Source organism: Aerococcus urinaeequi (assembly GCF_001543205.1).
Taxonomy (GTDB): Bacteria; Bacillota; Bacilli; order Lactobacillales; family Aerococcaceae; genus Aerococcus; species Aerococcus urinaeequi.
Map to the genome: position 1 here is coordinate 1,384,111 of NZ_CP014162.1, position 57,671 is coordinate 1,441,781.

47 protein-coding genes, 14 tRNA genes, 3 rRNA genes and 1 other annotated feature (1 of these 65 running past the window's edge) are annotated in these 57,671 nt (G+C 41.7%); of the genes, 47 read left to right on the forward strand and 17 right to left on the reverse strand.

The features are described from left to right. Positions 1-493 precede the first annotated feature (493 nt). Entirely contained in the window at positions 494-958 is a 465-nt protein-coding gene (locus AWM74_RS06305) for a glutathione peroxidase (protein ID WP_026465723.1), read from the forward strand. Positions 959-1,239: 281 nt separating this feature from the next. On the opposite strand, the gene AWM74_RS06310 is transcribed toward AWM74_RS06305, so the two are convergent. Further along, positions 1,240-2,775 carry a metal ABC transporter solute-binding protein, Zn/Mn family gene (locus AWM74_RS06310; protein WP_051218196.1) on the reverse strand — a complete coding sequence of 512 codons (1,536 nt, stop codon included), beginning with the start codon at positions 2,773-2,775 and terminating at the stop codon, positions 1,240-1,242. Positions 2,776-3,048: 273 nt separating this feature from the next. Between AWM74_RS06310 and AWM74_RS06315 the strand changes: the two genes are divergently transcribed. The 7 genes from AWM74_RS06315 (at position 3,049) to AWM74_RS06345 (ending at position 8,296) form a co-directional block, all read left to right on the forward strand. After that, positions 3,049-3,843: a carbon-nitrogen family hydrolase gene (locus AWM74_RS06315; protein WP_236702825.1), complete on the forward strand. Its 795-nt coding sequence runs from the start codon at positions 3,049-3,051 to the stop codon at positions 3,841-3,843. 107 nt (positions 3,844-3,950) lie between these two features. Beyond that, positions 3,951-4,433, forward strand: coding sequence for a PepSY domain-containing protein (locus tag AWM74_RS06320; protein ID WP_026465720.1), 483 nt, complete (start codon positions 3,951-3,953; stop codon positions 4,431-4,433). Positions 4,434-4,652: 219 nt separating this feature from the next. Then, positions 4,653-5,036 (forward strand): OsmC family protein, encoded by a 384-nt coding sequence (locus AWM74_RS06325; RefSeq protein ID WP_051218194.1) that lies wholly within the window; start codon positions 4,653-4,655, stop codon positions 5,034-5,036. A gap of 24 nt (positions 5,037-5,060) precedes the next feature. Continuing rightward, a complete protein-coding gene (locus tag AWM74_RS06330; protein ID WP_016896632.1) occupies positions 5,061-5,870 on the forward strand; it encodes an aldo/keto reductase in 810 nt (269 codons plus the stop codon). Positions 5,871-6,117: 247 nt separating this feature from the next. Continuing rightward, entirely contained in the window at positions 6,118-6,828 is a 711-nt protein-coding gene (locus AWM74_RS06335; protein WP_026465718.1) for an MBL fold metallo-hydrolase, read from the forward strand. A gap of 54 nt (positions 6,829-6,882) precedes the next feature. Next, entirely contained in the window at positions 6,883-7,530 is a 648-nt protein-coding gene (locus AWM74_RS06340) for a YczE/YyaS/YitT family protein (RefSeq protein WP_026465717.1), read from the forward strand. A 58-nt stretch (positions 7,531-7,588) separates the two neighbouring features. Further along, entirely contained in the window at positions 7,589-8,296 is a 708-nt protein-coding gene (locus AWM74_RS06345) for a DNA alkylation repair protein (RefSeq protein WP_026465716.1), read from the forward strand. A gap of 78 nt (positions 8,297-8,374) precedes the next feature. Here the strand turns inward: AWM74_RS06345 and AWM74_RS06350 are convergent, their stop codons facing one another. From AWM74_RS06350 to AWM74_RS06365, 4 genes are all read right to left on the reverse strand, one after another. Continuing rightward, complete coding sequence (locus AWM74_RS06350) at positions 8,375-9,028, reverse strand: SDR family oxidoreductase (protein ID WP_026465715.1); 654 nt, start codon at positions 9,026-9,028, stop codon at positions 8,375-8,377. A gap of 112 nt (positions 9,029-9,140) precedes the next feature. Next, a complete protein-coding gene (locus AWM74_RS06355) occupies positions 9,141-9,689 on the reverse strand; it encodes a QueT transporter family protein (RefSeq protein WP_026465714.1) in 549 nt (182 codons plus the stop codon). A gap of 139 nt (positions 9,690-9,828) precedes the next feature. Then, the gene (locus AWM74_RS06360; RefSeq protein WP_026465713.1) at positions 9,829-10,608 is read right to left on the reverse strand and encodes a 3-oxoacyl-ACP reductase; all 780 of its coding nucleotides are present in this window, start codon (positions 10,606-10,608) and stop codon (positions 9,829-9,831) included. A gap of 13 nt (positions 10,609-10,621) precedes the next feature. Next, positions 10,622-10,861: a DUF2829 domain-containing protein gene (locus tag AWM74_RS06365; protein ID WP_016896625.1), complete on the reverse strand. Its 240-nt coding sequence runs from the start codon at positions 10,859-10,861 to the stop codon at positions 10,622-10,624. A gap of 675 nt (positions 10,862-11,536) precedes the next feature. Between AWM74_RS06365 and AWM74_RS06370 the strand changes: the two genes are divergently transcribed. After that, a complete protein-coding gene (locus tag AWM74_RS06370; RefSeq protein ID WP_034258082.1) occupies positions 11,537-13,561 on the forward strand; it encodes a heavy metal translocating P-type ATPase in 2,025 nt (674 codons plus the stop codon). A 139-nt stretch (positions 13,562-13,700) separates the two neighbouring features. On the opposite strand, the gene AWM74_RS06375 is transcribed toward AWM74_RS06370, so the two are convergent. After that, positions 13,701-14,744 carry an ornithine cyclodeaminase family protein gene (locus tag AWM74_RS06375; protein ID WP_026465712.1) on the reverse strand — a complete coding sequence of 348 codons (1,044 nt, stop codon included), beginning with the start codon at positions 14,742-14,744 and terminating at the stop codon, positions 13,701-13,703. A 107-nt stretch (positions 14,745-14,851) separates the two neighbouring features. Here AWM74_RS06375 and AWM74_RS06380 point away from each other — a divergent pair, with 107 nt between their 5' ends. Beyond that, a complete protein-coding gene (locus tag AWM74_RS06380; protein ID WP_051218192.1) occupies positions 14,852-15,094 on the forward strand; it encodes a pyridine nucleotide-disulfide oxidoreductase in 243 nt (80 codons plus the stop codon). Positions 15,095-15,206: 112 nt separating this feature from the next. Here the strand turns inward: AWM74_RS06380 and AWM74_RS06385 are convergent, their stop codons facing one another. After that, positions 15,207-16,718 carry an FAD/NAD(P)-binding protein gene (locus tag AWM74_RS06385; protein WP_026465711.1) on the reverse strand — a complete coding sequence of 504 codons (1,512 nt, stop codon included), beginning with the start codon at positions 16,716-16,718 and terminating at the stop codon, positions 15,207-15,209. Positions 16,719-17,303: 585 nt separating this feature from the next. Continuing rightward, positions 17,304-17,536: a binding site (T-box leader), on the forward strand. A gap of 89 nt (positions 17,537-17,625) precedes the next feature. On the opposite strand from AWM74_RS06385, the gene AWM74_RS06390 reads away from it, so the two are divergent. The 7 genes from AWM74_RS06390 (at position 17,626) to AWM74_RS06420 (ending at position 24,596) form a co-directional block, all read left to right on the forward strand. Then, complete coding sequence (locus AWM74_RS06390; protein ID WP_026465710.1) at positions 17,626-18,618, forward strand: MsnO8 family LLM class oxidoreductase; 993 nt, start codon at positions 17,626-17,628, stop codon at positions 18,616-18,618. 2 nt (positions 18,619-18,620) lie between these two features. Beyond that, positions 18,621-18,908 (forward strand): glutaredoxin family protein, encoded by a 288-nt coding sequence (locus tag AWM74_RS06395; RefSeq protein WP_026465709.1) that lies wholly within the window; start codon positions 18,621-18,623, stop codon positions 18,906-18,908. A gap of 1 nt (position 18,909) precedes the next feature. Next, on the forward strand, positions 18,910-20,202 hold the full coding sequence (locus tag AWM74_RS06400) for an LLM class flavin-dependent oxidoreductase (RefSeq protein ID WP_003141837.1): 1,293 nt from the start codon (positions 18,910-18,912) through the stop codon (positions 20,200-20,202). 750 nt (positions 20,203-20,952) lie between these two features. Beyond that, positions 20,953-21,726 (forward strand): amino acid ABC transporter ATP-binding protein, encoded by a 774-nt coding sequence (locus AWM74_RS06405; protein ID WP_106620570.1) that lies wholly within the window; start codon positions 20,953-20,955, stop codon positions 21,724-21,726. Position 21,727: 1 nt separating this feature from the next. Further along, the gene (locus AWM74_RS06410; RefSeq protein WP_026465707.1) at positions 21,728-22,399 is read left to right on the forward strand and encodes an amino acid ABC transporter permease; all 672 of its coding nucleotides are present in this window, start codon (positions 21,728-21,730) and stop codon (positions 22,397-22,399) included. 14 nt (positions 22,400-22,413) lie between these two features. Beyond that, positions 22,414-23,223 carry a transporter substrate-binding domain-containing protein gene (locus tag AWM74_RS06415; protein ID WP_034258079.1) on the forward strand — a complete coding sequence of 270 codons (810 nt, stop codon included), beginning with the start codon at positions 22,414-22,416 and terminating at the stop codon, positions 23,221-23,223. Positions 23,224-23,282: 59 nt separating this feature from the next. After that, positions 23,283-24,596: an LLM class flavin-dependent oxidoreductase gene (locus tag AWM74_RS06420; protein ID WP_026465705.1), complete on the forward strand. Its 1,314-nt coding sequence runs from the start codon at positions 23,283-23,285 to the stop codon at positions 24,594-24,596. A 385-nt stretch (positions 24,597-24,981) separates the two neighbouring features. On the opposite strand, the gene AWM74_RS06425 is transcribed toward AWM74_RS06420, so the two are convergent. Continuing rightward, positions 24,982-25,665, reverse strand: coding sequence for a response regulator (locus tag AWM74_RS06425; RefSeq protein WP_034258077.1), 684 nt, complete (start codon positions 25,663-25,665; stop codon positions 24,982-24,984). Beyond that, positions 25,655-27,163, reverse strand: coding sequence for a Spo0B domain-containing protein (locus AWM74_RS06430; RefSeq protein WP_026465704.1), 1,509 nt, complete (start codon positions 27,161-27,163; stop codon positions 25,655-25,657). The genes AWM74_RS06425 and AWM74_RS06430 overlap by 11 nt, the downstream gene beginning before the upstream one ends. 185 nt (positions 27,164-27,348) lie before the next feature. Between AWM74_RS06430 and AWM74_RS06435 the strand changes: the two genes are divergently transcribed. Together AWM74_RS06435 and AWM74_RS06440 are read left to right on the forward strand one after the other, a co-directional pair. Continuing rightward, on the forward strand, positions 27,349-28,662 hold the full coding sequence (locus AWM74_RS06435; RefSeq protein ID WP_026465703.1) for a 2-hydroxycarboxylate transporter family protein: 1,314 nt from the start codon (positions 27,349-27,351) through the stop codon (positions 28,660-28,662). Between the two features lie 26 nt (positions 28,663-28,688). Next, the gene (locus AWM74_RS06440) at positions 28,689-29,843 is read left to right on the forward strand and encodes an NAD(P)-dependent malic enzyme (protein ID WP_034258075.1); all 1,155 of its coding nucleotides are present in this window, start codon (positions 28,689-28,691) and stop codon (positions 29,841-29,843) included. A gap of 120 nt (positions 29,844-29,963) precedes the next feature. Here AWM74_RS06440 and AWM74_RS06445 read toward each other — a convergent pair whose 3' ends face one another. From AWM74_RS06445 to AWM74_RS06455, 3 genes are all read right to left on the reverse strand, one after another. After that, entirely contained in the window at positions 29,964-31,601 is a 1,638-nt protein-coding gene (locus AWM74_RS06445; RefSeq protein ID WP_034258073.1) for a peptide ABC transporter substrate-binding protein, read from the reverse strand. A 356-nt stretch (positions 31,602-31,957) separates the two neighbouring features. Beyond that, positions 31,958-32,824, reverse strand: coding sequence for a prephenate dehydrogenase (locus AWM74_RS06450; protein ID WP_026465701.1), 867 nt, complete (start codon positions 32,822-32,824; stop codon positions 31,958-31,960). Positions 32,825-33,114: 290 nt separating this feature from the next. After that, on the reverse strand, positions 33,115-34,362 hold the full coding sequence (locus AWM74_RS06455) for an MFS transporter (RefSeq protein ID WP_026465700.1): 1,248 nt from the start codon (positions 34,360-34,362) through the stop codon (positions 33,115-33,117). A gap of 373 nt (positions 34,363-34,735) precedes the next feature. Here AWM74_RS06455 and galE point away from each other — a divergent pair, with 373 nt between their 5' ends. From galE to AWM74_RS06470, 3 genes are all read left to right on the forward strand, one after another. Continuing rightward, a complete protein-coding gene (gene galE / locus AWM74_RS06460; RefSeq protein ID WP_026465699.1) occupies positions 34,736-35,752 on the forward strand; it encodes a UDP-glucose 4-epimerase GalE in 1,017 nt (338 codons plus the stop codon). A gap of 332 nt (positions 35,753-36,084) precedes the next feature. Then, positions 36,085-36,744 carry a LysM peptidoglycan-binding domain-containing protein gene (locus AWM74_RS06465; protein ID WP_026465698.1) on the forward strand — a complete coding sequence of 220 codons (660 nt, stop codon included), beginning with the start codon at positions 36,085-36,087 and terminating at the stop codon, positions 36,742-36,744. Between the two features lie 182 nt (positions 36,745-36,926). Beyond that, the gene (locus AWM74_RS06470; protein WP_003141237.1) at positions 36,927-37,181 is read left to right on the forward strand and encodes a helix-turn-helix domain-containing protein; all 255 of its coding nucleotides are present in this window, start codon (positions 36,927-36,929) and stop codon (positions 37,179-37,181) included. Positions 37,182-37,748: 567 nt separating this feature from the next. On the opposite strand, the gene AWM74_RS06475 is transcribed toward AWM74_RS06470, so the two are convergent. Together AWM74_RS06475 and AWM74_RS06480 are read right to left on the reverse strand one after the other, a co-directional pair. Beyond that, complete coding sequence (locus AWM74_RS06475) at positions 37,749-37,997, reverse strand: DUF2922 domain-containing protein (protein WP_026465697.1); 249 nt, start codon at positions 37,995-37,997, stop codon at positions 37,749-37,751. A gap of 49 nt (positions 37,998-38,046) precedes the next feature. Then, complete coding sequence (locus AWM74_RS06480; RefSeq protein WP_003141241.1) at positions 38,047-38,244, reverse strand: hypothetical protein; 198 nt, start codon at positions 38,242-38,244, stop codon at positions 38,047-38,049. 164 nt (positions 38,245-38,408) lie between these two features. Between AWM74_RS06480 and recX the strand changes: the two genes are divergently transcribed. Next, the gene (recX, locus tag AWM74_RS06485; RefSeq protein WP_026465696.1) at positions 38,409-39,566 is read left to right on the forward strand and encodes a recombination regulator RecX; all 1,158 of its coding nucleotides are present in this window, start codon (positions 38,409-38,411) and stop codon (positions 39,564-39,566) included. A 60-nt stretch (positions 39,567-39,626) separates the two neighbouring features. Further along, positions 39,627-40,865, forward strand: coding sequence for an A/G-specific adenine glycosylase (gene mutY, locus AWM74_RS06490; protein WP_060774348.1), 1,239 nt, complete (start codon positions 39,627-39,629; stop codon positions 40,863-40,865). A 175-nt stretch (positions 40,866-41,040) separates the two neighbouring features. Here the strand turns inward: mutY and ntdP are convergent, their stop codons facing one another. Then, positions 41,041-41,583 (reverse strand): nucleoside tri-diphosphate phosphatase, encoded by a 543-nt coding sequence (ntdP, locus tag AWM74_RS06495; protein WP_003141245.1) that lies wholly within the window; start codon positions 41,581-41,583, stop codon positions 41,041-41,043. Positions 41,584-41,773: 190 nt separating this feature from the next. Between ntdP and AWM74_RS06500 the strand changes: the two genes are divergently transcribed. Both AWM74_RS06500 and pulA read left to right on the forward strand, forming a co-directional pair. Further along, the gene (locus tag AWM74_RS06500) at positions 41,774-43,039 is read left to right on the forward strand and encodes a hypothetical protein (RefSeq protein ID WP_026465694.1); all 1,266 of its coding nucleotides are present in this window, start codon (positions 41,774-41,776) and stop codon (positions 43,037-43,039) included. A gap of 219 nt (positions 43,040-43,258) precedes the next feature. Continuing rightward, a complete protein-coding gene (gene pulA, locus AWM74_RS06505) occupies positions 43,259-45,247 on the forward strand; it encodes a type I pullulanase (protein ID WP_026465693.1) in 1,989 nt (662 codons plus the stop codon). A 417-nt stretch (positions 45,248-45,664) separates the two neighbouring features. Here the strand turns inward: pulA and AWM74_RS06510 are convergent, their stop codons facing one another. Together AWM74_RS06510 and proC are read right to left on the reverse strand one after the other, a co-directional pair. Next, entirely contained in the window at positions 45,665-46,738 is a 1,074-nt protein-coding gene (locus AWM74_RS06510; RefSeq protein ID WP_236702826.1) for an FUSC family protein, read from the reverse strand. A 138-nt stretch (positions 46,739-46,876) separates the two neighbouring features. Then, entirely contained in the window at positions 46,877-47,686 is an 810-nt protein-coding gene (proC, locus tag AWM74_RS06515) for a pyrroline-5-carboxylate reductase (RefSeq protein ID WP_051218190.1), read from the reverse strand. A 156-nt stretch (positions 47,687-47,842) separates the two neighbouring features. Between proC and AWM74_RS06520 the strand changes: the two genes are divergently transcribed. From AWM74_RS06520 to AWM74_RS06620, 21 genes are all read left to right on the forward strand, one after another. Continuing rightward, on the forward strand, positions 47,843-48,655 hold the full coding sequence (locus AWM74_RS06520; RefSeq protein WP_026465690.1) for a DUF1189 family protein: 813 nt from the start codon (positions 47,843-47,845) through the stop codon (positions 48,653-48,655). Positions 48,656-48,772: 117 nt separating this feature from the next. After that, positions 48,773-49,717 (forward strand): aldo/keto reductase, encoded by a 945-nt coding sequence (locus tag AWM74_RS06525; protein ID WP_026465689.1) that lies wholly within the window; start codon positions 48,773-48,775, stop codon positions 49,715-49,717. Between the two features lie 572 nt (positions 49,718-50,289). Further along, a 16S ribosomal RNA gene (locus tag AWM74_RS06530) occupies positions 50,290-51,839 on the forward strand. Positions 51,840-51,933: 94 nt separating this feature from the next. Continuing rightward, positions 51,934-52,007: transfer RNA gene (locus AWM74_RS06535), tRNA-Ile, on the forward strand. Positions 52,008-52,053: 46 nt separating this feature from the next. Next, positions 52,054-52,126 (forward strand) — tRNA-Ala (locus AWM74_RS06540). A 184-nt stretch (positions 52,127-52,310) separates the two neighbouring features. Continuing rightward, positions 52,311-55,214: ribosomal RNA gene (locus AWM74_RS06545) — 23S ribosomal RNA — on the forward strand. Positions 55,215-55,293: 79 nt separating this feature from the next. After that, positions 55,294-55,409: ribosomal RNA gene (gene rrf, locus AWM74_RS06550) — 5S ribosomal RNA — on the forward strand. The 16S, 23S and 5S rRNA genes sit together here with 14 tRNA genes alongside, the layout of an rRNA operon. Before the next feature lie 11 nt (positions 55,410-55,420). Continuing rightward, positions 55,421-55,494: transfer RNA gene (locus AWM74_RS06555), tRNA-Asn, on the forward strand. A gap of 20 nt (positions 55,495-55,514) precedes the next feature. After that, a tRNA-Ser gene (locus AWM74_RS06560) sits at positions 55,515-55,601 on the forward strand. A gap of 16 nt (positions 55,602-55,617) precedes the next feature. Then, positions 55,618-55,689: transfer RNA gene (locus AWM74_RS06565), tRNA-Glu, on the forward strand. A gap of 8 nt (positions 55,690-55,697) precedes the next feature. Then, a tRNA-Val gene (locus AWM74_RS06570) sits at positions 55,698-55,770 on the forward strand. A gap of 25 nt (positions 55,771-55,795) precedes the next feature. Continuing rightward, positions 55,796-55,868, forward strand: a tRNA-Asp gene (locus AWM74_RS06575). A 23-nt stretch (positions 55,869-55,891) separates the two neighbouring features. Beyond that, positions 55,892-55,964, forward strand: a tRNA-Phe gene (locus tag AWM74_RS06580). A 3-nt stretch (positions 55,965-55,967) separates the two neighbouring features. Continuing rightward, positions 55,968-56,048 (forward strand) — tRNA-Tyr (locus AWM74_RS06585). Between the two features lie 34 nt (positions 56,049-56,082). Further along, a tRNA-Trp gene (locus AWM74_RS06590) sits at positions 56,083-56,153 on the forward strand. A gap of 23 nt (positions 56,154-56,176) precedes the next feature. Then, a tRNA-His gene (locus AWM74_RS06595) sits at positions 56,177-56,249 on the forward strand. A 9-nt stretch (positions 56,250-56,258) separates the two neighbouring features. Further along, positions 56,259-56,330, forward strand: a tRNA-Gln gene (locus AWM74_RS06600). A gap of 13 nt (positions 56,331-56,343) precedes the next feature. Continuing rightward, a tRNA-Cys gene (locus AWM74_RS06605) sits at positions 56,344-56,414 on the forward strand. A 40-nt stretch (positions 56,415-56,454) separates the two neighbouring features. Continuing rightward, positions 56,455-56,538: transfer RNA gene (locus AWM74_RS06610), tRNA-Leu, on the forward strand. 124 nt (positions 56,539-56,662) lie between these two features. Further along, complete coding sequence (locus AWM74_RS06615; protein ID WP_026465509.1) at positions 56,663-56,971, forward strand: nucleoside triphosphate pyrophosphohydrolase family protein; 309 nt, start codon at positions 56,663-56,665, stop codon at positions 56,969-56,971. Positions 56,972-57,307: 336 nt separating this feature from the next. After that, positions 57,308-57,671, forward strand: the 5' portion of a protein-coding gene (locus AWM74_RS06620; protein WP_026465508.1) for a LytTR family DNA-binding domain-containing protein. It continues 74 nt past the right edge of the window; 364 of the gene's 438 nt are visible here — the first part of the coding sequence; its start codon is at positions 57,308-57,310; its stop codon lies off the right edge, out of view.

The window sequence follows — 57,671 nt, forward strand, 5'->3', positions numbered from 1 at the left end:
TCTAAGTTTCTCAATTTTACTTTATCATATATGTAAAAAAAGATATCAGTTAGCCATTGACTTAAACTTTGTGTTAGTACTTGTTACTTTGCATATATAAGCCTTCAGCCTACACTTTTCCTATCATTGCCTCAAAAGCAGTGGGAAACTCATCAGCCAAGGTCTAATGGCTTGGCTGACTATTTAATCTGTAAGGGGCGAAGTCCAAAGAATGAATAGTCAGACCATCCTCTTTCACTGCTAAGGTATACTAGGAAAGCTCCAGACTCTGGCTTAATAACGTAAGTTAACGATAGAAGTTAATAAATTTTAGTAACGTGGTTACTAGTACAAGCAAATATTATTGATGTAAGACTCAACAACTAGCGAAAGCACATTGATGATAAATAATCAATATTTAAACGTGATTGTTCGCTTTCACAGGTAAAAAGGCGTATCATTTAACCTAAGATACAGAAGGCTTTGAAGCGTTTCTACTATAAAAAGGAGAAATATGATGACTATCTATGATTACACTGTAAAAGATGCTAATGGGCATGATAAAAACCTAGCGGATTATGAAGGGGACTTGTTGTTGATTGTAAATACAGCAACTAAATGTGGACTAGCGTCTCAATTAGAAGGACTTGAAGACTTACACCAAAAATATCAACGTGAGGGCTTTAAGGTACTTGGATTCCCTTCAAATTCATTCATGCAAGAACCTGAGGATGGTAAAGGGGCTGCAGAAGCATGCGCACTAAACTTTGGCACTTCATTTCCTATGTTCGATAAGGTATCCGTAAACGGACCTAAAACAATACCATTATTTTCGTATCTGAAAAAAGCATCTGGTAATGGTCTAGTAAAATGGAATTACACTAAATTTTTAGTAGACCGGCAAGGCAACTTTATTAAACGGTATGCCCCAACAACAGAACCCGCAGATATTGAAGCAGATATCCAAGATAACTTGTAGAGAATAAGCGTCTACAAATCAAAAAGGAAGACCTGTCAAAAGCAGATCTTCCTTTTTGTGTATGTATGGGTAAAACAAGTCAATATAGTTTAGAAACCACTTCGCAAATAAGTTTCGTGATGTGCCATCACTACAACTATTTACGCCAGTACTGCGAGCTTGAACGATTTTTGTCTCACCTTTTGCGGACTAGCGGCTTTTAATTGGCTAGTACTCCTGGGAGTTTAGAAAAACACCAGGTATTTTGTTTATATGTAAAATATGAATCATTATATTCTAGGTTAGTGAGCCGTCATTTCTTGTGCGATTTCTAAGCCAGACATATCAGTTGGATAGTATGTTGGCCAGTGGTCTACTTCTTCAAGAAGGGCTTCTTGTGATTCGCCACCCCAGTAAATATGGTAGTGTCCTGTTTCAACGGGTGCAATATTATGGTCTGAGAATTGCACGTATTTGTAGTCGCCGGCTTCCGGGTCGTTTGTTTCAAATAAGAAACGAACACCACGATTTCCTTTTTCATAGGTTAAGATTTCATAACCAACATAGTTATACTCGAATGTCTTGCTTTCACCGGCCACAATATATTCAATTGTATTGTCAGTAATGTTGATATTATCGACGTCAGTTTGGTAACCAGTTGTGTAGTATTCTTTGTACTCTTCAGCGGTCATGCCGTCGTTTAATTTAGACTTGTAGTCAAAGACTTGGTCTAAGGTACCGTCTTCAAGGAATGGGTAAACAGATTGCCATTCACCTGCATAGTCAGATAAGGTACGGTCTGCTACATCAGCATCTTCAAAGTAGCCATTGTAGACTGTTTGTTCAGTTTCTTCTTCAGCAGTTTCTGCGTCTGCGGCTGGTAGGTCTGTTGTTTTTTGTAATGAAGTTAGGTTTTCCTTCATAACAGAAATATAGTCAGCACCTTCATCCATAGCTTCTTGAGAAAGGCTTTCTAGCGGATTTAGGACAGCCATTTCAACCCCTGCTTCATCAGCCAGTGTTTTGGCCATGCTGTCTGAGCCTGCTTCTTCGTAGTAGATATATTGAATATCATTTTCTTTTACGTAGTCAGCTAATTCGGCTAGACGGGCTGCTGATGGTTCCTCTTCAGGTGTTAGACCAGCAATCCCGATTTGATTTAAACCGTAATCAACGGCTAGATAGGTGAAGGCAGTATGAGAAGTAACGAAGTCTTGGCGACTAGCATTCTCAAAGGCTTCTGTATATAAGGCGTCTAACTCATTTAATTCTTCAATATAAGCATCCGCATTGCCTTGGAATTCTTCGGCCATATCTGGATATAATTCGCTTAATTGGGCTGTAATAGATGCCACTTCCATGATGGCACGATATGGTGACACCCAAGTGTGTGGGTCGTAGGCGTGTGAGTGACCTTCGTGTCCTTCTTCATCAGAGTGATCGTGGTCATGGTCGTCTTCAGAACCTGGCAGTAGTACCATGTTTTCAGTTCCTTTAATCACATTTACATCTTCGTTGATGCTTGATTCTGCAGAAGGCACCCAAGTTTCCATATTTTCATTGTGGTAAATTAGGGCATCTGATTCGTTTAGGGTCGCAATTTGTTTTGCAGAAGGTTCATAGTCATGAGCTTCTGTGCCCGCTGGTACCATTAAACTCACGTCAGCTTGGTCGCCAACAATTTCTTTTGTGAAGGCATAAACAGGGTATATCGTTGTTGCAATTTCTAATTTGTCCCCGTCATTTCCCGCATCTGCCTCAGTATTTGCTTGTCCACATGCCGCCAAAAGGGCAGCTCCCATTAAGGTCAATAAAGCGAATGTCAAACTCTTATTCATCAATGTATCCTCTCTTCCAAAACAATATTCAATCACATGTATTTGGGTACCCAATACGTTTTTTGCCTTAGCTAGGGGCAAAGTTGATAAATCGTAACCATTACGATTTGATATTGGCTAATTTATCACATGGCGAATCAAGTAGTCAACTAAAACTTAAATGAAATGTCCATCATATAGACCGCGAAGGCTATTTTTCCAAGGAATTAAGCCCTTTAAATTACTTTTGGAAGGGACTCTTATATAATGGAGAAAAGGGTTATTAGGAGGAATATGATGAAAATTGCGATTGTACAAGCAGCCTTACAACAAAGCCAGGTGGCAGAGAATTTTCAAACGATTCAAGCGTTGATGGAAGAAGCGACGACCAATCAACCGGATGTGATTGTGCTGCCAGAATTATGGAATACATCCTTCTTGCCGGAAGATGTGAAAGAGCGAGCGGACGAGGATGGCAAGGTGAGTCGTCAATTTTTAAGCCAGTTCGCTAAAAACTACCAAGTCAATGTGGTTGGGGGTTCGGTGGCCAATAGGCGTGGTGACAAGCTATTTAATACGGCCTATATCTATAACCGAAAAGGGCAAGAGCTTGCAGCTTATGATAAGGCCCATTTATTCTCACCGGCCAAGGAAAATGGTTATTTTGAAGCGGGTGAAGCGAGTGTGACCTTTGAATTGGACGGGGTCAAATGTGGTATTGTCACTTGTTATGACTTGCGTTTCCCTGAGTGGGTGCGGGCTTTAGCCTTGGCGGATGCACAGATTGTATTTGCACCGGCTGCTTGGCCTGAAGTCCGGAATCTACATTGGGATACTTTGGGACGGGCACGGGCAATCGAAAACCAGTTGTTTGTCGTATCGGCTAATTCAAGAGGACCGGTTAATGGAGACGAAGAGGCTTTGTATGGGGGTCATTCAGCCATCATTGATCCTTGGGGTGCGTATGTTGTCACTCCTGATTTACAAGTAGGCGTAAAATACGGAGAGGTAGACCTTTCTGTTATTGAAGGCATTCGTTCATCAATTAACGTCTTTAATGACCGAAGACCAGATATCTATGATGTATAAGTTATAAAAAGGTTTGAAGCTTTTTTTCTATATGTTATAATGTATGAAAGGTTAGCAATCTTGCTAACTATAGTAGTCGACACTATGCTTAACGAAAGGGAGATTCCATGAAATTAAAAACAGGTGCGCTAACATTATTCGCCTCAGTATTCTTACTTGCGGCGTGCGGTAACAGTGGTCAAGAAGATACGACTACAAGCGAAACAGCTGAAACAACCAGCCAAGAAGCTTCTTCAAGTGAAACAAGCTCTGAAACGGTACCTAGTTCTGAAGACACGTCAGGTGATGACGCGGATGACAATGCAGATGATAGCAACGAGAGTGCAAGCTCAAGTGAAGCCGACCAAGCTGCTTCAGGAGAATTTATTTCTGAAGATGAAGCATGGCAAATTGCTTTAGATGACGCTGGCACGACTGAAGATGCCTTAACAGAACGTGAAATTGAATTAGATGATGTGGATGACGACGATGATGATTACGATGACGTTGCCCATTATGAAATTGAATTTACTGTAGATGGCGACCGTGAATTTGAGTATGATATCGACGCAACAACAGGCGATATCTTAAATTCTGAAAAAGACAGATAATTAAAATACGGATTTAGAGAGGGTGGTACGTGAGTGTGCCACCTTTTTAGTTTGGGAAAGTTTATTTTCGCTAAAGATAATAGACGCTTAAATGCTTGATTTCTTTCGGTCAGAGCGAGTCCTGTTTGCTAGTATTTTCCTGATTTCTTTTCTATAATAAAAGTATTAAGAAGTTAGGGGGCTGGTGATCCAGTCCCTAGCTGAGTGAGGAGTGAATAGATGACCTTACACTTAAATATGGCTGATTTGGGTCCTGAGGCGGTCAATGACCACGGGGGCAACTGGCCTTTGAATAAGGAAACTGGTTTTTCGCCTTTGGATACTTTTGTCTTGGCGGTTGCGGGCTGTTCAGCGGGTGTATATCGGAATATTTTGAATAATTCAAAAATCGACCATACTTTCCATGACGTGGCCATTGATTTTGACCGTTCTGAGGAAAGTGCCAAACCAGTTACTGCAATCACGATTACTATGTATGTGAGAGTGGCTGAGGAAAATCAGGGGCGTGCTGAGCGGGCAACCAAGATGATACACAAGTATTGTCCGGTGGTCCAAAGTATTGACCCAAATATTCAAGTCAATGAGATAGTTGTTTTTCAATAGAGAGCATATAAGGAGCGTGTAATGATGGAATTTGTAACGTTAAATAATGGCGTAGAGATGCCAATTTTAGGTACTGGTACCAACACTTTTGGTAAGGTTGACGGGGACTATTTTGGTGAAGTGACTGATGATACGACTGAATTGCAATCAGCAATTGCGGCAGGGTACCGTGCTATTGATACGGCGGTTTCATACCGTAATGAGTCGACTGTTGGTAAAGCGATTAAAGAATCTGGTTTACCACGTGAGGACTTCTTTATCACATCTAAGATCCCTGGTGATTTAGACCACGCGGGTTCAGCTGAAAAAGTTGAAGCGACTTTAAATGCCTCACTGGAAGCATTACAAACGGACTACATTGACTTATACTTGATTCACCACCCTTGGGACAATGAAAATGAAATGCTACAAACTTGGTATGCTTTAGAAAATGCCTATAACGAAGGTAAGATCAAAGCTATTGGTGTATCTAACTTCGACCAAGACCAATTAGATATCATCATCGATAACGCGCGTATTCAACCAATGGTCAACCAAATTAAATCAAATGTTGAAGTTTGGAACGATGACATTATTGAATATTCTGCTGAAAACGATGTGGTTGTCACAGCTTGGGCGCCAATGAAGGGAACTGACGAAGCCTCTCGTGCTATCTTGGATGAGATTGGTGCACAATACGGCAAAACTTGGGGCCAAGTTTTATTACGCTACCAAATTGAACGTGGTGTGGTCGTGATTCCTAAGTCTCATAACGCAGACCACCAAGCAGACAACTTGAATGTATTCGATTTTAACTTGAGCGACGCAGACAAAGAGAAAATCGCTAGCTTATAATAGGTGGTGCGACAAAAGTCATTAAGACTCGACGCCTCTAACGCATTAGGAAGAGTTTGATTTTTGTGGAACAGCCGCCGGAACGCAGTGACATACGGATGTTTATGCGTAAGAAGAGTCCGATATTAGTAAAAAGGGTTATGACGTAAATGTTGTAGCCTTTTTTATATGGGTAAAATTTCTAGGGGTATTGGAAGATTGTAAATTTTGTTATAATGAATTGACTGAAAAGGAGACGAGCTAAAGGATGAGACAATTAAAGCAATTAACAGAACGTGTGTATTATATGCCGGCGGATGGGGATTTGGACCGCCCAGTTCTGGGTTATATCAAAGGAGACAAGTTTTCCTTGCGAATTGATGCTGGAAATTCTGCCAGCCATGTAGCGAATTTTGACCAGGAAGTTGAACGTCTAGGTTTACCTAAAGAAGCAATGACTTTAATTACCCATTGGCATTGGGACCATACTTATGGGATTCATGCGGTGGATACGCCGGTCTTAGCGAATAAAAAAACCAATGCGCAATTAGGGGTGATGGCTGAGTGGAAGTGGACTGAGGAAGCGATGCAAGAACGCCTTGAAACAGGCGAAGAATGTGCTTTTTGTGACCAATATATACGTGTTGAGTATGACAATCCAGTAAGCCAAATTAAAGTAAAACAAGCTGGTTTGGAATTTGAGGGTGAGCTGAATATTGATTTAGGTAACCTTGAAGTGAAAGTTTTCCCAGTGGTGAATCCGCACTCTGAAGATGGGGTGGTTATCTATATTCCGTCTGAAAAAGTGGCCTTCATTGGTGACACCATTACTGAGGACTTCTACAACAATTCTTATTTAGACCCTGAGAAAATGGCTTTCTTACGTCAAACTTTGAGTCAACTGGACGCTGATTTCTACTTGCATGGCCACATTGACCCAATTTCGTTTGAGGAATTAGACGCGTTTATGCAAGTTTAGTAGCGGCAAAAAGGATATTATTATAAAGGACATTATTAAAAAGGAGATTATTATATGAAAGATTATTTGAATAAAGATTTACTGATCCGAGCCATTGTGGCCTTTATTGGTTGTGTGGCAATTGCATTTGGAATCTCATTATCTGGGACGATCGATATGGGGATGGATCCATATAGTGCAATGAATATGGGGATTTCGGCCTTAACTGGCATTCGCTTTGGTACGGTAGTTGTTATTTTTAATGTATTTATATTTTTAGCCGTAGTCTTCGTTGACCGTAGTCAATTTGGCTTGGGGACGCTGATCAACTGGTTCTTTGTCGGTTATATCGTGGAATTTTTTGATTTCTTTTTTAATCAGGCAGGTTTAGGTGACGGTGATATGAATTTATTGATCCGGGTTGTATTGACTGTCATTGCAGGTACGATATTCCTATTCGGTGCATCTTTATACATTTCGGCCGGAATTGGTACAGCACCCCTAGATGCAATTGCACCAACTGTTGAGGAGAAAAGTAAATTTTCTTATGCGCAAGTCCGTTTTGCCCATGAAATTTTATGCTTATTGATGGCCTTATTATTAGGTGGTCCGGTTGGCTTAATGACTGTTTATTTAGGTTTCTTTGCGGGACCGATGATTTCAACCTTTAGAGCTAAACTGGCTGAACCCATTGTCACTAAATTAACAGGCAGTAAAATTTAAACGGCTATAAAAGGCGAAGACTAAATGATGTTAGCGACTTGATAGATAGGGTGAGGGTATGGAATACGCTGAAGTGATGACGGAACTGGAATCTTTGGGGAAAGAGCGGACCAAGAAAATGTACCTATCAAATGGGGCGGTTGAGCCGTTATTTGGGGTAACGACTGGGTCTATGAAAACCATGCGGAAGGCGATTAAAATCAATCAAGACCTTGCTGAAGAATTGTATGCATCAGGAAACTATGATGCCATGTACTTTGCAGGTGTGATTGCGGACGCTAATGCCATGACGGAAGCGGATTATGACCGGTGGTTGGACCAAGCTTACTGCTTTATGTTGGCTGATTGGGTGGTTGCTGTGACCTTATCTGAAGCAAATATCGCCCAAGAAGTGGCGGACAAGTGGATTGCTTCTGGCGAGGAGTTGAGGATGTCAGCTGGCTGGTCGACTTATTGCTGGTTGTTGGGTCGGTTGAAAGACGACAATTTTGATAAAGATAAGTTGTCAGCTATGTTGGAACAAGTTAAAGAAACAATTCATGATCAACCTGAACGGACCAAGCATTCAATGAACAACTTTGTTTATACGGTTGGCTTATCCTATATTCCTTTATCTGAAAAAGCCCTAACAGTAGCGGAAGAAATTGGTGAATTAGTCATTGAGCGTGAACACAAGAAACCACAAACTTTGAATGCTTATGCGTCGATTCAAAAGGAAATTGAAAGAGATCGGATAGGTTTTAAACGTAAATACGTCAGATGTTAATTTAAATAGGAAAAAGGTGCCTGCGACTTTGTTCGCGGGCACCTTTTACTTATTTACTGATTATTTACTTATGCATACTTATAGATTTTGAACGGCTGTTGTGACATCTGTATCGCCATCTACCACTTCAAATTCTTTACCAATAGTATTGTCGTTTTCCAGAACTGCTAGTAAGGTTTGGGCTACGTTTTGACGGGCCACATCAATGATTTCAGCTTGGGGTTCGGTAGTGATTTTTCCTGAACCTGGTTGATCACGTAGGACACCTGGGTGAACAATGGTCCAATCTAAGTTGGTGCGTGATTTCAACCATTCGTCTGCGTAAGTTTTCGCAGTGGTATAAACGCGTAGGACACCTTTCTCGATTTCCTCGCGACCAGTTCTAAATGTAGATACAATCACGAAACGCTTGATACCAACTGCCTCAGCTGCCTGCATAGATTTAATAGCGCCATCAAGGTCAACCATCATAACAATGTCGTCACCTGATCCACCAGCACCGGCAGAGAAAATCACTGAATCAATATTATTGTCGGTCAGAATTTTTTCAATGTCTGCTTGTGTGTGTTTAGTTAAGTCTAAGTAAACTGATTCAATCCCGCGTTCTTCAAAGAAGGGGGCTTGGTCTAAGTTACGAATAGCTGCAACTTCTTCTACTGTTTCTGAATCTTTTACAAAATCTGCGAAGTGACGGGATACGCCACCATTGGCACCAATAACAAGTACTCTCATGTTTGAAAAACTCCTTTCAAATGACTCTTTCATTTCTCTATCAAATTTTTATATTCATTTGTCTACTACATAGTATAAAGGTCAAAAAAGGGCAATTCAAAGAATCCGCTTGTTAGCGGTCGAAATCGATTCGTTTGCTTATTGGGTACATAATGAACATACCAAGGGTCATGGCCGCAAATTCAGACAGGGCTAGTGAGAAATATATCGGTAAGAAGGCGGCGTCGGCACCGACTAATACGATTGTTGTAGTGGTTGTGAACATGGATAGGGCGAAAATGACTGTCAAAGTAATATAGCGAATCCATTGGTCAGACAATAAGCCAAATTGAGCTTGCTTGGCCATTTTGACAAGATAATCACCTAACCAGCGACCAATGTATAGAAAGATAAAGGTTGAAACAGAGCCGACGATCATGTCGATTGGGCCGTAAGTCAGGAAGTTGGCGATGAAAACACCGATAGAAACTGCCCAGATATAGCGTTTATTGTGAAGGGCTAGGAAGTTTAGAGATTCAGAAATCCGGAATTGAACGGGGCCGTAAGAAATCGGCGCGATGACTAGGGTGATGACCACGTATAAGGCTGCCACAACGGCAATCTTAGTCATATCTAGAGTGGTAAAACGTGAAGGGGTGATTGTATCATTTGCGTTATTCATTTAAGTCTCCTTTATAGGCTAGGCCTAGTGTGCAATTGCGACCAAAGGACACTGATACCAGTGAGTAGTACTCTACCGAAGTGTCGCAATTTTAGTGTAATTTGTGATGTTGGATTTGTGATTTTATATATGTAGAAAGTTACCGAATCAGCCAACCGCCGTCGACAGGTATGGTATTGCCCTGCATGTAAGCTGCCTGGTCGCTGGCTAGAAATAGGGTCAGGGCTGCCACTTCATCAGGACTTGCCCACCGTTTAGCGGGTGTTTGAGCCATCACTTGGTCGGCCATGGGACTATCACCCACAAAATCAGCTTGGTTCATTGGCGTCATGATGGCACCAGGCGCAATGGCGTTCGCTACTAACCCTTGCCCCGCATAGTCGTAGGCCATCTGTTTAGTAAAGCCGACGATAGCATGCTTAGCTGTTGTATAAGCAATCCCGCCACCACCAGCCGTTAAGCCCGCGATCGAAGCCATATTGATCAAGCGAGAAGTAGGATTGGATAATAAGTATGGTAGAGCCGCCTTGGTCATATTAAAAACAGACTGGAGATTATGCGTTAGGATATCCGCCCATAAATCAGGATTCGTATCCCCTAAAGCCACATACCCGTCCAACTTGCCCGCCGTATTACATAGGACATCAATTCCAGATAGGTCCTTAGTAATGTGTTGGAAAAAGGACGAAACCGCCGAAACATCACTACAGTCCAATTCTTGGAAATAGTAGGTTTCTGGGTAGATAGCTTGCCATTTCGCCAATTGATCAGCATTAGTTTGAATATCCACGGTGTAAACCCGGTGGCCATGACTTAAGAAAGCCTCAACTTGGCTAGCCCCAATACCTGACATAGCGCCAGTAATTACGACATTCAACTGATTGGGTAACTTTGGAAAATCTGTATATGTGTTTGTCATAGTGATCACTCTTTTATTTGGCAACAGTTTCAGGGTCAACAATAGACCAGTCTTCAGCAAGGATATCGCATACAGTTGGTTGGAACATTGAGAAGCCCTCGCCTGCAACTGAAATCAGGAAGTAGGGCGTAATTGCTTGACCTTCAAATTCTTTCGGGTCAACTAGTTTTACGTACTCTTCTGCGCCACCCCAACCATCACGGATGATGAAGGCACCTTCGCGTAATTTAGGTAAGATTTGTTCAAATGTCATCTTTTTGTCACCTCCTCGAATTTCATCAACAGCCATTATAGCAAATTTAAGGACAGCATGTGTTTAATAAATTGTGTTAGATATTTTTTCTAAGATATGTATTTAATAAAATATCACCCTTCGGCTTACACATATCTATCATTGCCTTCCATGCGGAAGGACAGGCATTAGCCTTGGTCTAATGCCTTGTCTGACCATTCATTCTGTATGGACTAAAGCCCACAGACTGATATATGTCAGCTTATATTTTTCACCGCGAAGGCATGCTAGGTAGTTCTAGCCTCATTAAATATTGAACAACATGATAGCTATATAAGGATATCAGACCTTCAAATACTGTAATTGTTATAAGAGTTGGTAGCAAAATGAATAATATGCTAAAACTGGTTAACAAGATTTTCGCTTTAAAATAAATCCCTAATAAACGATGGAAGTGGTGGCCAAAAGTGTTCAAGGATTCATTCAAAAACGTTGAGAAAGCTAGGTCAAAATTAGACAGTAGTAATTTCCAAAATAATTTAGCCCAAAGACATTTTCCTTTGTCAATAACCTATCTTTTTTAATGAATATGATTGTTTTTTCATATTGGTGCTGTATAATAAGGGTGAGGAATATGAATAGATATTCATATATACTTATATATTGTAAGTAAGCTATTAAAAAGGAGTGGACATGATGACTGAAAAAGAGACCCATCACCATAAAGATACGAGACATCATTCTAATCAACATACACATGAACACGCAAACACTAACGACCATAATCATAAACACGACCACGGCAACGGTCATGACCACTGTGGACACAACCATAGTGAACATGATACCAAGCTGGCGACCCGCCTGTATATCATTGGTTTCATCGCCTTCATTTTAGGGCTTATCATTGGTAATTGGCTACCATTTATCGGGAATACCTTAATGGTAGCGTCAGTAATTTTATCCGGCTACCACGTGTTAGGTGAGGGCTTTGGTGATACTATTCGAGACACCATGTCCGCTGGTAAATTCAAACCCAATATCCACTTATTGATGGGGCTGGCGGCAGTTGGCGCTTTATTAATAGGCTCTTTCTATGAAGCAGCCCTATTAATTTTAATTTTCGCGGGTGCTCACTTTCTAGAAGATTATGCGGAAGGGCGGTCGCGACGTGAAATTACCAACCTGATGAATTTGAACCCAACTGAAGCCTTACTATTACAGGCTGATGGTTCAACCCAAAACGTGGCAGTTGACCAACTGCAAATCGGTGACCAAGTCCAAGTCTTAAATGGGGGTCAAATCCCTACTGATGGCCGAATTGTCAAAGGGGCTACTGTCATCAACGAAGCCTCTATCAATGGCGAATCAATGCCTAAAGAAAAAACAGTAGGTGACGAGGTATTTGGGGCGACCATTAACGGGGACCACGCTATTGTGGTTGAAGTCACGAAGAATCCGGATGAAACTGTCTTTGCGAAAATCCTGCAAATGGTGGAAGCGTCCCAAGCCAATTTGACACCAGCTGCCACTAAAATTAAGAAAATCGAACCAATCTATGTCACAATCGTCCTGGCCATTTTCCCATTCATAGTCCTTCTAGGTCCTTGGATCTTCGGCTGGGAATGGGCAGAGGCTTGGTACCGTGGACTGATATTCTTAATTTCCGCCTCACCATGTGCCTTGGCCGCTTCAGCAGTGCCCGCAACCCTATCGGCCATTTCAAACTTGGCACGCCATGGCGTCCTATTCAAAGGTGGCGCTTACCTATCGAATCTGATTGATTTAAAAGCCATTGCCTTTGATAAAACAGGCACCTTGACCAAGGGTGAACCCGAAGTGACCGACTACTTTTTTGTTGACGGAATCCAAGACGAAGCAATCTTGCCAGTAGTTGTCGCGACGGAAAGTCAATCCAACCATCCCTTGGCCCGTGCCATTTTACAAGAATTTAAAGCCCACACAAAACCCTTAACCGACCCGATTGAAGTGACGAATGACCTTGGAAAAGGGCTGAGTGGGACCTACGCTGGCCACACTTATCAAATCGGTAAGCCATCAATATTCACAGTCGTTCCAGACAAAATCAAGGGACACACAGACGAATTGTCGGCGGACGGGAAAACGGTGGTTTATATCGCAAAAGACGATGCAGTTATCGGCTACATAGCTATGATGGATACGCCAAACCAAGCGGCTAAAGCCGCCATCGACTACCTCCACCAAGCGGACGTTCATACTGTCATGATCACGGGGGACAACCAAGTAACTGGTCAGGCAGTCGCTAATCAAGTGGGGATTGACCAAGTTGTGGCCAATGTTTTGCCTGAAGAGAAGGCCCAAATTGTTAAAGACTTACAAGCTGAATACGGACAAGTTGGGATGACAGGGGACGGGGTCAATGACGCGCCAGCTCTAGTGCAAGCAGATATTGGTTTCGCTATGGGTGACGGAACTGATGTGGCAATTGACGTTGCTGATGTTGTCGTGATGGCTAATGACCTGGACAAATTGACTTATGCCCACCAAGTATCCAAAGATTTAAACCGAATTACTTGGCAGAATATGGCCTTTTCAATGTTTGTGGTGCTCGTTTTAGTCATCCTGAATTTCATGGGCATTGCAGATATTGCCCTTGGCGTCCTTTTCCATGAAGGCTCAACAATTTTAGTTATCATGAATGGCTTACGCTTGTTGCGTGGGAAAAGGAATAACATTTAAAGCTATGTCAGAAAAATTTTTAAATTGCAATACAAGACACATGAACAAGGGCGAGTACCCAACGTTAGATGTGAATTTGAATAAATATGATGCACAAAAAGGGGTGTGATGATTGGTCACGCCCCTTTTTGCTTGCTAGTTATTCTTTTTCCAAGTCTGGTTCCATGTAATTGATGGTATTGTCTCCGCCTAGGAGGTCGAAGTCGAATTGTTCGCCGAGGCCTTGGACCTTGGCTCTGTGGTAGACGTGCCCTGCAACAGCTACATCTAATGCTCCAATACCGATTGGTATGACAATAGTGGTTGTTTTGTCATTGTGTTGAGGGGAGATTTCGCTTGTTGCCAGTTGACCAAAGTCAGCTGTGATATTAGCTTCTGAGATATGGCCAGCATCATTTAGGCTCTTTAAAGCACCTCGATGAAGGGCTTGAGCTCTGTGGTCTACATAAATATGATCGGCGTTAATGATGATATCGTCTGTGATTTCGCCACGTGACCCCATTGGCATGATGATGGTACCCGGTTTGATCATGTCACCTGTGATAAAGGGTGCGGTAGCTCCTGTGACCGTAATCAGCACGTTATTATCTGTGGCGTCTTCAGGTTTATCCGCTATGATAACTTCACCATCGATAAGGTGGGCGATGTCTTCTTTAAAAGCTTCTGATGTTGAACGGCGGTGGTTCCATACGACTAGACGGTTGATTTTGTAACGTTTAGTGATGGCAATCACCTGGGTTCTGGCCTGGGTACCAGCACCAAACATACCCAGTGAGATGGATTCACCTAGGTTAAAGTATGATAGGGCGACAGCGGTTTGAGCACCTGTTCTAAGGTTTGTAATATAAGCCCCGTCCATAGCGGATAAGAACCGCCCCACATGTGGGTCTAACAAGAGGATCATCCCTGTCATGTAGGGGAATCCGGCTGCTCGGCGACCGCCATAAAAGCCACCAATCCACTTCATTCCAGCCATGTTTAACCAGTCGACATAGGCTGGCATGGCATTCATAAAGCCGTCGTAGAAGGGGTAATTACCCGTTTCACCTAAGTCTAAATTCACCTTACTTGGGTTGATAACCTTGCCTTGACCCATTTCATGATAGGTTCTTTCGACAATGTTGACGGTCTCTGCCATATCGACCAACCCTCGGATGTCTTTAACATTCAGTAATAATGTCATCTAATCACTCCCTTATTTCATTGTTTAAGCCCATCTATGTGCATCGGGCGTTTTTTGTATGCATATGAGATAATGATAGCGATTTATTTGCAAAAAGTAAAATTTAATTGCCAGTGGTGAATATTTCAAAAGTAAAAGTAATCTGCCGAACTACTAGAGTATTTAAACCAGTTATCGATGAGAAAACCAATGAAATTTTATGGCTTCGTTTATTCGGCGAAGGTGCCCATAAAATCATCACAGTATCCATGAAGGCACACTTACCATACACAACTTTACGTGACCAAATCTATACCCAACCTACTTTAGCTGAAGGATTGAATGACTTGTTCGCAATGGTTGACAAATAAGCGTGTTTAGTAAAACCGACTAATCTCAATAAAATATGAAACACGATAAAAGGACTTGCGCCGCTCACTTAGCTTGAGGGTGCAAGTCCTTTTTGCATGGAAAAATAGTAAATTACTTGTGCTTGTTGACTTGTTGGTGAAAGTCAGTGACGGCGATGTGGGTTTGTTTCTTGGCCAGGGCAACGGACGTGTTCGGCCCTTGGGTTGAAGCAATCCAGCTACCTAGGAAGTAGACATTGTCTAGGATTTGGTAGTTAGGGTTTAATGGCGTCGCGCTTGGGTAAGCCGCTAAAATATTGTCCCGGTTGTCAGGCAGGATTAAATTACGGCGGATCAAATTACCCAGTAACGGGTCAGTGTCTTTTGCCTGACTTAAACGACTATTGAAGCCAGTGGCGTTGATTAAGACATCTGCCTTGTGGCGGATTCCGTTAGCGTAAAGGTGGAACTGGCCATTTTCCAAGGGTTGGATATCAGATAAGCCAGAAACTAATTTCAGTTTGCCTTGGGCTACTAAGTCTAAAATCATGCTGATGGAAGCAGCTGGGGCTTGTGAATACAGCATGCGGAAGAAGGCACCTAGGTCCTTGTAGAAATAGTCTTTACCGGCAGCATCTAGGGCCCCCATCATTTGGTGGAGAACTGGGTAGAAAGCTCGGAAAAATCCTTGGAAACGACGGTAGTCAGGGTCATCTTGACGGATAGCCTTGGTGACGGTAGCGACTGAACCTGTATTGAAGTTGGCCCATACCCGGCTGTAGTCAATACCGTTGGCCTTTAAGTCGGCCTTGACTTGGTTGATGACGACTTGAATCGGGATAGCCCCTTTGTTGACTGCTCTTTGTGTCTCAATCCATTCATCGTCGATGGACTGGATATAGTCTTCGTTAGCGTCAGGTTGGATCACTGACCGGAAGGGTTCGTGGCGAAAGTAGACCGTCACTTCTTGGTCGGCAAATAAATCGTACTTGTTGCAGTAATTGATCAAGTCGATAGTCGTTAAACCAGAGCCCACAATCCCAATTCGACGCTTGCCTTTAGTTGCCTCCAATTTCTCCCCCAATGGGTAAGGGTCTTGAATGTAGTTGGCTTGGCCGTCCAATTGATATGGGTCTTGATAGGGCGGGTGGCCAATGGCAAAAAAGACCGCGTCGTAAATCTGAGACCAACCATTTTCGGACGTAAAGACTTGATAAGCTAAGCCATCTTCGATTGGTCGCTGGTAAAGGGGTGTCCCGTCTGCGTCTACGACTTGAAAATCGGTGACTTTGGCTTGGATGTGACGGACGTAATCCTTGGCTAAATAGGGTTTGAGGTATGCTTCCACGTATTCACCGTAAATGGTTCGCGGGGCAAAGACATTATCGATATCGATTGCCGGGTAGTTGACCTTGGTCCAGTTGATAAAGTCCTCGTTGTTATCGTCATCAAGGGACAATGACCGCGGGAAGGAGTTGATGACTGTGGCATCGTCGTCCTCCGCATATGGGGCACCTGCACCTAAGCGTGGGCGTGTTTCATAGACGTCCACTTGGTCGGTCGCGGCATTTAAATCAAATTGTTTACTTAACTGGATTAGGGTGCTAGCACCCGCAATCCCAAAACCTACTATGGCAATTCGCATCTGACATCCTCATTTCTAGAAATTGGTTGATTTGTTTATGTGTCTATTTAAATAATTGCATAATCATTAAAGAGAATTGTAACCGAGTAGACGGTTCTAGTGGGGAAATTTGCTCAAGCATTTATCAATCAATGGTTATCGATAAAAGTGATAACAGCAGAAGGCAATATTTGTATGCAGAAAATCAAAATCGGGCAAATGATATTTGTAGGGTAAGGGCCTTGTTTAAACTGATTTGATTAGAAAGGCTGATTTAATCACATTGTTAGGATTTTCAATTTGATGAAAAGTGGTCTTTTGTACAAAGATTGTATTTAAAATTCTTATTTTCTGTCTGTGCCTGTCCTACTTCCATATCAATGATGATAGCGGTTAGCGATTATGGAAAAATTAAATTGATGTGAAAAGCTTGATGATCAAAGGGTTTCCTTAGATTTTGTGATGTGTCGTTATTTTCCCCAAAAAGAGATTTGGAAAGTTTAGGGCTAGGCGATAAGGTTGATGCTAGTGAGTGGAATTTGTTAGATTGAGTGCAAGCAAATTTATTGCAAGTCTAGATAGCAATAAAAGTAAATATTCAAATAAGCCAGTGCGTGGATGAGTAGAGTAATTATGTGGGTAAGGCACAGAAAATCTGTAGTTGATGAGAGCAGATGCTTACCAGTAATGAAAATGACCTTTGAGCATCTAGCCAGTGAAAGCTGGTTAGACGGGTGGAACCGTTAAATTTTCTAGTATAGATTTACTGGATGAGAAATTGCTCGCGAGGGCAGTTTGAACAAGGGTGGCACCGCGAACGTTGACTCTTCGCCCCTTCTTAATAGACAAGACTGTTTATTAGGAAGGGGCTTTTATTTTTCAAAAAAAGGACACACGGTGGTAGTTGGAAAGAATTGGGGGTAAGTGAATGGCTTTAAGTTTAAGTTTATTAGATCAAAACATTATTTACGAAGGTGAAACCGCTCAGTCGACGCTGAAGAAGACGGTTGCGTTTGCCCAGAAGGCAGAAGCGTTGGGCTATGACAGCTTTGTGGTGGCGGAACACCATTTCACTAAAGAGATTGCTAGTGTGGCACCAGAAATTTTGGTGGGTTACATCTTAGCCAAGACGGACAAGATTCGCGTAGGATCTGGTGGGGTCATGTTGCAACATTATGTCCCTTATAAAGTGGCGGAGTCATTCAGTGTACTCCACCAACTAGCGCCAGGTCGGGTGATTTTAGGGTTGGGTAAGGCCCAGGGTGGTAAGGATGAGGCGGTTGAGGTCTTGCAACGAGACTTTATCAAACCAGTCCAATCTTTCGATGACAAATTTATCGAGGTCACCCGTTTCATTCGCAATAATTTCCCGAGTGACCATCCTTATGCAGCTGAAAACTATGACTTACAACCGGCAATTGGTTCGGACTTTACCATCGAGTTGCTTGGGGGTAGTCAAGAAAGTGCCAAATTAGCGACCACTCAGGATACCGGCCTAGTCTATCCTTACTTTGCCAATGCAGATCTTGAAGCGCTTGGCAAAACGAGAGCCGCTTATCAAGGATCAGGGAACTTTAAAATTGCCGTCATTGTTTATATCACGGACGACCCGGACGAAGGTAAAGAATACCTAGCTGAACAAGCTGCCTATACGGTGGTCTTGAATTCTGGCAAAAGGGTCAACTTCAACAAACAAGCAGCCACTGAAGAATATGCTGACCTGCACCAAGCTGAAGACGCCAAAATCGTTGAAAAACAAGTCGGCGCCTTTGTTGGTACAGCTAGTCAGGTAAAAGCGCAACTAGACGATTTTTCAAAGAGATTTAATACCGATCACTTTGTGATTCATACGATCGGCATCCCCTACGCTAAGAAATTCGAGATTATTGAAGCCTTAGCAGGGGAAATTAAAGGAGGATAAGAATGTCAGACAAACAACAAGCAGTAAATATCGTTTTATGGGCCAAGCAAGGTTGTCATTATTGCCAGGAAATCAAAGATTACTTAAAAGAGGAAAACCTTTCATATGAATTGATTGACGTGACAGAAAACGACCAATTTAGAGACATTTTGAATACCAAATACGGGGTTTCTTATGTGCCGGTAGTTGAAATTGGTCAAAAAGATAGCAAGCAATACCAAGGCATTATTGATTTAGGGTTGGAACATGTGGTGAATGGGCTAAAAGCAGCTGGAATAGGAGTGAAGTAATATGACTAAACAAGTACATTTTGGGGCAATTTTACATGGTATCGGTGGCACAACAGATGGTTGGCGTCATCCGCAAGTAGATGAAACAGCCAGCACCAACTTAAACTTTTATAAGACGCGGGCTCAATTAGCAGAGAAAGGACTATTTGATTTCGTCTTTATCGCAGATGGTTTATATATTTCTGAGAAGTCAATTCCTCATTTCTTAAACCGTTTTGAACCGATTACCTTATTGTCTAGCTTAGCGGCTGTGACTGAAAATATTGGTTTAGTGGGGACTTTCTCAACAACTTATACAGATCCTTTCACTATTTCACGTCAATTGTTATCGCTAGACCACTTGTCTAATGGCCGTGCTGGGTGGAACTTGGTGACGACACCACAAGCAGGAGTGGCTGAGAACTTCAACAACCGGACGCTACCGCCTCACGGTGAACGCTATAAAATCGCACAAGAACATTTAGACGTTGTGCGTGGTTTATGGCGGTCTTGGGAACCGGATGCCTTCCCTAGAAACAAGGAAACAGGCCAATACTTTGATCCGGAAAAACTGCACCGTTTAAACTATGAAGGAGAGTATTTCCAAGTGGCTGGTCCCTTAAACATTGGCCGTTCACCTCAAGGGGAACCACTCGTTTTCCAAGCGGGATCATCAGATTCTGGACGGGCCTTTGCGGCAGGGAACGCGGAAGCGATTTTCACCCATGCTAATTCTTTAGAAGAAGTAAAAGCCTTCTATGATGACATTAAAGCACGGGCTAAAGCAGCTGGCCGTAATCCTGAAGAGGTCAAGGTTTATCCTGGCATCAACCCACTTGTTGGGGATACTTTAGAAGATGCTGAAGCAGCTTACACTGAATTTGCCAGCTTGATTCCAATTGAGAATGCAGTGAAATACCTAGCCCGCTACTTCGATGACTACGACTTCTCAGGTTATGACCTAGATGCACCGTTCCCAGATTTAGGCGATATCGGAAAAGACGCCTTCCGTTCGACAACAGACTACATCAAGAAACGCGCTAAGGAAGAAAATCAGACCTTACGTCAAGTAGCCTTGGAACAAGCGGTGACTCGTCCAAACTTTATCGGGACAGCTGAAGACATCGCTGATGAAATCCAACGCTGGGTTGAAGCGGATGCCGTTGACGGCTTTATCATCGCTGGCGATATTCCAGGTGCCTTTGAACGGTTCGTCAATGAAGTCGTGCCAATCCTTCAAGACCGTGGAATTTATCGGACAGAGTACCCAGGTACGACCTTACGTGAACAAATTGGGGTGCCTATCGTCCCTTAATGGCAAAAGGGCAATTCCTTTGAAAATGTGCTCATTGTGATTGCATAAAACCAATACAAGCTGACGGAACTACTGCTGGTAAAGACTAGGGTAGTTTCGTTTTTTGTTGGAATGAAAAAAGGATGCGCGTCTTTTAAAGGCTTACATTCACGGTTTTAATACAAATATTGTATTGAAATTCAATGAATTTCGTGATTATTTGACTAGCTTTTTAATCAACTCTGATAGGTATTTACGATTATTGGACTTTGTGTTTTCGGTTAGAAATCGCTAAATTTCAACTTTTAAGACGCATTTTTATCTAGGAAGAAACAAAAAATGCAGAAAGAAGCTTGTTTTCCCTAGGCAGTAATCTTGTCTAAGGTGTTCGGGTTTGTTAAATTGACTTAAAGCAAAAGACATTTTTTTAATCACGAGATGCGATGAAGAGAAGAGTAATTACTCATGTATTGGACAGAAAGTCTGTGTTGATGAGAGCAGATGGATACAGGTAATGAAAGTGCGCTTGGAGCATCCTACCAGTGAAAGCTGGTTGGACGGTTGGGGCCGTTATGCCTGTCAGTATTTACTGACTGAGATATTGTCTGCGAGGGCAATATGAAAAAGGGTGGAACCATGATTGTTGACCAGTCATCCCTTCTTGATAGGACTAGTGCCTATTGGGAGGGGTTTTTATTTTACCCACAAAAGGACTTAAACAGTCAACACAAGCGAAGATAATATGCATACAATAATGAGGATGAGCGACAAATGACGAACAATAATAGTAATAATATGATTGAAATTGAACACTTACAAAAGGACTTTTCTGGGACCCAGGTCTTAAAGGATATTTCCTTTGAAGTTGTAGCCGGCGAAGTGGTGGCCATTATCGGACCATCAGGGTCAGGGAAATCGACCTTGCTTAGATGCTTAAACTACCTAGAAGAACCGAATGGTGGGGTTATTCGCATTGGGGATGTGGCCGTGGATACTAAGAAGGCGACGAAAAAAACTGTGGCTGAATTGAGAAAACAAACTTCGATGGTCTTCCAGCACTACAACTTATTTAAAAATAAAACAGTGCTTGAAAACGTGACTTATGCCCTTGAGGTGGCGCAAGGATTTTCAAAAGATGCTGCTAGGGAAAAAGGGGTGGCTTTACTTGAAAAAGTAGGTTTAGCAGACAAGGCAGACAAATATCCAGTCACTTTATCAGGAGGACAGCAACAACGTGTGGGTATTGCCCGAGCGGTTGCGGTCAATCCAAAGGTCATTTTATTCGACGAACCGACTTCATCGCTTGATCCAGAGTGGGTGGCTGAAGTACTACAGGTTATTTCTGACATTGCCAGAGACGAGCAAGCAACGATGATTATCGTGACCCATGAAATGAATTTCGCTAAAGAAGTGGCGGATAAAGTGGTCTTCATGTCAGACGGTTACATTGTTGAATCAGGCGAACCTGAAGCCGTCTTAGAAAATCCACAACATGAGCGGACGATTCAATTTTTACAACGTAATGCCGTTAGAATAGGAGGCTAATATGACCTTTGATTTTGCCTATATGTTGGAAATATTGCCAGATTTACTTGGCTATTTGCCCATTACCTTGTATCTGACCTTGGCTTCTATGGCGATTGCCGTTGTCATTGGGGGCATATTCGCGGTGGTTTTGGTTAATAAAGTGCCCGTACTGACCCAGATTATCCAAGTGATCATGTCCTTTTTCCGAGGGACGCCACCCATTGTCCAGTTATTATTGATTTACTTTGGGTTACCACAGATTCTACCGATTGCAACAGGGATGTCGGCTGAAGCGGCGTCAATCCTGACTTTCTCCTTGAATACAGCAGCCTACTTAGCTGAGGTATTCCGGGCTGCCTTGGATTCTGTGGACGAGGGTCAGGTGGAAGCGGCGATGACAGTGGGCTTGACTTACGGGCAAACATTGCGAGGAATCGTCCTACCGCAAGCCGTTCGTAACGCCATTCCAGGGACAGGGAATACCTTCGTTGGCTTACTGAAGAATTCGTCACTAGCCTTCACCATTGGGGTCGTCGAGTTGCTTGCCCAAGGGAAATTATTCGCTTCGAATTCATTGAAGTTCTTTGAAGCCTATTTCGCAGTGGCCTTGATTTACTGGGCCCTCACCATTCTATATTCACTATTACAAAACTGGTATGAGAAACGCCTAGCCGTACCATATACCAGATAAGAGGAGGAAAAGTATTGAAAAAGTTTAAGTTATTGGGTATTGGATTGGCCTCGGCTTTGGTCTTAGCTGCATGCGGGGCATCTGCAGGGGAAGAAGCGACGAGTTTAGACAGCGGGTCTGCAGATAAAACAGTGACAATTGCTGCGTCTCCAGATGGGTATCCGCAACACTATCAAGAAGGGGATGAACTGAAAGGATTCTCTGTAGAGGTTGCTGAAGCAGTAGCAGAGGAAGCGGGCTACGAAATTGAATGGGCCTTGTCTGACTGGTCTGGTGTTGTTGCAGCACTGCAAGCTGGAAAGGCAGATACCGCTGTTAACTTCGCCAATACGCCGGAACGTCGGGAGTCTTATGTGTATACAGATAACTACTTCTATGCCTCTACCGGGATTGCAGTAGCTTCTGATGACACGGAAACCAACACCCTTGAAGACTTATACGGGGAAACGGTCAACGGTGTAGTCGGGTCTAACTATGCGGAAGTGTTGAAAGAATATGATACTGAAGATCAAATCGGACTTGAATTTGTAGAAAGTATGGCAGTTGCGGTTGCCAATATTCAATCAGGCAAGGTGAAAGGTTATGTCAATGGCTACGAAGAATTGACTGCGCAAATTAAAAACCGCGACCTTGATTTACGGATGATTGATGAAACTTTCGGTGAAAAACCAGTTGGCTTCCCATTCAAAGATACGGAAGAAAACCAACAAATCATTGCGGACTTTAATGCAGCCCTTCAAACTCTAAGTGAAGATGGAACTTTGGCAGAGATTTCAAATGAATACTTCGGGGTAGACATTACCCAATCTAGAGAAGCCGAATAGGATTTTTGATTAATCAAGCTATTTTATAAGACATTTAATAGAAAGAAAGGAAGATTTTCATGACTAAAAAACAATTAAAACTAGGTGTATTACTATTCGGCGCTGGCGCTCACATGAACTCTTGGAAGGCTGAAGATGTTGCACCTGATGCATCAATCGACTTCGACCACTATGTAAACTTAACGAAAAAAGCTGAGAAAAATGGGGCGGATTTCGTCTTCATTGCAGATGGTTTATACATCGATGAAAAATCGATTCCTCACTTTGTAAACCGTTTTGAGCCTATCGCTTTATTATCAGCTTTAGCACCAATTACTTCTAAAATTGGTTTAGTTGGAACTTTATCAACCACTTATTCTGAGCCTTATAACGTAGCTCGTCAATTTGCGTCATTAGATATTATTTCTAAGGGTCGTGCTGGTTGGAACGTTGTAACCTCGCCATTACAAGGGTCTGCTGGTAACTATAATAAGGGTAACCACCCAGAGCATGACTTACGTTATGATATGGCCAACGAATACTTAGAAGTCACTAAAGGCTTATGGGATTCATTTGATGATGACGCCTTTGTTCGTGACCGTGAAACAGGTGTCTTCTATGATAAAGACAAAGTCCATGTGTTGAATCATAAAGGCGAATTCTTCAATTCAAAAGGACCTTTAAACATCCAACGTACTCCGCAAGGTCAACCGGTTATTTTCCAAGCGGGTGCAAGTCCTAAAGGGATCGAGTTTGCAGCTAAGCATGGTGAAGTGATTTTTAATGCAGCTGGCACCTTGGAAAAAGCACAAGAGTACTACAAAGCTGTTAAAGACGCTGTAAGAGCCAATGGCCGTGACCCAGAAAAAGTGGTTATTTTGCCATCATTATCACCAATTACTGGTGCGACTGAAGAAGAAGTTGCTGCTAACTATGAGAAATTACAACAATTAATCAGCTTGGATGAAGCGCTAGATTACTTAGCACGCTTCTTCGACCACCACGACTTCAAACAATACGATCCGGATGCACCATTCCCAGACTTAGGAGAAGTAGGATCTGACGGATTCCGTTCAACAAGTGACGCGATCAAAGCGCAAGCCAAAGAAGAGAACTTAACCTTACGTGAAGTAGCCCTACAAACGGCTACACCAAAAGGGAACTTCTACGGTACATATGATGAATTAGCGGACAAATTAATCTACTGGTTGGAAAATGACGCAGCAGATGGATTCATGTTAAATGAGCAAGTATTTGGGGATGCTTACGACGAATTCTTCGACAATGTATTGTCTAAGATTGCAGAACGTGGCTACTATTCATACGAATATGAAGGGGACACATTACGTGACCACTTGGGCTTAGACTTCAAAGAAAGTCGCTATGCTAAATAGAAGGTAAATAATAAAGGAAATGATTGTGGTGATTGACCGCAAGAGCTTCCTTTTTCGTTTGACAGTTAGAGCTAGATAAAAGTGTTTGAATAGTTGATAAAACATTAATTTGGACGTTTTATAGTGGGTTCCATATTTGCGTATAATATTTTGATTAAAAGAAAGAGGTCAGAATCGTTGTCGAATGATTCTGGCCTCATTTTTTGAGTAAGTAATGAATAGTTTGTGCCCGAACTTGTAATTGGCTCTCTCACCTTTAATCGGCTCCAAATATCAGACTCGTGCCATTTCAGAAATAAGTTTATGAGCGAGTTTGCACTTTAGCGCTTACTCGCTTAAATGCGTTAGAAGTTATGAGTCTAAGCGACATTTGTCGCACCATTTTTTATACTTCTAGCCAGTATACTGTGGTTGGTCGACCAATTGACCCGTATTTGGTTTCTTCTTTTAATACTTTGTGGTCGACCAAGAATTGGATGTATTTTCTGATGGTGACATGGGAAAGGGTGGTTTTACTGACCAATTCCTCAATGTCAAAGGGCTCGTCGGCTGCTCTAATAACAGTCATCAAATGCTGTAAGGTTTTTCTAGATATTCCTTTTTGCAGGGGTTCGTTATCTAGGTCTAGTCCTTGAACGCCTTGTCCGTATAGTGAGTCTAGGCTGGCTTGGTCTAGATGGTCTTTATTATGCAGGACTTGGTGCTTTTGTTTAAAGTGGTGCAGGCTTTGGTGCAACCGCTCAGCATTAAATGGTTTGAGTAGATAGTCAACTGCTCCGTAAGCCGAGGCTGTTTCGACAGTAGCCGCTTGGTTGGCTGCCGAAATAATAATGAATTCGACGGGAATTGACTGATCCCGAATCCACTTAACGAGGTCGAGACCTGACTCATTTTTCAAATTAATGTCTATTAAAACGAGGTCAAAGGGCTGGGTTAGTAAAAATTCTTTAGCCCGGTCCAAGTTTTGGGCGGTGGCGGTGACTTTGAAGTCGTCTATGGCTTCAACGAAACGCTGATTAATCATGACAACCATTGGATCGTCTTCGACAAGTAGTGTCTTATAATTCATGGGCATCTCCTTGTGGGTAATCAATGCGGAATGAAAAGTTCAGTTGTTGGTCGTGCATGGATAATTCGGTCGTGACCTGTTCAGTCCCCCATGGATAGTCAGAAAGCCATGTATATAGATGGTCGACGTCTCCTTGTAGGCGGTAGTTGGTGATGAGTTGGCAACGGTCGGTATCAAAATCAAGTGATAGCCATAAGCGTGAATGCTGACCTAATTGACGTAGTTCCTTATCAATGACAGCGACTGTTTCCATCCATAATTGGTTGGTAGTCGCTTCATAAGTGTTTGGAATTTCATTGTGAATTTCAAGTCGTAAGTCCTTCAAACTTTGTTTTAAAATCCGGTGTTCCCCAATTAAATGGCCAGCAATGGTTGGGTTTTTAACCAACATGGACAGCCGAATCGTCAAATCTTCCTCGTCCTTAATCAATGAAGCCAGGTATTGGTCTAGTGCTTCATACTCTTCTAAATCTGTTAAACCGTAAATCACATGCAGGCGGTTCAAAAATTCATGGGCTTGAACTTGCAGCAACTGGGCATATTCAGCAGTTGAATGCAGTTGGTCCAGCAGGGCATAAATTTCGCTAGTGTCCCTTATGATATAAATTTGACCCACCAAGTTTTCTTGTACCAGAATGTCCGCTTGCGAAATCAGGTATTCCTTATCTTGATAGTGGAAGACCGCACTGTGGTCGCCGTTCATCTCAGGTAGACTGATCACCTTATCCAATTGCGTCTTATTTTCTTTGTCTGGAATTGGAAAATGGTGTAGCGCCTCTTTGTTGGCTAGGGTAATTTCACCGTATTGGTTGGTGACAATAATGGCGTCATGGCTGTAGGCAATCATGGCCGATCTTTCCTCGAAGGCTTTAGCGATTTCCTTTGGTTCCATATTGAAGAGCTCTTTTTTAATAGTATAAGAAACGAAAATCGCGACCGTTACACCGATAGCTATACTAACAATGAGGGCGCTAGTTGTTTGCTGGTCATATTTTTCAGAGAAGACATCAATAGCATGGTTGGTTTTACCAACGACAACGGCCCCGATGACTTGGTCGTCTTGAATAACTGGCGCAAAAGACCGCAAGGAATTACCGAGGGTACCAATCCCTGTTGACACATAAGATTGACCGGTGAAGACATTTTCCTCGTCTCCGCCCGCAAATGGCTGATTAATCAGGTCCGGGTCTGGATGGCTCAAGCGTATAGAATCGGTATTAATGACCACCACATAGTCTAGGTGATATTGGTCTTCGTAGGCATGAGTAAAGTCAGTGAGTGTTTGCGATGTTTGGTTATTTTCTAGGGCAGTGATGATTTCAGGTTCATTTGCCAGGTCTTCACCCATGTTTAAGAGATAGCTAGACTCTGTTTCAATGATGGCATCTTTATTTAAGTGACGTGTCATTAAATAAAGGCAGCCTACTGTGATCGCTACCGTTGAAATAATCATTAACATGAGTTTGGTGAGGAGTCGTAAATTATGCCATTTAATCAACTTGGCTGTCCTCCCTTATTTTTCTTGTATTTTTATCCGCATTTTCAACGCATTTCCTATCAAATTTCAGTATAGCCCTTTAATTTATAAAGTTCAAATAAGACTTTAAAAACTTAAATAAAGAGAAAAGTTCAAAGATCAGGCATATACTATAGTCGTTCAGAAATATATGAGGAGGAAATACAATGTCAGATCTTGCACGGGATGAAAGATCAACAACATCAGCGTGGCAGGGCATCAAAGTCGGCCCCATGCCATTGCCTTGGTTTCTTTTATTCGCAGCAATTATTTTAATGGCTGCAGTAACTGAAAGCCTACCTGTTGATATGTTAGGAGGGTTTGGTGTGATCCTAACCCTTGGATGGGCCCTTGGGAAAATTGGGGACACCATTCCTGGCCTAAATAAATTTGGGGGTTCAACCATTCTTTCTATGTTGGTACCCGCCATTTTGGTTTTTTATGGTTTGTTACCAGATAATGCCATTGAATCAGTGACTATGCTGATGAGTGATGCCAACTTCTTAGACTTATACGTCTTTGCCTTGGTAACTGGGTCTATTCTTGGGATGAACCGCCAGGTATTGGTACAAGGATTCGCCCGCATGGTGATTCCAATGTCAGTTGGTTTGGTTTTAGCGATGCTGATTCCAGCAGCAATTGGCCAACTTGTGGGTATCGGCTTCCAGGAAACTTTATTTAATATTGTCACACCAGCTATGGCAGGTGGTATTGGTGGAGGTGTTTTACCACTAGCTCAAGGTTATAGCGAAGTTCAAAATATTGACTATGGTGCTATGGTAGCCATTTTAGCGCCAGCTTCTATCTTATCTAACTTCTTCTCTATAGGTGTTGCAGCCATTGTCGGCCGTTTTGGTGAGAAACATCCAGAACTTTCCGGAAACGGTACTCTAGTTCGTCAATCAGCTACTGAAGAAAAAGAATTAGTGAATAAAGAGAAGAAAACACCGATCAATTTCCAAAGTATCGGTATTGGCTTATTCTTATTAGTCGCAGTATATATTTTCGGTAATTTGATGCAAGGCATTATCGGTTTACCAGCAGCAGTAATTGTTATCTTTGCTTCTACTATCATGAAATACTTCCAAGTATTACCAGCTAGCATCGAAGAGGGTGCTAAGCAATTAAACGGTTTTATTTCAAGTAACTTCACTGCACCATTAATGGTTGGTCTAGGGATTATCTACTTAGACTTAAAAGCAGTCTTAGATGTTTTAACTTGGCAATATGTAGTGGTGGTACTTGCAGTGGTGATTGTTTTAGGTTTAACCGGGTTTATCCTAGGTAAATTCTTAAACATGTATCAAATTGAATCAGCTATTTTATCTCTCAACCAGTCCGCAATGGGTGGTACCGGGAACGTAGCGATTCTAGCGACTACTGACCGTAATAGCTTGATGCCATTTGCTCAAGTAGCAACCCGTATTGGTGGGGCGATTACCATTTCCATCATGATTACCTTATTAAACTTATTCGCATAGACAGTTTTTAGAAAGGACGTATAAATATGACAGACGTAAAACAAGCAGCATTACAATTAAGTGAAGAAAAAGGCGGAAAAATTGAGGTTATCTCAAAAGTGCCAATCACAAACATGGACGAATTAGCCGTTGCTTATACACCAGGTGTTGCAGCTGTAAGTTCAGCAATCGCTGAAAATAAAGAGGATGTTTACCGTTATACTAGTAAACGGAATCTAGTAGCTGTTGTGACTGATGGTTCTGCCGTTTTAGGTTTAGGAAACATCGGACCAGAAGCAGCAATTCCAGTTATGGAAGGTAAATCTGCCTTATTCAAAGCTTTCGCAGATGTAGACGCTGTGCCAATTTCATTAGACACGCAAGACGTTGAAGAAATTATTTCGCATGTTAAAGCTATTGCACCATCATTTGGTGGGATCAACTTAGAAGATATTGTGGCACCACGTTGTTTTGAAATTGAACGCCGTCTAAAAGAAGAATTAGATATTCCAGTTTTCCATGATGACCAACACGGCACTGCAATCGTTGTCTTAGCTGGTTTAATCAATGCACTAAAAGTAGCTGAAAAAACGATTGAAGATGTGAAAATTGTGATCAACGGTGGTGGTTCAGCTGGTACTGCTATTGCTAAGAAAATGATTCATGCTGGCGCGAAAAATGTTATTGTATGTGATATTGATGGGGCAATTTCTGAAGATGATCCTGAATTACAAGACCGTCACAAAGAATTAGCTTCAATTTCAAATCCAGACCACTTAAAAGGTTCATTAGAAGAAGTTATTAAAGATGCGGATGTCTTTATCGGTGTATCTGCGCCAAATGTCTTCAAAAAAGAATGGATCAAAACGATGAATGAAAAAGCGATTATCTTTGCAATGGCAAACCCTACACCAGAAATTATGCCTGATGAAGCTAAAGAAGGTGGCGCATTTATCGTTGCAACTGGACGTAGTGACTTCCCTAACCAAATCAATAATGTATTAGCCTTCCCTGGTATCTTCCGTGGTGCTTTGGATGCACGAGCAAGTGACATTACTGAAGAAATGCAAATTGCAGCAGCACGTGGTATCGCTAGCATTATCCCAGATGATGAATTATCAGTTGAAAATATTATCCCAAATGCTTTCAACCCAAATGTTTCTAAAATTGTTGCTAAAAGTGTCAATAAAGCAGCAGAATAGACTACACTTGTTTATAAGCTCAAATATTCACCTCAATGATATATAGCAAGTTTAAAGCCCTAGATCTTAAGTGTAATAAGATCTAGGGCTTTTGTATGTTTTTATTTATAGAGATAATTCTTATTCAGCAACATTGTAAGTAGCCGCACGGTAGTATTGGGCAACCCCATTTGGTTGATTGATAACATTATCTAAGTTTGGATCAATTAAATTAGCATATGCTCCTTGGTAGATTGGGCTGACTGCTGCAGCGTCTTCTACTAGGTATTTTTCAGCGGCTAGGAAGTTGTCCCAACGTGCTGCTGGGTCAAGGGCGTTAGTTGTTTTGCCTTCGGTCATTAATTCATCGTAAGTAGCGTCTGAGAAGTCACCTGATGATAGTGATGAACCTGTTACAAAGTAATCAAGGAAGGCAGTTGGATCGGCGTAAGACGGGTTATAGGTACCGTATACGATATCAAATTCTCCAGTTCCAGTGATTGCTTGACGAGATTTTAAAGGTACGTTTCGAACAGTTACGGTTAAACCAGGTAGGTTGGTTTGAAGTTGGGCTTGTAAGTATTCTGAAGTTGCTTTAGATGTGTCTGTATCAGAAGTTAACAATTCAATTTCAACTGTGTCTGTACCTAATTCTTCTAAGGCTAAGGCCCATTCTTCTTGGGCAGCTTCTAAATCAAAGGTCATTAGATCACCGTTTTCTTCACGGAAGTCGATGCCTGATTCTGGGTCAGAACCGAATTCTGATGGGATCCAGCCACCTGCTGCTTGTGAACCGTCGTCAAGGATAGCGTCAACAAAGGCTTCTTTATCGTAGGCTTGGCTGATGGCACGACGGAAGTGAACGTTATTCGTAGGGCTTGATTGGCTATTGAATTCCATGTAACCAATCATCCCTTTAGGTTCAATATGTAACACGTCAGTGTCTTGGTATTCTTGAACGTAAGGAGTAGTAATTTCAGTGTATTGGAGTTCGCCACCTTCAAACAAGTTTACGTTTGTTGAGTTTTCTTTAGACATTACCCAGTCGATTTCGTCTAAATCAACATTGTCAGCGTCCCAGTACTCATCGTTTTTCGTTAATGTCCATTCAATTTCTGTTGAATTCCAGTCGCTCACTTCAAATGGTCCGTTGTACACGGCATTTTCTGCAGAAGTTCCGTAGTCAGAACCCAGTTCAGTAGCTACGTTATGGTTGACTGGTAGATAGTAAGGCGTCGCAAGTAGGTCAGTGAAGTAAGTAGTTGGTGACGCAAGAGTGATCTCCAATGTTTTATCATCGATTGCTTTAACGCCTAGCGTATCCGGTTCAGCTTCACCGTTTGCGATAGCTTCCGCGTTTTGGATGACGTAGAATTTATTGGCATTTCCACCAATGGTTTCAGGTGTGACTGTTTTTTGGTAGGTATAAACGAAGTCTTGTGCAGTTACCGGGTCACCATTTGACCAGTCTGCATCGTCACGGATGGTGAAGGTATAAGTTAAACCGTCTTCTGAAACGGTTGGCTCCTCAGCTGCAACCCCTAATTCGTTACTACCCTTATCAGCGGGGCGGTATAAACCTTCCATTACGTTGGCAATGGTATTTTGACTTGGAGAATCCGTTGAAGAAATACTATCAAGTGACGCCAGTTCGCCGTTCACCGTCACCTTGATGCTTTTAGCTGCTTCCTCATTATCCGTCGTTGTGCCACCATTCCCACATGCCGCAAGCACCAATGACAATGCCGTTAATGAGAGAATACCCAATTTTTTCTTCATAAATCTCAACCTCTTTTCAATTTAGTATAGTTATCCCAATCATTATAACTTATCATTTGTGAAAAAAAGAATATATTGCCTAGAATCTGACTTACCAAAATACGGTCATGGTTGATATGAAAAAATCAAGGTGCGAGATCCGACGTATTTCCTAGCCGTTGTTAGATAGAAAAAGAGACGCGAACACATCACGTCTCTGGATAATAAATAGTAATCTTTAAAGAGGGTAAGTCGACTTTTACACCCTCTAGTCGGGTTCGCTCAACCAGCTCAAGTCTGCTTCAAACTAAGTTGCATTACACTTTGCGTGATACGGCCTTAGTTTTCCAACATTGTTGAGCTTAGCGGTTTCGCTCTTACCCTCGTCTTTTCCTTTCATCCATTTCGGCTTCTAACTTCAAACGATTAGAAGTGGAGTGTCTAAATAGGTCTTTCAATTGTTCGCGATCATCTGTTTTGATAGCATCTTTAATCAAATTAAGTTGTACTTCAAAGTCTTGGATAGATTGTAAGAGGTAAGTTTTGTTATCAATAAAGAGCTCACTCCAAAGATCTTCATTGATTTTAGCAATCCTTGTTAATTCTGGATAAGAGTCACCAGTGAATTTTCCAGTTTCGCGTTTTTCATGGTCTGAATTCATTAATGATATCGCAATGGCATGCGGTAATTGTGAAGTGAATGAAATCATTTGATCATGGAAGCTAGCTGAAACGCGGTTGATTTTACCGAAACCAATCTCAGTGGCTAGGGATTCTATTTTGCCCAAAGTATCTTCATTATTGGCTTCAGTTGGCGTGATCAGGAAGTTAGCGCCTTGAAATACCGACCCTTGTGCGTAGGCAATCCCTCGGTTCTCACGACCTGCCATAGGGTGGGTGTAGACAACTTCAATATTGTCCGGTAATACGGTCGCCAGCTCGGCCATAAAGTTCTCTTTCGTTCCCGTTGTATCCATTAAGACGCTACCATCTTTAAAGAAGTCGCGGTTAGCTGCAATAAATTGCACAGCTGTTTTCGGGTACAAGGCCATAATGGTCAGGTCCACTTGACCTAAGATGTTTTCACCAGTTAGAAAACCTTTCTTAATCAAGCCCATTTCAACTGCGGTATCAAGCGTTTTTTGGTTACTATCAATCCCGTAGATGTCATGATAACCTGCAGTTTGTAACGCCTCCGCAAACGAACCACCAATTACACCTAATCCTACTATCCCAATCTTCATCTCGATACTCCTAACTGTTCTCTCATATTTTATTATCCCATGATAACATGTAGACTTATACATTTGTTAGCTTTTCTCTGGAAAATATAAGGTAAACATTGCATAATTTACACATTAACGTATATAAAAAAAGAAAATACAAGTGGTTAATCTGACTTCAACTCTATTTTAAAGATAAAAAAAGCCAATGCAGTGGGATGCATTGGCAGTCGTAAATAAATTGAGATGAATACGTACGCGACATATCTACTCTATTTATATTATTGCATTTTTTGTCACTTCAAGTCAAACTATTTTTTGATAACTTTGAAATCTTTTTTAGCAAGTAGATAAGCACCACCCCATAATGCGATTATTGCGAGTGATACTGCAACAAAAATATACCAAGCTAAAGTATATGAAGTTGCTTCTGCAATTGATGCAGCCATTAATGAACCAAACATCATCCCTAAGAATAAGAACTGGTTTACTAAGCCGAATACACGAGGGTAAGTTTGTGCTGGGAAAATTGCAGAGATTAATAAAGGTGCAAGTACTGTACCATTTGCATTACCTAAACCAAATAAGATTGCTAATAGGATTGCAAAGCCATAAGAGGTCGTATTAGCTGCTAAGAAATAAGCAATTGCTAACAGGATAGATGACCAAATGGTTGCTATAACAGTGCCAAGTTTATCTGCAATAACACCCATAGATAATTTACCTAAGATACCAACAGCAGAATAAATAGAGATGATTGCAGCACCTTGTTGTGCACCATGTAAACTTTGCATGAATGGGGGGAATTGACCTAAACCACCGTTGTTAGCTAGGCCGACAAATACAGCACCTAATAGTAATAAAATGAAGAATGGCTTACGTAATGATTCTTGCATGGTGAATGGTACGCGGGCATTTAATTCAACATCATGGTCATGATGATTATTTAAGTTATCAGCACCTAAAGCTTCTAGTCCTTTATCTTCAGGTTTCGCAACGAAAATGAATTGGCCAATACCTAAAGTAATGATTAACATAATGGCACCATATGTCATATAAGTAGCACGCCAACCAATAGCGTTAATTAAGCTCGTCACGATGGGGCTCCATATAATCCCTCCAACCCCTAAACCTGCAAGGGCAATAGATAAAGCTAAACCACGTTTTTCAACAAACCAGGTGGATATTAAAATGGACATAGCCATAGCCGAGCTAGTTAAGAAACCAAAACCTACAACGATAGACAATAGATAAAACATCCAGACATTCGTTACTAAGCCAAATGCCATGTAAGCTAAACCATAGATAAGTGAACCGATTAAGAATACTTTTTTGAAGTTTTTTGCGAGTAAGCCTGATACCCAAGATGACAATAGGACTGAAACACTTAAAATTAAAGTATTAGAGATTGAGAATTGGCTACTAGAGATATTTAGAGCATCTGTGACAGAATTTTGATAAATATTTGCGATTGCAACACCTGCTGGTCCAGTAACCGCCAGGACTAAAACCGCACCGATTACTATTTTCCAACCATAAAACATCTTATTACTTTTCATTCATTTCCTCCTATATTTATAAAGTTGATTTAGACAGAAATTAAAGCAAGAAAAAACCAGTGCACAAAAATTGTTATTTTTGCACATTGGACTTCTCTTGCTTGTGAAATATTTTCTAATATAATTTAATTATACACCGTTATATAGTATCTTTTCAACTTTTTTCTACTAACGAAAAATCCTTTTTAGCATTTATAAAAATTGCATTTATTGTCTATTTTGTAATCGATATATTTTAAATCGAGTCATTTTTAATGAAATTTATCATATTATTAATATTTTTCTATTTTGCCATTATGATACAATAGACCTAAATAATAGAAATCCTAGAAGCAAACTACTTAATAAACTGTAGGATAAAAGGAGAGTTTAGATGGCTATTCTAGTTACTGGTGGTACTGGTTATATCGGTTCCCACACAACAATTGAATTAATCCAAGCTGGATATGATGTCGTAATTGTGGATGATTACTCAAATAGTAAACCAGTTGTTTTGGAGCGAATTGAAGAAATTTCTGGTGTGCGTCCACGTTTTTATGAGGCAAATGTTCTAGATAAGGAAGCTTTAACACATATTTTTGAAGTCGAAGATATTGAAGCGGTTATTCATTTTGCAGCCTTTAAAGCAGTAGGTGAGTCTGTTGCTAAACCGATTAAATATTATGATAATAACCTAGGTGGATTGGTATCAGTTCTAGAAGTTATGCAAGAATTTAATGTGCATAAAATTGTGTTCTCTTCGTCTGCTACTGTTTACGGTATGGATAACGAGTCACCATTAACTGAAGACCTACCAACAAGTGCAACTAACCCATATGGTTATACTAAGGTCATGAATGAGCAAATTTTACGAGATTTAGCTGTGGCCGATGATCAGTGGTCAATCATGATTTTACGTTACTTCAATCCAATTGGTGCGCATGCATCAGGTTTAATCGGAGAAGATCCAACAGATATTCCCAATAACTTGATGCCTTACATTACTCAAGTAGCTATTGGTAAACGCGACCACCTATCAGTATTCGGTAGTGACTATCCTACGCATGATGGTACTGGTGTACGTGACTATATTCACGTAGTTGATCTAGCAAAAGGACATGTTGCTGCAATTAAACATGCCCTAGCACATGAAGGTGTTGAAACAGTTAACTTAGGTACCGGTATTGGTTATTCGGTCTTAGACTTAGTTAACACATTTGTGGAACAAAATGGGGTCGAAGTGCCATATGAATTAGTGGACCGCCGACCAGGTGATGTTGCTGCGAATTACGCAGATGCATCTTATGCTAAAGCATTATTAGGCTGGACAGCAGAACATGATCTAGCAGATATGTGCCGTGATTCATGGAAATGGCAATCAAATAATCCAAACGGTTATGAACAGGACTAATTAGATAAATTTAAAGGGAGCTTGCGAAGAAATTCGTAGGCTTCTTTTTTAGCTATGCGAAGAGGAGGTAATAGTTATATTCTGTTAATTGGAATTATTGATTTTTTGTAACACAACTGCAATCTATGGGTAATCTATAAGTTAAATTGTATGGGTATTTTATGCTATAATATGAAGCAAATGCTTTAGGATTATGGCGTTTATTTTTGAATGTGCGCATTATAGTTGGGATTAACTTATTTTAAGCGTATACGATATGTGGTAAAAGGTGTGTAGAATTTTTACAGCACATTTGACCACATAATTTCTTTTTACAAGGTGGGGAAAATACTATGCCAGCATGGCTAGGTGAATTTATAGAAAAGTGGCAGGCACAATCTCGATCAACTCAATTTACGGTTGTGGGCATTGTGATAGCCGCTATAGTGTTGATGATTATTCCGTGGAGAGCATCTGCTGAAGAAGGAAATCCTTTAGGTGTACAAGTGGATTCACAACCATTAAGTGGTTCTGATTATTATTCAGCAGAACCGTTAACAACTAATGGGAATGGTTCTGGTATATCTCTGGGCGATTCAAGTATCACTTCAAGTGAAGACACTTCAGTTGCAACATCAGTGGAATTAACCAAAGATGCGGATTACAGTACAGATTTAGCAAGTTTAACAGCGGAATATGAAGCGAATTCAGCATCATTAGCGCAATCAAGATCAAATGATCCTTCTTATACAGCACCAAGTGTATCATCTAGTTCTTCATCATCTTCGTCATCGACTTCTTCAAGTGCTAGCTCATCGTCATCATCTTCATCATCAGATGACAGCTCTAGTGAAAGTAGTCAGACAGATACAGCTGGCACGTACACAGTTCAATCAGGTGATAATGCGTACCGAATTGCAACCAATAACGGTTTAACCTTGGATGAATTTCTATCATTGAACGGTAAAACAGAAGCTTCAGTGACCCCTGGTGAAGTAGTTCGTATACAATAAGTGAATTTTATGTGAGTTTGTTCGTAAGAAACGGAGTATTCGGTCGAATTTACTAGCAATTATAGTGAAAAAGTTGTATTCTTATGTAGGTAATTTTTTCGTATAGGTCAGATTTATAAGTAATTTATAACTCATATCAAATAATTTGTAGTATAATATATAGTAAGTAAGGAGGGCTGAACATGGAAGAATTAAAAATTGCGAATGCACAGCCACGCGAAGCGGCTCGTCAAAAAGCAACACAAAACGCAGCAGAGATCCTTTTAGAAATTCGTAGCAAACGCGGTATTTCTCAAGCGCGTCTAGCTGAAATCTCTGGACGTAAACAAAGCTACATTTCACGTGTAGAATCAAGACAACAAAACATTTCATTAGCAACGTTACAAGAAATCGTTGACGCTGTTGGCGGAAACCTAGTTGTTAAAGTTGAATTATAATCTTGTCTGATTAATAGAATAACTTAGAAAAGTCGTATTCGTTTGTGGCCCTGAAGTTCCACGAACGAATGCGGCTGTTTTTATATCCAAAATTTATATTTTTGAATGTGTGATTAGCTTAGATCGCTCAATCACATAGATTTTTTTGTATCTTCAATTTCAAGTAATTAATATTTAGCCAATTTGGTTTATATAAGTAAAGCTTTTATGCTGGTCATCAGTTTACTTGAGAATAATAGTATTGATAACTTTGTGTTCAAAAATCACCTGTGGTTAACAATTAAGAACAACTCGATTAGTAGGATGCAAACTTGGATAACTAGTAAATGTTAGCAATTTATTAGCACGATTTTGTTATAGCCATAGGCGGGAGCTTTCCTAGCATGACTGAGCAGTGAAAAAGAGAGGCTGACCCATAAGCTGGCGGTGCGACAAAAGTTGTTCAGAGATGAACGTTGGGGTAAGAGCTGAACAAAAATAGAATATCAAAGAAATTATTCAATAAAAATTAGCGTATAAAAAAGAGACTTGGACAAATTGCCCAAGCCTCGTATTATTGCGGTGTGATTATGCTTCTACTGGTTCTGTTGTGTAAATATCTTGAACTTGACGGTTAACATAGCGTCCTGAAACAGCTGAGTGGAAGATTTTGTAACCTTCTTCGTTCAAAAAAGCGTCTGAAGCGATAAAAGCACTTAAGGTTGCTTCTACAGTTGCAGCATCTAAGTTTGCTTTAGGATTTTTAATAGTAACAGTACGTGTTTTGTTGTTAGCAGTTTTAAACTTTAATTCGAATACATTCGTTTCTTCAATCATAAGAATCCTCCTTTAGGACAATAGGGACATGTAAATGGCTTATTAGTGACTAGGCAACAGTGTAGCGTTCAACTGCTTCGGCACCTGTAAAGGCGTCTTCGATTAAGTCAGAAAGTGCAAGTGCTAAAGCATTTACTTTATCTGTATCTGGGTTTTCAATTAAACCATTTAAAGTAATGCGTGTTTCTTTATCCGTTTCCACGTTCAAGTAAGTTAATTCTAATTTGGCAGATTCAAAGTTTTTCATAGGTATTCCCTCCAAGTTTTGTTTTGTAAGCCCTCCGGATGACTTACACAAATAAGAACGACCTCAAGGAGAAAAGTGACAAGGGAATAGCGGAAATTGTTGCCAAAACTTTTACTGTGCTAAAATATATAGATATACAAGGATTTTTGAGGAGGGAAGCGTGCATGACTGGAAAAAAACGAGGCCCCATGAAGCTGTCTGACATTGGTAATACAAAGCAATCGTCAAAAGCAGCGGTCGATAAAAAAAGTAAGCAAGACTCTTATACAAGGGAAAAACATTCAGATAATGGCCTTAGTGAAGGGGGACAATCCCCTAGTTACCAGAAAAAAGCAAGGGTTAAACAAACGCCCCGTCATCAAACATCAGCGAATATTGAAGATTCTGCTTCAACTGCCGATAACTTAGCCTCTGATTTACTAGCCAAAGCTGAAGGGTTGCGAGCTCAAAAAGCGAACCCCCTTTTTCAAGAGGGGGAATTACCGGCAGAAACTTCGGAAGATGAGGTAGTTGCTGGGGAAATTACTTTGATTGAGGTTCAGAAAAAGAATAAGAAGCGATTCAATGTCTATATTAAGGGTCAATTCGCTTTTGGGGTCAGTGAGAATACTTTGGTCAAGTTTGCCTTGCATAAGGGACAGGTGTTGGATAAGGATTTTATTGCGGATATCCAGCAAATTGATAAGGAAGATTATGCCTACCAGCTTGCGGTCCGGTTTTTGAGCCACCAGTTACGGTCTGAAAAGGAAGTTCGGGCTAAGTTAACTGAGGAGGAAATTGAGCCTGAGGTGATGGAGAAGGCGGTTGCTAAATTGAAAGAGGTCAAGCTGATCGATGACACTATGTTCGGTCAGGCCTATACGCGTACGGCTATGAATATCAATAAAAAAGGACCGAATGTGATTGCTCGGGAGTTGAAAAATAAGGGGCTTGGGGAAGATGAAATTGAACAGTCCATGAATGAATATGACCGGGATACTGAGGTTGAAAATGCTTATGCGATTGCGGAAAAATACTTTCACAAGCAGTTGCGAAAAGCGTCGCACCGAAATGCTAGTCAAAAGACCAAACAATACTTGGTGCAAAAGGGTTTTGACAGTGATTTGATTCAAGACTTGATGCAGCAACTGGCTGATCATTACCATGATGAGGACCAGGAATTGGCTGTCTTACAGAAAGACTTGGAAAAATATATGCGCCGGTATAAGAAACTTTCGGGCCGAGAATTGACCTTTAAAGTGAAAGGGATGCTCTACAATAAGGGGTATCCGTCAGAATTAATTAATCAAGCGCTTGAGATTTACGAGGAAGAAAATGAGTAAATGCTATAATAGGTAAATACGAGAAATATATATAACAAAAATAGAGGAGCAAGCATAGTAGTGACTGAAGTAAATCAAGATATCGACCTGTCTTTATATATGAATGAGTCGGCTATCCAAGACTTGGGGCCGGTAATTGAAGGTGTTCAAGTTTGGGGACCAGTTACCAACCAGGACTTTAGAAAGACTTTTCTAGACTGGTATGACAAGGAAAGTCGCCGTCTACCTTGGCGTGAATCTAAGGACCCATACCGGATTTGGGTGTCAGAAATTATGTTGCAACAAACTCGGGTAGATACCGTGATTGGCTATTACGCCCGCTTTCTGTCTGCTTTTCCGACCATCAAAGCTTTAGCGGAAGCAGAAGAGGACCAATTGTTGAAAGTTTGGGAAGGCTTGGGTTACTACTCAAGAGTCCGCAATATGCAGGCAGCGGCCCAACAAATCATGGCGGACCACGACGGGATTTTTCCAGATAATTTAGCTGACATCAAAAAGTTGAAGGGGATTGGGCCTTATACAGCAGGTGCCATCGGGTCTATCGCCTTTGGTATCCCCGTGCCAGCTATCGACGGCAACGCCATGCGGGTCATTTCTCGCTTGTTTATGATCAATGCAGACATTCAAAAGCCAGCCAACCGGAAGATTTTTGAAGCGGTAGGCCAATATTTAGTGGATCCCGACCGTCCAGGAGACTTCAACCAGGCCATCATGGATCTCGGTTCATCATTTGAAACGCCGAAGAAAGCCATGCCCGAATTGTCGCCTTTGCGCGATTTCACAATGGCAACCCTGACCGCGACCACCGACAACTACCCGGTTAAAAGTAAGAAAGCCAAGGCCAAACCCGTGTATTATCAGGCCCTTATCTTACAAAATGCTAAAGGACAAGTATTGATTGAGAAAAGGACGCAACACAAATTGTTGAATAACTTGTGGACAGTGCCTTTAATCAACTTGGGTACAAGTGCCAATCAAGATCTGCCTGCAAATGAGAAAACAGCCTTTTTACTAGCTGAAACTCAGGAAGCTTATGGCATTTCGCCAATATTCATGCGTAAAGAAATCGGCCAAGTCAAACATGTCTTCACCCATTTGATTTGGCATATCCTATTAACCTACGGGCAATTAAAGCCTGTGGACGAAAAGAAAATCAACGATATGATGACCTCTGGCGAGGCGGATTATGCCTGGGTAGCGCCCCATCAATTTGAAGATTATGCCTTTCCAACTGTGCAAATGAAAGTCTGGCAAGCTTATGAAGATTATCAAAAAGACAATCACCACAATATTAAATAATCAAAAAACAAATGGCTACGACTTTTGCTGTCGTAGCCATTTGTTTAAATTGTCGTGAATATTCAGGATGGATGAAGTCTTATAGGTGTTGGTCCAGGGCCCACACCGCTTGCTTAAAATCACATCACTTTTATTTCACCACAGTCTTTATCTACATATGGTCTATTACTATGATTTATTTTTTGCGTTTGTGACTTAACTGACAATAGCGTTCGTACCAAATATCTACATACTCTTTAGAAAAAGGCCCTTTTTCCTCATTAATCCAACGTACAAGTTCCTGAACGTTATCTTTTAAAATAGCATCGATATCAGACGAGTACCCCATCAATTGACGGTGGTCTTTATATTCATCTACGTCTAACAACTTCCGCTTACCATCAGGAAAAATCTTGATATCTAAATCATAATCGATATACTTCAAGGCTTCATCATCCAATACGTAAGGGGATGCTAAATTACAATAATAAGATATGCCGTTCGGACGAATCATTGTAATAATATTGAACCAATAGTGCTTATGGAAATATAGTAGGGCGGGTTCTCTAGTCACCCATCGTCTACCGTCAAAATCAACAACCAAGGTATGGTCATTGCAAGCAATGATACTTTGGTCACTTGTTTTTAAAACCATAGAATCTCGCCAAGTGCGATGTAAGGAACCATCGTGCTTGTAGCTTTTGACTGTGATGAATTCACCTTCTTTAGGGTTTCTCATCACCAAACCTACTTTCTACACCTAGCTAGGTTGTAACATAAAATATTATATCATAATGAAAATTGAAAGAGTAGGCTAATTGCCTACTCTCATATTCTTAAAAAAACCTAAAAGATTTAATTCAGTTTGGCTTCATTTTGTTATATGATAGAATAAACAATGGGAAAAGTTTGCATAAAGGAGCTCAAGCATGAATAGAAAATCAAATAGAAACCAAATGGTCTTGACAGCAGTCTTTATTGTCATTTCATTGGTATTAGTGGGAGGTAGCTATTTTGTTTATCGCTCACGCCAACAAAATATGTTAGCGGACCAAGCCAGCACATTTTCCTCAATGTCTGTAGATATGAACCAAACAGCACCATCAACACCAGAAGAATATAATGCAGAAGATATGGTGCAAGCATTTACGGACAACCGCGGGGAAACAACAGCGCTTCATTACTTATACTACCTGCAAAGTGTAGAACAAGTGCCAACCATCTCAATTGCCCGTACCCAAGCAGACCAAGAAGCTTGGACAACAACTATCAGTGACCGTTTAAATGAAATTGGCTTTGACGACACAAGTGTTAACTCAGTTGACTGGACAGAAATTACTTCCGCCGAAGCAGTTGAACAATACTCTAGTAACTTAACTGAAGCCAACCCACAATTACTGATTATCCCAACTTTCGTAGAAGAAGATTATGAAGCTGAAATCTCTGAAGAAGACCATTTAGCGAATATTGAAGAATTATTCAATACCATTCGTATGGACTTGCCTTCTGCCTTAATCGTCTTTGCGCAATACCCAGCTTCAAGTCAAGAAATGTCTGAAGACGAAGACTACGTAACTTATAACGACAACACTTTATCAGCTATGCAAGAAGCAGGCTACAATGTTTATGATGTCAACACTGCTTACAGCGAAGCACGTAATAACTCAGAAAGCTTAAACCTTGAAAATAGCTTTACAGATGAAGGTTTCTCTGAAGAAGCGAGTCAATTAATGGCTAACACTTTAATGGCCCAAATTGAAGATACGCAAATCAATGCCACTGATGGTTATGACGGCGCAAATGAAGACGTTGCTGAAATGCAAGCGGAACTAGATGCTCAAGCAGAATCAGAATCGATCGCAGCGGAAGAACAAGCATCATTAGATGCAGAAGCTGAATCAATTGCAGCAGAAGAACAAGCATCAATCGATGCTGAAAATGCTTCTATTGCCGAATCAGAATCAATCGCAGCGGAAGAATCGGCAGCAGCTGAAGCGGCATATATTTCAGAATCAATTGCAGCAGAAGAAGCGGCGGCTGAAGAAGATTACTACTACTCTGAACCAGAACCTGATTACGGTTGGTCTGAGTCGAGTGAATCATCAAGTGAATCATCAAGTGAAGCAGCTGATACATCTCAAGAGAGTGTTATTGAAGAAGAATCTACTTCAGATGAAACATCTGTTTCAGAATAATCAATTCAGCATGATTTCAAGTAATATAACAAGATAAAACACCTTAAAAGGGCACCCACATTCACTGATATAACCAAAAAATGGTGATATTGTACTGAATGGACGGGAATTCACCTTTTAGGGTGTTTTTTGTAGTCTTTTAGGAGGAAAGTCGATAAAATAAAGATGATAAACTTAATGTAAATCAGACATTTTTCGAGCTGAAGAAAAGAGGCAATTATGGCAAAAGATATTGCAACTATCCAAGAGATTTTTGATTTAATTGAAACGGCAGATCCTGAATTAATTAGTCTGCGCATGCGCGAAACCATGGAGTCGGATGCTTTTGATAAGGCTTATTACTATGACGGATTTCTCGGCTACTCTTACTCAAAAACCAGTACGCTCTTACGTATTTGGACCCCAACAGCGATTGATGTTGAATTACTCTTATACAAATCGGACACGTCTGACGAATATGAAGCTATCCAGATGGAAGAAGAACTAGAAACTGGTACCTACGTCGTTCGTTTAGAAGGTGATTACAAAAATGTTCCTTATATGTACCGGATTTTCTTCCCTAATTCCACCGTTGAAATCACCCAAGACCCATACTCACAAGCCGTTACCGTTAATGGCGCCCGTTCTGTCATTGTCGATTTAGATGAAGGTTACCCAGATGACTGGGAAGATGACAAACGCCCACCGTTTGCTAACGCACGTGATGCCATCATCTATGAAGCAAGTGTCCGGGACCTGACCTCCAATATCAATTCGGGTGTACCCAAGGAAAAACGCGGTAAATTTGCTGGCCTTGCGCTAAGTGGCACTAAAACAGCCAACGAATTTGCCACCGGTTTAGATTATATTGCCGACTTAGGGATTACTCACCTGCAGTTAATGCCAATGGCTGATTTTGTAACGGTCGATGAATTGTCTGATCGACCAGATAATTACAACTGGGGCTATGACCCCATGCATTACAATGTGCCAGAGGGTTCCTACTCAATGTCGCCTAGAGATCCAGTAGCCAGATTGAAAGAAATGCGGGAAATGGTCCAAGCCTTGCATGCCAAAGGACTTCGCGTCGTGATGGACGTTGTCTACAACCATGTTTATGAACATGAACGTCATCCGCTTGGTCTAACTGTTCCTTACTACTATTTCCGCTACAACATAAATGGCGATTTATCGAATGGGTCAGGTGTAGGAAATGAGACGGATTCAACTCGTTTGATGTTCCGCCGTTACATGATCGAATCCATTACTTACTGGGCTGAAGAATTCCATATTGATGGTTTCCGCTTCGATTTAATGGGCCTTCACGACATTGAAACCCTGAATTTAATCCGCGAAGCCCTAGATAAGATTGATCCATCCATTTTAATGTATGGTGAAGGTTGGGACCTAGAGACCCTTTTATCTTCTGACAAAAAGGCTATCCTTCGTAATGCTTATAAAACCCCTCGTATTTCTTACTTTAATGACCAACTCCGCGATCAAGTACGTGGATCGGACTACGGGGACGCAACGGATCCAGGTTTTATCACGGGTAAATTTATGACAGAACAAGCCGTCCTTGCATCATTCTTAGGCGGGGGTAACTTGTCAAAACGTGATGCCAACGTGACCCAAGCCCAACAACTAATCCAATATATTGAAGTGCATGATAACTATACTTTACGGGATAAAATTGCCTTGTCTCACGGTGAAGAACCAGTCAGACTGCGTAAAAGACGACAACTATTAGGGAATTCGATTATCGCCTTGTCAGCCGGTATTCCGTTCTTCCATTCTGGTCAAGAATTCTTCCGGACCAAGCATGGGGTAAGAGATTCCTATAACTCAGGTGACGAAATCAACTGCATGGACTGGGATTTAATGGCTTCAAATTATGATGCAGTTAACTACTTTAAGGGGTTATTGGCATTGCGGAAGAAATACCCATTCTTTACAGAGAAAAACCAGCAAACATTTTTTGAAAATGTAACCGTGATTAAGTCAGACTACCAAATCATAGGCGTGCATTACCACGGCCTAGGACATGAATTAGTAGTGATTTTTAACGGCCAATTGAATGATGTAAAAGTATGGATACCAGAAGGTGGCTGGCGACCAATTGCCCGCGATAACAAAATGGTTGGCGATGACTTTGCGGATTTAATCAAAGGTAATGAGGATGTTAATGTACCAATTCTTTCTACCTTGATTTTAGAAAGAGTGGAATAATAGTTAATGATAGAAAAGCTCCAGTCTTGCCTCTAGAATGTGCCCTTTTCTAACATGGCTACTAATCATATAAAGGTGAACGCTATTAAAGAAATAAAGTAAGTTATACGCTTGTCTAAAATCAGTAGAATGAGGCTACTAGTTATCTTGGTGCATTTCATGATAAAAGCACCTATGATTCGATGCGTGACCTTAATTATCGCGGGCCTTTCTAAAGTATTTCGAATTTGCATAATTAATAATAGTTTTGAACTTAATAACCACTTATTTTACTAGTATGCCAACTTGCTACAATTGGTAGCTGTGTTGAAGCGGACTTAATAAATTAACTGCACATTCAAAAAAAGGAGGGGTTGAGACTGTTGTCTCGACCTCTCCTTTTGAAATGGCGCATATTATGTTTTTGTGACATGTGAGTTATTCGATGCCTTCTAGTGAGTCTGCTTGGTATTCGTCTTCGTCATGGTGGATTCTATATGAACGAATCAGGGTGTTTAGTTTAATTAATGACTCTTCGTAAGATACCAATTGGCCGGTGATCAACATTAAGGCGTTTGATCGTTCGAATTCTTCTTGGGTGGCGGTTTGTTTAATGGCTGCGTATTCGAAAATAGAGTCCATTAAGTCTTGCCGGTAAACTTGAGTTGGCTGGAAGAAGTTCACTTCTAAAGGTGAGATTCGACCGTCAAATTTCAAGAAGATTTGTTCATGGGCTGAACATAGGGTTTCAATCCGTTCGCGGATTTGGATCCGTAGTTCTTCTGGTAATTGGAACATGACATTGGTATGGGTATGTAAGACGGATAATAAGGCCAGTGCTTGTTCTAGTGAAACGATTAAAGCCCGGAAAACAACGAGTTTTCGTTTTAACATGGGTAGTTTTCGTTTAGACCATACGTTCTCATCTTTTAGGAGTGCGTATAGGCTGTGACTTTGTGCGATACGATTTTCTGCCCAGGCGATATCTGAGGTTAGGGTAGAGTATTCGCCGTTTTTGCGAAGAATGGCTCTTAAACGCACTAAGATTTCACTAGAGGTTTTATTGACTTCTTCGTATAGAATGGCGTCGTATTTAGGTGGCAAAACAAAGACGTTTACTAATAGGGAAACGGTCACCCCAAGTAATGACTCAACCACACGGGCGATGGCAGAGGTGATAATCATATCTTGGTCGCGCAGCATAATCACAACAAGGGTAATGGTTGCTAAGGTGATAACGTTGGCCATATTTAAAGCCCGCAAAATCCCGATAAAAATCGTCACGGTCACTCCGATAATAATAGGGGAATTACCGAAAAAGTTCACCATGACTACAGCAACGATACCTCCAAGTATCGCCGCCATAACACGGTTGAAGAAGGTATCGATAGATCCTCTAACAGTTTGTTGTAAACCGATGATGGCAGTAAAGGCAGGGATGACAGGTTCAACAAAGGGTAACCAGTCAGCAATTAAAATACTGAGCATTACCCCAAGACCTGTCTTAAACATCCTGGCACCAAGTTTCATTTTTATTCAATCCTTTTTAATGTTCTTCATCATTTTGTAGTATCTCTTCAACTATCCATATTACTAGGCAATGGCCCTGAAAGCTAGCAATAAAAGCAAGTTTTCAGCAATTTACACAAATTATAAACTTTCCGACTTTTCAATACCCGCAATCATCGTTTCGATAATTGTTGAGCGCAGGTTCATTGATTCAGCAGTACGAACTTCTTCAATTGTTGTTCCACCTGGTGTACAGACCGCATCCTTCAAAGCGCCAGGGTGTAAGTCCGATTCAATCGCCAACTGAGCTGCCCCCTTAACCGCTTGTTTTGCAAAGGATAAGGCTTGAGGTCTAGTTAATCCTTTTGCCACACCAGCATCCGCCATCGCTTCAATAATCATGAAGACAATCGCTGGACTCGAACCTGCAATCCCTGTAAAGGCGTCCAACTGGTTCTCGGTCAACTGTTCCGCTGACCCAAAAGTATGGAGAATTTGCATAATTAAATCCTTATCCACTGTCGATAAGTTTTCATTGTAGACAACACCGGAAATTCCTTCCCCAACTTGCGCTGGAATATTAGGCATTACCCGAGCGAATTTCGCAGAATCCCCTAGCTGTACAGCTGCGTCCGCCAAACTGTAGCCCGTCGCAACCGAAATCACAATCGTTTCCGCAGTGAGTGTTGGTTTGATTTCATCCACCACATCCTTGATTAAATAAGGTTTTACCGCAAGGATAACCACGTCCGCGTCCTTAGCCGCCTCCTTATTATCTGTCAAAATGGCGAAACCATACTTAGCTGAGTCCGCTTCAGCTTTTTCAGGGTTAGCCCGTGAACCAGCAATCAGTTGGTTATCAATCTCGTCCGATTGTACCAAGCCGTTTAAAATTGCTGTTCCCATATTGCCTAGTCCGATAATGGCAATCTTTTTATCTATTTGTCTCATATACTGTGCCTTCCTTCTTTAACTGAAAATTTTGTACATTAGAATACTTTCATTTTAGCATAAGTTCCGCCACTACACGACAAAGTAAAAGCTTGCCTAGTTAAAGCCAAGTTCAGTTATAATAGAGTCACCACTAAAAAGGAGCGATTCATTTAAATGTTTCCAATACACTATGTGAAAGACATGTTCAGTCCAGCTAATATCTTCTACCACCGTCACCTAATGACCTGGTGGAAGTCAATCCTTGTAATGGTTGTCTGGTCGATTATCATGACCTGGCCCTTTGCCAGAAGTTTCGAGCCCGTTGAAGACGGGACAGTTAATAATGCCTTTGAAGAATTACAGACCATTATCCCAGAAGAAACAGTCAGCGAATTATCGAATTTTACCTATGATAATGGTGCCTTTCTATCAGACAAGTCGGATATTGTTATTGACGGTGGCCAATTACAAGTAGTCATTTTCCCCAGTGCAGATAATTTAGACAGCTATTTAAAGGGGACTGACAAGTTGCTCTTGATCCTGCAAGACCAATTCGTGTATCAAACAGACCAAGATACGCGCTATACAGCTAATCTACCATTAGACTTGAATGACTATATGACTGATAATGCGACTTTTATCGAAAGTTTAAGGGTCAGCTATCAAACGGAAGTGAATACCCAAAGTAAGCAGATCCTGGTCATGACCCGTCAGCTGACCATCTTTATTCTTGGTTTAGGGGGCTTAATGATTATTGTTTCACGGTTGAATATTTTACAAAAACACAAATTCCATGACTTATTCTCCTTCCAATACTGTTTAGGCATGGTCGCAACCGCCATGGGATTACCTGCAATTATCGCCATTATTGTCGGCTTTTATACCACAAGTGTCAGTGTGATGATCCCCATCTTATGGGTTGGGACGATTGTCATGCTCTGCCTATCCTACCGACAAACAAAATTTATCCGAACAGACACCATTTAAGTCTGGGACCAGATATTTCGATGGAACAGATGCTTTTGTTTCCATTTGACCAGAAAACAAGTATAATTTTACCAGTAACAAGAAAACGTTTTCTCAAACTGAATCGGAGGTAAATATATGAAACATATCTCATTAGGGCAAAATGGTTTAACAGCACCCAATCTAGCAGTAGGTTGTATGCGGATTGAAGGTAAATCAGTAGAAGAAGTCCAAGACTTAATCCAACAATCCTATGACGCAGGATTAACCTTCTTCGACCACGCAGACATTTACGCAAGAGAAAGAGGTGGGGCGGAAAAATTATTCGGCCAAGCCTTTGCCGGCTTAGACATCCCAAGAGAAAATATCATTCTGCAGTCTAAAGTAGGTATTTACCTACCAGGAACCTATAACAATAACGAACAAAATTTCTTCGACTTATCAAAAGAGCATATCTTACAATCGGTAGATGAATCTTTAGAAAGACTACAAACAGATTATCTAGACATTCTACTATTACATCGTAACGATGCTCTATGGGAACCAGAAGAAATCGCAGAAGCCTTCGATATATTGGAAACGAGCGGTAAAGTTCGACATTTCGGTGTAAGTAACCATACGCCAATTCAAGTTGATCTATTGAAGAAATATGTCAAACAAGATTTAGTTGCTAACCAAATCCAATTATCTCCAGCCCACACACTGGCGCTTGATTATGGTTTCAGTGTAAATACCAAAGCTGACGAAGGGGTGAACCGTGGTGGGGAACTAATCGATTATGCAAGGCTGCATGATATGGCAATCCAAGCTTGGTCACCAATTCAAGGAGAAAATGGGGTAATATTCAGCGATTCTTCCTATAAAGACTTGAATGATAAGCTAAGCGAAATCGGTGGCCGTTATGGTTTAGACAATGAAGCTGCAGCTATTGCATGGTTACTCAGAATTCCAGGGAATACTCAAGTTGTCTTAGGAACTACCAATATCGATCGGATTTTAAATTATGCCAAAGCGAGCGATATTCAATTTACCCGTCAAGAATGGTATGAAATCTATCAGAGTGCAGGAAATAGACTGCCGTAAAATGCATAAAAATAATAAAAGAACGCAAATCTATCAAGGGTTGGCGTTCTTTTATTATTTGAATAAACAATTTTTTTGGATTTTTATTTAATTTGCGCTTGTATAGAAATAGAATACTTGCTATAATTCTTGTTACGGAAATAGTTCTGAGAGGGACATTTCGAGCAAATATTTTTGAAAAATACTTATTGACATTCTGATTTATATCATGGTATTGTTAAGTAGTTGTCGGGAGCGCTATTTTAGTTCTCAAAACAGACAAAAATATTTCTTAAATTACTTGTTGACAAGACGTCAATTAGTAAGGTAAGATAACCAAGTCGCTTCATTAAGGAAACAAGTATTCAACAAAATGTTGAAAAACTTTTTGAAAGTTTCGCTTGACAGTTCTTGAATGAAGATGATATGATATACGAGTTGCTGCAAGGCGACGAAATAGACCTTTGAAAACTGAACAAAGAAGACAAACCAAAAATTGTGTATGGAATCATTTGATTCCAACAATTAAAAGTAGTGAGAACTACTATAAATAAGTCAGCAAACTTTAATGAGCAATCAAGCTCATGAAAATCTTTCATGAGAGTTTGATCCTGGCTCAGGACGAACGCTGGCGGCATGCCTAATACATGCAAGTCGAGCGAACAGATGAAGTGCTTGCACTTCTGACGTTAGCGGCGAACGGGTGAGTAACACGTAAGGAATCTACCTATAAGCGGGGGATAACATTCGGAAACGGGTGCTAATACCGCATAATATCTTCTTCCGCATGGAAGAAGATTGAAAGACGGCTCTGCTGTCACTTATAGATGACCTTGCGGTGCATTAGTTAGTTGGTGGGGTAACGGCCTACCAAGACGATGATGCATAGCCGACCTGAGAGGGTGATCGGCCACATTGGGACTGAGACACGGCCCAAACTCCTACGGGAGGCAGCAGTAGGGAATCTTCCGCAATGGGCGAAAGCCTGACGGAGCAATGCCGCGTGAGTGAAGAAGGCCTTCGGGTCGTAAAACTCTGTTATAAGAGAAGAACAAATTGTAGAGTAACTGCTACAGTCTTGACGGTATCTTATCAGAAAGCCACGGCTAACTACGTGCCAGCAGCCGCGGTAATACGTAGGTGGCAAGCGTTGTCCGGATTTATTGGGCGTAAAGGGAGCGCAGGTGGTTTCTTAAGTCTGATGTGAAAGCCCACGGCTTAACCGTGGAGGGTCATTGGAAACTGGGAAACTTGAGTACAGAAGAGGAATGTGGAACTCCATGTGTAGCGGTGGAATGCGTAGATATATGGAAGAACACCAGTGGCGAAGGCGACATTCTGGTCTGTTACTGACACTGAGGCTCGAAAGCGTGGGGAGCAAACAGGATTAGATACCCTGGTAGTCCACGCCGTAAACGATGAGTGCTAGGTGTTGGAGGGTTTCCGCCCTTCAGTGCCGCAGTTAACGCATTAAGCACTCCGCCTGGGGAGTACGACCGCAAGGTTGAAACTCAAAGGAATTGACGGGGACCCGCACAAGCGGTGGAGCATGTGGTTTAATTCGAAGCAACGCGAAGAACCTTACCAAGTCTTGACATCCTTTGACCACCCTAGAGATAGGGCTTTCCCTTCGGGGACAAAGTGACAGGTGGTGCATGGTTGTCGTCAGCTCGTGTCGTGAGATGTTGGGTTAAGTCCCGCAACGAGCGCAACCCCTATTATTAGTTGCCAGCATTTAGTTGGGCACTCTAATGAGACTGCCGGTGACAAACCGGAGGAAGGTGGGGATGACGTCAAATCAGCATGCCCCTTATGACTTGGGCTACACACGTGCTACAATGGATGGTACAACGAGTCGCAAACCCGCGAGGGCAAGCAAATCTCTTAAAGCCATTCTCAGTTCGGATTGCAGGCTGCAACTCGCCTGCATGAAGCCGGAATCGCTAGTAATCGTGGATCAGCACGCCACGGTGAATACGTTCCCGGGTCTTGTACACACCGCCCGTCACACCACGAGAGTTTGTAACACCCGAAGTCGGTGAGGTAACCTTTATGGAGCCAGCCGCCGAAGGTGGGACAGATGATTGGGGTGAAGTCGTAACAAGGTAGCCGTATCGGAAGGTGCGGCTGGATCACCTCCTTTCTAAGGAATATAACGGAATACACAATAGGTTCAATTCTTCTTTGTTTAGTTTTGAGAGGTCTATACTATATTTTTATAGTAATGGAAGCCAATCGGGCCTGTAGCTCAGCTGGTTAGAGCGTCCGCCTGATAAGCGGGAGGTCGATGGTTCGAGTCCATTCAGGCCCATTCCAGAAATGGAATAAGAAATACATATATAAATATATCCAGCCATGGGGGATTAGCTCAGCTGGGAGAGCGCCTGCTTTGCACGCAGGAGGTCAGCGGTTCGATCCCGCTATTCTCCATAGCAACCATTAAAATTAGGTTGCCATTTTGTTCTTTGAAAACTGAATACTGTAAGTAATAAACCTCTTATTTAATTATTTTCTACCAGGAGATAATTAATATAAGAAATTCCAATTTTACCAAGAGTAAAAAACCAATAAAAGTAAGCAAATTACTTTTCGCGAATCATACAACTTAACCAATGGTTAAGTGAATAAGGGCGCACGGTGGATGCCTTGGCACTAGGAGCCGATGAAGGACGGGACTAACACCGATATGCTTCGGGGAGCTGTAAGTAAGCTTTGATCCGGAGATTTCCGAATGGGGAAACCCAATTGCTTTGATAGGCAATTACTCAACTACGAATACATAGTAGTTTGAGAGGAAGACGCAGGGAACTGAAACATCTCATTACCTGTAGGAAGAGAAAGAAAATTCGATTTCCTGAGTAGCAGCGAGCGAAACGGAAAGAGCCCAAACCAAAGAGCTTGCTCTTTGGGGTTGTAGGACAGACGATATGTAGTTAAAGATTTAGTCGAATGGCATGGGAAGGCCAATCACAGAGGGTGACAATCCCGTAGACGAAAGATCAATAACGCTAGTCTGTATCCTGAGTACGGCGGAACACGTGTAATTCCGTCGGAATCCGGGAGGACCATCTCCCAAGGCTAAATACTCCCTAGTGACCGATAGTGAACCAGTACCGTGAGGGAAAGGTGAAAAGCACCCCGGAAGGGGAGTGAAATAGTACCTGAAACCGTGCGCTTACAAGCAGTCAGAGCCCGTTAATGGGTGATGGCGTACTTTTTGTAGAACGGACCGGCGAGTTACGATTGCATGCAAGGTTAAGTTGAAGAAACGGAGCCATAGCGAAAGCGAGTCTGAATAGGGCGTCGAGTATGTAGTCGTATACCCGAAACCAAGTGACCTACCCATGTGCAGGGTGAAGGTGCGGTAAAACGCACTGGAGGCCCGAACCCACGTCTGTTGAAAAAGGCGGGGATGACGTGTGGGTAGCGGAGAAATTCCAATCGAACTTGGAGATAGCTGGTTCTCTCCGAAATAGCTTTAGGGCTAGCCTCGGATGATGAATATTGGAGGTAGAGCACTGTTTGATCTAGGGGTCCATCTAGGATTACCGAAATCTGATAAACTCCGAATGCCAAATATTTTAATCCGGGAGTCAAACTGCGAGTGATAAGATCCGTAGTTGAAAGGGAAACAGCCCAGACCACCAGCTAAGGTCCCAAAGTTTCAGTTAAGTGGAAAAGGATGTGGGGTTGCTTAGACAACTAGGATGTTGGCTCAGAAGCAGCCATCATTTAAAGAGTGCGTAATAGCTCACTAGTCGAGTGACCCTGCGCCGAAAATGTACCGGGGCTAAACTGAACACCGAAGCTGTGGATATCCGCATGGATATGGTAGGAGAGCGTTCTAAGGGCAGAGAAGCAAGATCGAGAGGACTTGTGGAGCGCTTAGAAGTGAGAATGCCGGTATGAGTAGCGAAAGACGGGTGAGAATCCCGTCCACCGTATGACTAAGGTTTCCTGGGGAAGGCTCGTCCTCCCAGGGTTAGTCGGGACCTAAGCCGAGACCGAAAGGTGTAGGCGATGGACAACAGGTTGAGATTCCTGTACTTGTTTGTATTGTTTGACCAAAGGAAGGACGCAGGAGGCTAAGCAGAGCACGTTATTGGATTCGTGTTCAAGCAGTGAGTCTGACACAGAGTGAAATGCTTCGTGTTAAAGACAAGCTGTGATGAGGAGGGAAATATAGTACCGAAGCTGCTGACGTCACACTGCCAAGAAAAGTTTCTAGTTAGATACAAACAACCCGTACCGCAAACCGACACAGGTAGTCGAGGAGAGCATCCTAAGGTGAGCGAGCGAACTCTCGTTAAGGAACTCGGCAAAATAACCCCGTAACTTCGGGAGAAGGGGTGCTGACCATTTGGTCAGCCGCAGTGAATAGGCCCAAGCGACTGTTTATCAAAAACACAGGTCTCTGCTAAATCGAAAGATGACGTATAGGGGCTGACGCCTGCCCGGTGCTGGAAGGTTAAGAGGAGTGCTTAGCATTAGCGAAGGTACGAATTGAAGCCCCAGTAAACGGCGGCCGTAACTATAACGGTCCTAAGGTAGCGAAATTCCTTGTCAGGTAAGTTCTGACCCGCACGAAAGGCGTAACGATTTGGGCACTGTCTCAACGAGAGACTCGGTGAAATTGTAGTACCAGTGAAGATGCTGGTTACCCGCGACAGGACGGAAAGACCCCATGGAGCTTTACTGCAGGTTGATATTGAGTGTCTGTGTGACATGTACAGGATAGGTAGGAGCCATTGAAGCCGGAACGCTAGTTTCGGTGGAGGCGCTGGTGGGATACTACCCTTGTGACATGGCCACTCTAACCCGCGACCGTAATCCGGTCGGGAGACAGTGTCAGTCGGGCAGTTTGACTGGGGCGGTCGCCTCCTAAAATGTAACGGAGGCGCCCAAAGGTTCCCTCAGAATGGTTGGAAATCATTCGTAGAGTGTAAAGGCAGAAGGGAGCTTGACTGCGAGACCTACAAGTCGAGCAGGGACGAAAGTCGGGCTTAGTGATCCGGTGGTTCCGCATGGAAGGGCCATCGCTCAACGGATAAAAGCTACCCTGGGGATAACAGGCTTATCTCCCCCAAGAGTTCACATCGACGGGGAGGTTTGGCACCTCGATGTCGGCTCATCGCATCCTGGGGCTGAAGTCGGTCCCAAGGGTTGGGCTGTTCGCCCATTAAAGCGGTACGCGAGCTGGGTTCAGAACGTCGTGAGACAGTTCGGTCCCTATCCGTCGCGGGCGTTGGAAATTTGAGAGGAGCTGTCCTTAGTACGAGAGGACCGGGATGGACACACCGCTGGTGTACCAGTTGTTCTGCCAAGAGCATCGCTGGGTAGCTATGTGTGGATGGGATAAACGCTGAAAGCATCTAAGCGTGAAGCCCTCCTCAAGATGAGATTTCCCATATCTTTAAGATAGTAAGACCCCTGAGAGACGATCAGGTAGATAGGCTAGAAGTGGAAGTGCAGCGATGTATGGAGCGGACTAGTACTAATCGGTCGAGGACTTATCCAATGGATATAAGATTGTATGATGGAATGGTAGACGACTTACAGATTCAGTTTTGAGCGAACAAAAGCTCATATAAATATTGTGTGGTAATGATGGCAAGAAGGACACACCTGTTCCCATCTCGAACACAGAAGTTAAGCTTCTTAGCGCCGAATGTAGTTGGGGGTTTCCCCCTGTGAGACTAGGACGTCGCCATGCAATATTTTTATTCCGCAATAGCTCAGTTGGTAGTAGCGCTTGACTGTTAATCAAGATGTCGTAGGTTCGAGTCCTACTTGCGGAGTTGGTAGAGTTCCTTGCCTTGGAGAGTTGTCCGAGAGGCCGAAGGAGCACGATTGGAAATCGTGTAAACAGGAAACTGTTTCGAGGGTTCGAATCCCTTACTCTCCGTAAAAACTTATTTTATGGCCCGTTGGTCAAGCGGTTAAGACACCGCCCTTTCACGGCGGTAACACGGGTTCGAGTCCCGTACGGGTCATTATTCTAGGAGAATTAGCTCAGCTGGGAGAGCGTCTGCCTTACAAGCAGGATGTCGGGGGTTCGAGCCCCTCATTCTCCATTAGAATTTTGTTTTACAAATAACTGGTCCCGTAGTGTAGCGGTTATCACGCCTCCCTGTCACGGAGGAGATCGCGGGTTCGATTCCCGTCGGGACCGTTAGTTTAAAATATTATTAATATGGTCTGATAGCTCAGTTGGTAGAGCACTTGATTGAAGCTCAAGGTGTCGGCAGTTCAAATCTGTCTCGGACCATACGGAGGGATAGCGAAGTGGCCAAACGCAGCGGACTGTAAATCCGTTCCTTCGGGTTCGAAGGTTCAAATCCTTCTCCCTCCATTTATCTTTTTAAACTATGGGATATTACTTGGATAGGGACATAGTTAAACGGTATAACTACGGTCTCCAAAACCGTCATTGTGGGTTCGATTCCTACTGTCCCTGTTTTTACTAATATTATTATTTTGGCGGGTGTGGCGAAGTGGTTAACGCATCGGTTTGTGGCACCGACACTCGTGGGTTCGATTCCCATCACTCGCCCTTTTTTATTGGGATATAGCCAAGCGGTAAGGCAACAGACTTTGACTCTGTCATGCGTTGGTTCGAATCCAGCTATCCCAGTTTTTTTATTTATGGCGGTATAGCCAAGTGGTAAGGCATGGCTCTGCAAAAGCTTGATCGCCGGTTCAAATCCGACTACCGCCTTTCACGCTTTTTGAAAGACATGCAAATATTATATTGATTTGCCGGTGTGGCGGAATTGGCAGACGCGCTGGACTCAAAATCCAGTGTCCTCACGGACGTGCCGGTTCAAGCCCGGCCACCGGTATACTTAGAGCATAAACGTGTTTCTTGCGTTGATGCTTTTTTTTTAATTATTTTAGTACTGGTCTTAGATACCATAATAGAGTTACAACATACATATTACATAGGGAATAAGGTGAAGATACATAATGGAAATAAGTGAACTTATTTTAAGAAGTAATAATATTAGAGAAAAGTACCATCATTTAGAGATTAAAAATCATAGCGAAAAATGGACAATTGAAGAAGATCTACTTGCTCTTTCAAATGATATAGGTAATTTGAATCGACTTGTTATGACAAAGATGGGTAGATATTATGATGAGACACCTTATAATTTAGAACAAAAGTTAGCTGAAAATATTTGGTGGTTAATTGAATTATCAACTCGGTTGAACATTGATATAGAATCGGAACTAGTAACATTTTTAGAACAAAAGGAACAGTTATTAGATTAGTTACAATCAAATTTATGTACTTCGCCTACCGAGACGTTTTTACCCGTGAACTAAAAATGTTAGAAAGCTATATGGTCGAATGGTCATCAAAATACTTTTTATTAAACAGTACAAACATTGACTTAACATTGTTTGTACTGTTTTTTTGTTGGATATATTATGATAGAAGAAGTGTACTATATTTCAGGGGAAACTATCCGTTAATCTTGCGTTGGTATTTTTTTTATACCTTTTTTTGCATTTGAGATTTGATTCAATGCACTTCGCTAAGGATGCGTTGATTTTAATATTTAGCAAACGTAAAATGGGTTATAACAAATTGAAAGAAGGGTATGAATGAAATTATTACTGAAAGAAGATGCCAATATTGAAGAAACGATGATAGAAGTGACTTATAAAACATATGATCGTAAACTTCAGCAATTGATTAATTTAGTAGAAGAAAAGAATATTGATTTACCGGGTAAGTATCAAGGTGAGACGCATTTTATCAATATGAAAGATGTTTGCTATATAGAAAGTGTGGATAACCTCACATTCTTATACACAGACCAACTAGTATTTGAAAGTAAAGAGAAACTCTATTTTTTTGAAGAACGGTTATTAAATACTAGTTTCTTGCGGATAAGTAAAAACACACTTTTAAATATGGATTATCTAAAAAGTGTTTCGGTACTGCCGAATTACAAATTGGAAGCTA

What these genes read in the sequence shown, in the direction of transcription:
- AWM74_RS06305 (WP_026465723.1), top strand. Translation starts at nt 494, where the DNA reads ATGATGACTATCTATGATTACACTGTAAAAGATGCTAATGGGCATGAT.
- AWM74_RS06310 (WP_051218196.1), bottom strand. Translation starts at nt 2,775, where the DNA reads ATGAATAAGAGTTTGACATTCGCTTTATTGACCTTAATGGGAGCTGCC.
- AWM74_RS06315 (WP_236702825.1), top strand. Translation starts at nt 3,049, where the DNA reads ATGATGAAAATTGCGATTGTACAAGCAGCCTTACAACAAAGCCAGGTG.
- AWM74_RS06320 (WP_026465720.1), top strand. Translation starts at nt 3,951, where the DNA reads ATGAAATTAAAAACAGGTGCGCTAACATTATTCGCCTCAGTATTCTTA.
- AWM74_RS06325 (WP_051218194.1), top strand. Translation starts at nt 4,653, where the DNA reads ATGACCTTACACTTAAATATGGCTGATTTGGGTCCTGAGGCGGTCAAT.
- AWM74_RS06330 (WP_016896632.1), top strand. Translation starts at nt 5,061, where the DNA reads ATGGAATTTGTAACGTTAAATAATGGCGTAGAGATGCCAATTTTAGGT.
- AWM74_RS06335 (WP_026465718.1), top strand. Translation starts at nt 6,118, where the DNA reads ATGAGACAATTAAAGCAATTAACAGAACGTGTGTATTATATGCCGGCG.
- AWM74_RS06340 (WP_026465717.1), top strand. Translation starts at nt 6,883, where the DNA reads ATGAAAGATTATTTGAATAAAGATTTACTGATCCGAGCCATTGTGGCC.
- AWM74_RS06345 (WP_026465716.1), top strand. Translation starts at nt 7,589, where the DNA reads ATGGAATACGCTGAAGTGATGACGGAACTGGAATCTTTGGGGAAAGAG.
- AWM74_RS06350 (WP_026465715.1), bottom strand. Translation starts at nt 9,028, where the DNA reads ATGAGAGTACTTGTTATTGGTGCCAATGGTGGCGTATCCCGTCACTTC.
- AWM74_RS06355 (WP_026465714.1), bottom strand. Translation starts at nt 9,689, where the DNA reads ATGAATAACGCAAATGATACAATCACCCCTTCACGTTTTACCACTCTA.
- AWM74_RS06360 (WP_026465713.1), bottom strand. Translation starts at nt 10,608, where the DNA reads ATGACAAACACATATACAGATTTTCCAAAGTTACCCAATCAGTTGAAT.
- AWM74_RS06365 (WP_016896625.1), bottom strand. Translation starts at nt 10,861, where the DNA reads ATGACATTTGAACAAATCTTACCTAAATTACGCGAAGGTGCCTTCATC.
- AWM74_RS06370 (WP_034258082.1), top strand. Translation starts at nt 11,537, where the DNA reads ATGACTGAAAAAGAGACCCATCACCATAAAGATACGAGACATCATTCT.
- AWM74_RS06375 (WP_026465712.1), bottom strand. Translation starts at nt 14,744, where the DNA reads ATGACATTATTACTGAATGTTAAAGACATCCGAGGGTTGGTCGATATG.
- AWM74_RS06385 (WP_026465711.1), bottom strand. Translation starts at nt 16,718, where the DNA reads ATGCGAATTGCCATAGTAGGTTTTGGGATTGCGGGTGCTAGCACCCTA.
- AWM74_RS06390 (WP_026465710.1), top strand. Translation starts at nt 17,626, where the DNA reads ATGGCTTTAAGTTTAAGTTTATTAGATCAAAACATTATTTACGAAGGT.
- AWM74_RS06395 (WP_026465709.1), top strand. Translation starts at nt 18,621, where the DNA reads ATGTCAGACAAACAACAAGCAGTAAATATCGTTTTATGGGCCAAGCAA.
- AWM74_RS06400 (WP_003141837.1), top strand. Translation starts at nt 18,910, where the DNA reads ATGACTAAACAAGTACATTTTGGGGCAATTTTACATGGTATCGGTGGC.
- AWM74_RS06405 (WP_106620570.1), top strand. Translation starts at nt 20,953, where the DNA reads ATGACGAACAATAATAGTAATAATATGATTGAAATTGAACACTTACAA.
- AWM74_RS06410 (WP_026465707.1), top strand. Translation starts at nt 21,728, where the DNA reads ATGACCTTTGATTTTGCCTATATGTTGGAAATATTGCCAGATTTACTT.
- AWM74_RS06420 (WP_026465705.1), top strand. Translation starts at nt 23,283, where the DNA reads ATGACTAAAAAACAATTAAAACTAGGTGTATTACTATTCGGCGCTGGC.
- AWM74_RS06425 (WP_034258077.1), bottom strand. Translation starts at nt 25,665, where the DNA reads ATGAATTATAAGACACTACTTGTCGAAGACGATCCAATGGTTGTCATG.
- AWM74_RS06435 (WP_026465703.1), top strand. Translation starts at nt 27,349, where the DNA reads ATGTCAGATCTTGCACGGGATGAAAGATCAACAACATCAGCGTGGCAG.
- AWM74_RS06440 (WP_034258075.1), top strand. Translation starts at nt 28,689, where the DNA reads ATGACAGACGTAAAACAAGCAGCATTACAATTAAGTGAAGAAAAAGGC.
- AWM74_RS06445 (WP_034258073.1), bottom strand. Translation starts at nt 31,601, where the DNA reads ATGAAGAAAAAATTGGGTATTCTCTCATTAACGGCATTGTCATTGGTG.
- AWM74_RS06450 (WP_026465701.1), bottom strand. Translation starts at nt 32,824, where the DNA reads ATGAAGATTGGGATAGTAGGATTAGGTGTAATTGGTGGTTCGTTTGCG.
- AWM74_RS06455 (WP_026465700.1), bottom strand. Translation starts at nt 34,362, where the DNA reads ATGAAAAGTAATAAGATGTTTTATGGTTGGAAAATAGTAATCGGTGCG.
- galE (WP_026465699.1), top strand. Translation starts at nt 34,736, where the DNA reads ATGGCTATTCTAGTTACTGGTGGTACTGGTTATATCGGTTCCCACACA.
- AWM74_RS06465 (WP_026465698.1), top strand. Translation starts at nt 36,085, where the DNA reads ATGCCAGCATGGCTAGGTGAATTTATAGAAAAGTGGCAGGCACAATCT.
- AWM74_RS06470 (WP_003141237.1), top strand. Translation starts at nt 36,927, where the DNA reads ATGGAAGAATTAAAAATTGCGAATGCACAGCCACGCGAAGCGGCTCGT.
- AWM74_RS06475 (WP_026465697.1), bottom strand. Translation starts at nt 37,997, where the DNA reads ATGATTGAAGAAACGAATGTATTCGAATTAAAGTTTAAAACTGCTAAC.
- AWM74_RS06480 (WP_003141241.1), bottom strand. Translation starts at nt 38,244, where the DNA reads ATGAAAAACTTTGAATCTGCCAAATTAGAATTAACTTACTTGAACGTG.
- recX (WP_026465696.1), top strand. Translation starts at nt 38,409, where the DNA reads ATGACTGGAAAAAAACGAGGCCCCATGAAGCTGTCTGACATTGGTAAT.
- ntdP (WP_003141245.1), bottom strand. Translation starts at nt 41,583, where the DNA reads ATGAGAAACCCTAAAGAAGGTGAATTCATCACAGTCAAAAGCTACAAG.
- AWM74_RS06500 (WP_026465694.1), top strand. Translation starts at nt 41,774, where the DNA reads ATGAATAGAAAATCAAATAGAAACCAAATGGTCTTGACAGCAGTCTTT.
- pulA (WP_026465693.1), top strand. Translation starts at nt 43,259, where the DNA reads ATGGCAAAAGATATTGCAACTATCCAAGAGATTTTTGATTTAATTGAA.
- AWM74_RS06510 (WP_236702826.1), bottom strand. Translation starts at nt 46,738, where the DNA reads ATGTTTAAGACAGGTCTTGGGGTAATGCTCAGTATTTTAATTGCTGAC.
- proC (WP_051218190.1), bottom strand. Translation starts at nt 47,686, where the DNA reads ATGAGACAAATAGATAAAAAGATTGCCATTATCGGACTAGGCAATATG.
- AWM74_RS06520 (WP_026465690.1), top strand. Translation starts at nt 47,843, where the DNA reads ATGTTTCCAATACACTATGTGAAAGACATGTTCAGTCCAGCTAATATC.
- AWM74_RS06525 (WP_026465689.1), top strand. Translation starts at nt 48,773, where the DNA reads ATGAAACATATCTCATTAGGGCAAAATGGTTTAACAGCACCCAATCTA.
- AWM74_RS06615 (WP_026465509.1), top strand. Translation starts at nt 56,663, where the DNA reads ATGGAAATAAGTGAACTTATTTTAAGAAGTAATAATATTAGAGAAAAG.